Source organism: Serratia sp. YWN4 (assembly GCF_055790845.1).
In genome coordinates this window covers 3,623,118-3,680,788 of record NZ_CM147696.1, presented here as the reverse complement: position 1 = coordinate 3,680,788, position 57,671 = coordinate 3,623,118, and the positions used below count along the sequence as shown (strand labels likewise).

The 57,671-nt window shown below is 54.0% G+C and carries 53 protein-coding genes, 1 tRNA gene and 1 pseudogene (2 of these 55 cut by a window edge); 39 read left to right on the top strand and 16 right to left on the bottom strand.

Features of this window, described 5'->3' with window-relative positions; genetic code table 11:
• Window positions 1-542, top strand: partial view of an alpha-keto acid decarboxylase family protein gene (locus tag ACX9GT_RS17310; protein ID WP_473187930.1) — the end only. It extends 1,120 nt beyond the left edge of the window; 542 of the gene's 1,662 nt are visible here — the last part of the coding sequence; its start codon lies off the left edge, out of view; its stop codon occupies window positions 540-542.
• On the opposite strand, the gene ACX9GT_RS17305 is transcribed toward ACX9GT_RS17310, so the two are convergent.
• Window positions 518-1,408, bottom strand: coding sequence for a LysR family transcriptional regulator (locus ACX9GT_RS17305; protein ID WP_473187929.1), 891 nt, complete (start codon window positions 1,406-1,408; stop codon window positions 518-520). The two genes, ACX9GT_RS17310 and ACX9GT_RS17305, sit on opposite strands and share 25 nt — an antisense overlap.
• A 99-nt stretch (window positions 1,409-1,507) precedes the next feature.
• Here ACX9GT_RS17305 and ACX9GT_RS17300 point away from each other — a divergent pair, with 99 nt between their 5' ends.
• From ACX9GT_RS17300 to ACX9GT_RS17285, 4 genes are all read left to right on the top strand, one after another.
• Window positions 1,508-1,954: a multidrug/biocide efflux PACE transporter gene (locus tag ACX9GT_RS17300; protein ID WP_473187928.1), complete on the top strand. Its 447-nt coding sequence runs from the start codon at window positions 1,508-1,510 to the stop codon at window positions 1,952-1,954.
• 17 nt (window positions 1,955-1,971) lie between these two features.
• Complete coding sequence (locus ACX9GT_RS17295) at window positions 1,972-2,664, top strand: aspartate/glutamate racemase family protein (RefSeq protein ID WP_473191623.1); 693 nt, start codon at window positions 1,972-1,974, stop codon at window positions 2,662-2,664.
• 138 nt (window positions 2,665-2,802) lie between these two features.
• On the top strand, window positions 2,803-3,768 hold the full coding sequence (gene glk / locus ACX9GT_RS17290; RefSeq protein ID WP_473191622.1) for a glucokinase: 966 nt from the start codon (window positions 2,803-2,805) through the stop codon (window positions 3,766-3,768).
• A 260-nt stretch (window positions 3,769-4,028) separates the two neighbouring features.
• Window positions 4,029-4,364, top strand: a complete 336-nt coding sequence (locus ACX9GT_RS17285; RefSeq protein WP_473187927.1) for a DUF2502 domain-containing protein — start codon at window positions 4,029-4,031, stop codon at window positions 4,362-4,364.
• 53 nt (window positions 4,365-4,417) lie between these two features.
• On the opposite strand, the gene ACX9GT_RS17280 is transcribed toward ACX9GT_RS17285, so the two are convergent.
• Window positions 4,418-5,662 (bottom strand): DUF1479 domain-containing protein, encoded by a 1,245-nt coding sequence (locus ACX9GT_RS17280; RefSeq protein WP_473187926.1) that lies wholly within the window; start codon window positions 5,660-5,662, stop codon window positions 4,418-4,420.
• A gap of 167 nt (window positions 5,663-5,829) precedes the next feature.
• Here ACX9GT_RS17280 and ACX9GT_RS17275 point away from each other — a divergent pair, with 167 nt between their 5' ends.
• The 3 genes from ACX9GT_RS17275 to ACX9GT_RS17265 all read left to right on the top strand — a co-directional run bounded on the left by ACX9GT_RS17275 (window position 5,830) and on the right by ACX9GT_RS17265 (window position 8,334).
• A complete protein-coding gene (locus ACX9GT_RS17275) occupies window positions 5,830-6,372 on the top strand; it encodes a GNAT family N-acetyltransferase (RefSeq protein WP_473187925.1) in 543 nt (180 codons plus the stop codon).
• 117 nt (window positions 6,373-6,489) lie between these two features.
• Complete coding sequence (gene alaC, locus ACX9GT_RS17270) at window positions 6,490-7,707, top strand: alanine transaminase (protein WP_473187924.1); 1,218 nt, start codon at window positions 6,490-6,492, stop codon at window positions 7,705-7,707.
• A gap of 102 nt (window positions 7,708-7,809) precedes the next feature.
• The gene (locus ACX9GT_RS17265) at window positions 7,810-8,334 is read left to right on the top strand and encodes a cytochrome b (protein WP_473187923.1); all 525 of its coding nucleotides are present in this window, start codon (window positions 7,810-7,812) and stop codon (window positions 8,332-8,334) included.
• 54 nt (window positions 8,335-8,388) lie between these two features.
• On the opposite strand, the gene ACX9GT_RS17260 is transcribed toward ACX9GT_RS17265, so the two are convergent.
• Window positions 8,389-8,829 (bottom strand): type II toxin-antitoxin system HicB family antitoxin, encoded by a 441-nt coding sequence (locus ACX9GT_RS17260; protein ID WP_473187922.1) that lies wholly within the window; start codon window positions 8,827-8,829, stop codon window positions 8,389-8,391.
• Window positions 8,830-9,029: 200 nt separating this feature from the next.
• Here ACX9GT_RS17260 and ACX9GT_RS17255 point away from each other — a divergent pair, with 200 nt between their 5' ends.
• On the top strand, window positions 9,030-9,923 hold the full coding sequence (locus ACX9GT_RS17255) for a winged helix-turn-helix domain-containing protein (protein WP_473187921.1): 894 nt from the start codon (window positions 9,030-9,032) through the stop codon (window positions 9,921-9,923).
• Between the two features lie 65 nt (window positions 9,924-9,988).
• On the opposite strand, the gene ACX9GT_RS17250 is transcribed toward ACX9GT_RS17255, so the two are convergent.
• Complete coding sequence (locus ACX9GT_RS17250) at window positions 9,989-12,724, bottom strand: GH32 C-terminal domain-containing protein (RefSeq protein ID WP_473187920.1); 2,736 nt, start codon at window positions 12,722-12,724, stop codon at window positions 9,989-9,991.
• Window positions 12,725-13,346: 622 nt separating this feature from the next.
• Here ACX9GT_RS17250 and gspS point away from each other — a divergent pair.
• Complete coding sequence (gene gspS, locus ACX9GT_RS17245) at window positions 13,347-13,733, top strand: type II secretion system pilot lipoprotein GspS (RefSeq protein WP_473187919.1); 387 nt, start codon at window positions 13,347-13,349, stop codon at window positions 13,731-13,733.
• A 45-nt stretch (window positions 13,734-13,778) separates the two neighbouring features.
• On the opposite strand, the gene gspB is transcribed toward gspS, so the two are convergent.
• Complete coding sequence (gene gspB, locus ACX9GT_RS17240) at window positions 13,779-14,306, bottom strand: type II secretion system assembly factor GspB (RefSeq protein WP_473187918.1); 528 nt, start codon at window positions 14,304-14,306, stop codon at window positions 13,779-13,781.
• Window positions 14,307-14,483: 177 nt separating this feature from the next.
• A complete protein-coding gene (gene pulA, locus ACX9GT_RS17235) occupies window positions 14,484-17,870 on the bottom strand; it encodes a pullulanase-type alpha-1,6-glucosidase (RefSeq protein WP_473187917.1) in 3,387 nt (1,128 codons plus the stop codon).
• A gap of 435 nt (window positions 17,871-18,305) precedes the next feature.
• Here pulA and gspC point away from each other — a divergent pair, with 435 nt between their 5' ends.
• The 15 genes from gspC (at window position 18,306) to ACX9GT_RS17160 (ending at window position 31,912) form a co-directional block, all read left to right on the top strand.
• Window positions 18,306-19,169: a type II secretion system protein GspC gene (gene gspC, locus ACX9GT_RS17230; RefSeq protein ID WP_473187916.1), complete on the top strand. Its 864-nt coding sequence runs from the start codon at window positions 18,306-18,308 to the stop codon at window positions 19,167-19,169.
• A gap of 15 nt (window positions 19,170-19,184) precedes the next feature.
• Window positions 19,185-21,152 (top strand): type II secretion system secretin GspD, encoded by a 1,968-nt coding sequence (gspD, locus tag ACX9GT_RS17225; RefSeq protein WP_473191621.1) that lies wholly within the window; start codon window positions 19,185-19,187, stop codon window positions 21,150-21,152.
• Window positions 21,149-22,654: a type II secretion system ATPase GspE gene (gspE, locus tag ACX9GT_RS17220; protein WP_473187915.1), complete on the top strand. Its 1,506-nt coding sequence runs from the start codon at window positions 21,149-21,151 to the stop codon at window positions 22,652-22,654. The genes gspD and gspE overlap by 4 nt, the downstream gene beginning before the upstream one ends.
• Before the next feature lies 1 nt (window position 22,655).
• Complete coding sequence (gene gspF, locus ACX9GT_RS17215) at window positions 22,656-23,882, top strand: type II secretion system inner membrane protein GspF (RefSeq protein WP_473187914.1); 1,227 nt, start codon at window positions 22,656-22,658, stop codon at window positions 23,880-23,882.
• Window positions 23,883-23,912: 30 nt separating this feature from the next.
• Entirely contained in the window at window positions 23,913-24,344 is a 432-nt protein-coding gene (gspG, locus tag ACX9GT_RS17210) for a type II secretion system major pseudopilin GspG (protein ID WP_459401903.1), read from the top strand.
• Window positions 24,345-24,376: 32 nt separating this feature from the next.
• A complete protein-coding gene (gspH, locus tag ACX9GT_RS17205) occupies window positions 24,377-24,895 on the top strand; it encodes a type II secretion system minor pseudopilin GspH (protein ID WP_473191620.1) in 519 nt (172 codons plus the stop codon).
• A complete protein-coding gene (gspI, locus tag ACX9GT_RS17200) occupies window positions 24,892-25,257 on the top strand; it encodes a type II secretion system minor pseudopilin GspI (RefSeq protein WP_473187913.1) in 366 nt (121 codons plus the stop codon). Before gspH ends, gspI begins: the two co-directional genes overlap by 4 nt.
• Before the next feature lie 185 nt (window positions 25,258-25,442).
• Window positions 25,443-26,003 (top strand): type II secretion system minor pseudopilin GspJ, encoded by a 561-nt coding sequence (gene gspJ / locus ACX9GT_RS17195; protein ID WP_473187912.1) that lies wholly within the window; start codon window positions 25,443-25,445, stop codon window positions 26,001-26,003.
• The gene (gene gspK, locus ACX9GT_RS17190) at window positions 26,000-26,986 is read left to right on the top strand and encodes a type II secretion system minor pseudopilin GspK (protein ID WP_473187911.1); all 987 of its coding nucleotides are present in this window, start codon (window positions 26,000-26,002) and stop codon (window positions 26,984-26,986) included. The genes gspJ and gspK overlap by 4 nt, the downstream gene beginning before the upstream one ends.
• Window positions 26,983-28,185, top strand: a complete 1,203-nt coding sequence (gspL, locus tag ACX9GT_RS17185) for a type II secretion system protein GspL (protein WP_473187910.1) — start codon at window positions 26,983-26,985, stop codon at window positions 28,183-28,185. The genes gspK and gspL overlap by 4 nt, the downstream gene beginning before the upstream one ends.
• Complete coding sequence (gspM, locus tag ACX9GT_RS17180) at window positions 28,178-28,666, top strand: type II secretion system protein GspM (RefSeq protein WP_473187909.1); 489 nt, start codon at window positions 28,178-28,180, stop codon at window positions 28,664-28,666. Before gspL ends, gspM begins: the two co-directional genes overlap by 8 nt.
• On the top strand, window positions 28,656-29,399 hold the full coding sequence (locus ACX9GT_RS17175; RefSeq protein ID WP_473187908.1) for a type II secretion system protein N: 744 nt from the start codon (window positions 28,656-28,658) through the stop codon (window positions 29,397-29,399). The genes gspM and ACX9GT_RS17175 overlap by 11 nt, the downstream gene beginning before the upstream one ends.
• A 34-nt stretch (window positions 29,400-29,433) precedes the next feature.
• Complete coding sequence (locus tag ACX9GT_RS17170) at window positions 29,434-30,276, top strand: prepilin peptidase (protein ID WP_473187907.1); 843 nt, start codon at window positions 29,434-29,436, stop codon at window positions 30,274-30,276.
• Window positions 30,277-30,355: 79 nt separating this feature from the next.
• A complete protein-coding gene (locus ACX9GT_RS17165) occupies window positions 30,356-31,450 on the top strand; it encodes a M14 family metallopeptidase (RefSeq protein ID WP_473187906.1) in 1,095 nt (364 codons plus the stop codon).
• Window positions 31,451-31,702: 252 nt separating this feature from the next.
• The gene (locus ACX9GT_RS17160) at window positions 31,703-31,912 is read left to right on the top strand and encodes a glycogen synthesis protein (RefSeq protein ID WP_473187905.1); all 210 of its coding nucleotides are present in this window, start codon (window positions 31,703-31,705) and stop codon (window positions 31,910-31,912) included.
• A 48-nt stretch (window positions 31,913-31,960) separates the two neighbouring features.
• Here the strand turns inward: ACX9GT_RS17160 and ACX9GT_RS17155 are convergent, their stop codons facing one another.
• Window positions 31,961-33,283 carry a 6-phospho-alpha-glucosidase gene (locus ACX9GT_RS17155; protein ID WP_473187904.1) on the bottom strand — a complete coding sequence of 441 codons (1,323 nt, stop codon included), beginning with the start codon at window positions 33,281-33,283 and terminating at the stop codon, window positions 31,961-31,963.
• Window positions 33,280-34,890: an alpha-glucoside-specific PTS transporter subunit IIBC gene (locus ACX9GT_RS17150; protein WP_473187903.1), complete on the bottom strand. Its 1,611-nt coding sequence runs from the start codon at window positions 34,888-34,890 to the stop codon at window positions 33,280-33,282. Before ACX9GT_RS17150 ends, ACX9GT_RS17155 begins: the two co-directional genes overlap by 4 nt.
• Before the next feature lie 283 nt (window positions 34,891-35,173).
• Here ACX9GT_RS17150 and ACX9GT_RS17145 point away from each other — a divergent pair, with 283 nt between their 5' ends.
• The 7 genes from ACX9GT_RS17145 (at window position 35,174) to ACX9GT_RS17115 (ending at window position 44,447) form a co-directional block, all read left to right on the top strand.
• Entirely contained in the window at window positions 35,174-35,911 is a 738-nt protein-coding gene (locus ACX9GT_RS17145; RefSeq protein WP_473187902.1) for a GntR family transcriptional regulator, read from the top strand.
• Between the two features lie 152 nt (window positions 35,912-36,063).
• Entirely contained in the window at window positions 36,064-38,505 is a 2,442-nt protein-coding gene (locus ACX9GT_RS17140; protein WP_473187901.1) for a glycogen/starch/alpha-glucan phosphorylase, read from the top strand.
• 80 nt (window positions 38,506-38,585) lie between these two features.
• Entirely contained in the window at window positions 38,586-39,869 is a 1,284-nt protein-coding gene (locus tag ACX9GT_RS17135) for a PP2C family protein-serine/threonine phosphatase (RefSeq protein ID WP_473187900.1), read from the top strand.
• Between the two features lie 9 nt (window positions 39,870-39,878).
• Window positions 39,879-40,217 carry an STAS domain-containing protein gene (locus ACX9GT_RS17130; RefSeq protein ID WP_473187899.1) on the top strand — a complete coding sequence of 113 codons (339 nt, stop codon included), beginning with the start codon at window positions 39,879-39,881 and terminating at the stop codon, window positions 40,215-40,217.
• A 29-nt stretch (window positions 40,218-40,246) separates the two neighbouring features.
• Window positions 40,247-40,699: an ATP-binding protein gene (locus ACX9GT_RS17125; RefSeq protein WP_473187898.1), complete on the top strand. Its 453-nt coding sequence runs from the start codon at window positions 40,247-40,249 to the stop codon at window positions 40,697-40,699.
• A gap of 40 nt (window positions 40,700-40,739) precedes the next feature.
• The gene (locus ACX9GT_RS17120; protein ID WP_473187897.1) at window positions 40,740-42,617 is read left to right on the top strand and encodes a diguanylate cyclase domain-containing protein; all 1,878 of its coding nucleotides are present in this window, start codon (window positions 40,740-40,742) and stop codon (window positions 42,615-42,617) included.
• Between the two features lie 36 nt (window positions 42,618-42,653).
• Window positions 42,654-44,447, top strand: coding sequence for an EAL domain-containing protein (locus ACX9GT_RS17115; RefSeq protein WP_473187896.1), 1,794 nt, complete (start codon window positions 42,654-42,656; stop codon window positions 44,445-44,447).
• A 41-nt stretch (window positions 44,448-44,488) separates the two neighbouring features.
• Here the strand turns inward: ACX9GT_RS17115 and ACX9GT_RS17110 are convergent, their stop codons facing one another.
• From ACX9GT_RS17110 to ACX9GT_RS17080, 7 genes and pseudogenes are all read right to left on the bottom strand, one after another.
• Complete coding sequence (locus tag ACX9GT_RS17110) at window positions 44,489-47,173, bottom strand: hybrid sensor histidine kinase/response regulator (RefSeq protein ID WP_473187895.1); 2,685 nt, start codon at window positions 47,171-47,173, stop codon at window positions 44,489-44,491.
• Window positions 47,163-47,615 (bottom strand): Globin, encoded by a 453-nt coding sequence (locus ACX9GT_RS17105; RefSeq protein WP_473187894.1) that lies wholly within the window; start codon window positions 47,613-47,615, stop codon window positions 47,163-47,165. Before ACX9GT_RS17105 ends, ACX9GT_RS17110 begins: the two co-directional genes overlap by 11 nt.
• 342 nt (window positions 47,616-47,957) lie before the next feature.
• Window positions 47,958-49,187, bottom strand: coding sequence for an alanine racemase (alr, locus tag ACX9GT_RS17100; RefSeq protein WP_473187893.1), 1,230 nt, complete (start codon window positions 49,185-49,187; stop codon window positions 47,958-47,960).
• Window positions 49,188-49,425: 238 nt separating this feature from the next.
• Entirely contained in the window at window positions 49,426-50,031 is a 606-nt protein-coding gene (locus tag ACX9GT_RS17095; protein ID WP_473187892.1) for a class I SAM-dependent DNA methyltransferase, read from the bottom strand.
• 36 nt (window positions 50,032-50,067) lie between these two features.
• Entirely contained in the window at window positions 50,068-50,379 is a 312-nt protein-coding gene (locus ACX9GT_RS17090; protein WP_473187891.1) for a DUF2913 family protein, read from the bottom strand.
• 102 nt (window positions 50,380-50,481) lie between these two features.
• Window positions 50,482-50,676 (bottom strand): annotated as a pseudogene (tssD, locus tag ACX9GT_RS17085) (type VI secretion system tube protein TssD); the annotation flags it as partial.
• 322 nt (window positions 50,677-50,998) lie between these two features.
• Window positions 50,999-51,556, bottom strand: a complete 558-nt coding sequence (locus ACX9GT_RS17080) for a hypothetical protein (protein ID WP_473187890.1) — start codon at window positions 51,554-51,556, stop codon at window positions 50,999-51,001.
• A 130-nt stretch (window positions 51,557-51,686) separates the two neighbouring features.
• On the opposite strand from ACX9GT_RS17080, the gene ACX9GT_RS17075 reads away from it, so the two are divergent.
• Window positions 51,687-52,577, top strand: coding sequence for a LysR substrate-binding domain-containing protein (locus ACX9GT_RS17075; RefSeq protein WP_473187889.1), 891 nt, complete (start codon window positions 51,687-51,689; stop codon window positions 52,575-52,577).
• Between the two features lie 18 nt (window positions 52,578-52,595).
• On the opposite strand, the gene ACX9GT_RS17070 is transcribed toward ACX9GT_RS17075, so the two are convergent.
• Window positions 52,596-52,670, bottom strand: a tRNA-Arg gene (locus ACX9GT_RS17070).
• A gap of 416 nt (window positions 52,671-53,086) precedes the next feature.
• On the opposite strand from ACX9GT_RS17070, the gene ccmA reads away from it, so the two are divergent.
• The 6 genes from ccmA to ACX9GT_RS17040 all read left to right on the top strand — a co-directional run.
• Window positions 53,087-53,719: a cytochrome c biogenesis heme-transporting ATPase CcmA gene (gene ccmA / locus ACX9GT_RS17065; protein WP_473187888.1), complete on the top strand. Its 633-nt coding sequence runs from the start codon at window positions 53,087-53,089 to the stop codon at window positions 53,717-53,719.
• Window positions 53,719-54,378 (top strand): heme exporter protein CcmB, encoded by a 660-nt coding sequence (gene ccmB / locus ACX9GT_RS17060; RefSeq protein ID WP_473187887.1) that lies wholly within the window; start codon window positions 53,719-53,721, stop codon window positions 54,376-54,378. The genes ccmA and ccmB overlap by 1 nt, the downstream gene beginning before the upstream one ends.
• 82 nt (window positions 54,379-54,460) lie before the next feature.
• Complete coding sequence (locus tag ACX9GT_RS17055; RefSeq protein WP_473187886.1) at window positions 54,461-55,198, top strand: heme ABC transporter permease; 738 nt, start codon at window positions 54,461-54,463, stop codon at window positions 55,196-55,198.
• Complete coding sequence (ccmD, locus tag ACX9GT_RS17050) at window positions 55,195-55,443, top strand: heme exporter protein CcmD (protein WP_473187885.1); 249 nt, start codon at window positions 55,195-55,197, stop codon at window positions 55,441-55,443. Before ACX9GT_RS17055 ends, ccmD begins: the two co-directional genes overlap by 4 nt.
• The gene (ccmE, locus tag ACX9GT_RS17045; RefSeq protein WP_473187884.1) at window positions 55,440-55,934 is read left to right on the top strand and encodes a cytochrome c maturation protein CcmE; all 495 of its coding nucleotides are present in this window, start codon (window positions 55,440-55,442) and stop codon (window positions 55,932-55,934) included. The genes ccmD and ccmE overlap by 4 nt, the downstream gene beginning before the upstream one ends.
• Window positions 55,931-57,671 carry the 5' portion of a heme lyase CcmF/NrfE family subunit gene (locus ACX9GT_RS17040; RefSeq protein ID WP_473187883.1) on the top strand. The gene runs 230 nt beyond the window's last position, so the window shows 1,741 of its 1,971 coding nt (coding positions 1-1,741); it begins with the start codon at window positions 55,931-55,933; the stop codon falls past the right edge of the window. The genes ccmE and ACX9GT_RS17040 overlap by 4 nt, the downstream gene beginning before the upstream one ends.

Below are 57,671 nucleotides of genomic sequence, written 5' to 3'. Positions count from 1 at the left end.
AACCGGGGGATATCCTGATTGCCGATCAGGGAACGTCATGCTTTGGCGCAGCGTCGCTGAATCTGCCGCGCGGTTGCCGGTTTATCGTTCAATCTTTGTGGGGGTCGATCGGTTTTACGCTGCCAGCGGCGTTTGGCGTGCAAACCGCCGAGCCGGATCGTCGTGTGCTGCTGCTGATTGGTGATGGTGCGGCCCAACTGACGATTCAGGAACTGGGATCGATGCTGCGCGATGGCCAAAAGCCGGTGGTTTTTCTGCTCAATAACAATGGCTATACCGTGGAGCGAGCCATTCACGGCCCAGAACAGCGCTATAACGATATTGCCCAGTGGGACTGGACGCTGTTACCGCAGGCGCTGTCGCTGGGGCATCAGGTGAAATGCCTGCACGTGAGTGAGCCTGAGCAACTGTGCCAGGCTCTGGGTGAAGTGAATGGCAGTGAACAACTGGTGTTTATTGAAGTGATGCTGCCGAAGATGGATATTCCTGAATTGCTGGATACCATCTCCCGCGCCATTCAATCGCGCAACGCAGCGGCCTGATCGGCGGCAGTTTCCAACAGGCGATCCAACAGCCAAAACCCCGCTGGCCCCGGCGGGGTGAGTTTTGACCACACCGCATCCACCGAAATCAACTTGGGCCAGCCGCGCATTTTCAATTCCGTCAGACGTTCTTGCCCGTACTGTTTGACCAGCCAGTGCGGCAGTATCGCCCAGCCAAACCCCTGTTCCGCCATTTCCAACAGCATCAGATAGCTGGGGGCCGACCAGACCGGCCCCTGCGGTTTGGCAGCATCGCTACCGGTATAGGTATTGAGATAGAGCTGACGGCTGCTGGCCAAATGCGCCTGGGTGAGCGCCGGGATGCGTGTCAGCGGGTGTTCATGGGCAACAAACAGCCCCATTTCGGTTTGCTCCGGCAGCCTGGCGACGGCGATATCGGGTGGATAGCTCGGCTGCACCGCCAGCATGCCCAAGTGTGCGCGGCCAATCTGCAACAGATCCAGCACGTCAGCGTCTTCGGCGATCATGCATTCCAGTTCAATATCCTGATAGCGCTGCTCGAAGTGTTTCAGCAAGTTATCGTGATGATTAGGCTGATAGGTATCGGAAAAGACGATGGTCAAACGCGGTTCAACCCGATCGCCCAGCCGGATGCTCAGCGCCTCAAGGCGTTCGCTGGCGGTCAGGATCTCCTGCACGTGGCCGAGCACTTTGCGGCCCGCCGGGGTAAGCACCGGTTGACGCGCCTCGCGATTAAACAGCGTCAGCCCGAGATCCGCTTCCAGGTTAGCGATAGCGGTGCTGATGGTTGACTGGCTTTTACGCAGTTTGCGTGCGGCGGCAGAAAACGACCCCAGCGCGGCTGCTTCAACAAACGCCTGCAAGGCTTCGGGAGAATAACGCATGGTATATCTACTTTATCGATGGAATCTATTTTTAATCTACGCAAAAAAACGATGATAATCACCCGGCTTTTCCAACAATAGTCAAAAAACAGGTGATATATGCAGTTGCAAAACAAGTCGTTGGTTGAACGTTTCGTCCATGCCGTGGGGTTTGAGGCTATCGCTATCGCGATCTGCGCGCCGATCGGGGCGTGGTTACTGAACCGTTCACTGTTACAGATGGGGAGCTTGACGATCATGCTGTCAACCATCGCCATGGTGTGGAACATGGTTTATAACACGCTGTTTGATCGGCTGTGGCCGGTGAGCCGCGTGGTGCGTAACCTGAAGGTGCGTATTTTTCACGCCCTGGGTTTTGAGGGCGGGTTTATCGTGATTGGTTTGCCGCTGGTTGCTTTGGTGATGAATATGTCGCTGTCACAGGCCTTTATGCTGGAGATCGGTTTCTTCCTGTTCTTCCTGCCGTATACCCTGTGTTACAACTGGGTATACGATACCCTGCGTCAGCGTTGGTTTGAGCCGCGCTCGGTGAACGCTCGTGGATAAAGGCTAAGGAAAAAATGATGAAAGTGCTGGGCTTATTGGGCGGTATGAGCTGGGAATCCACCATACCTTATTACCGGATGATCAACGAACAGGTGAAGGCGCAACTCGGTGGCCTGCATTCAGCCAAAATTGTGCTCTATAGCGTCGATTTTCAAGAGATTGAACGTTTACAACATCAGGGCGATTGGGACGGTGCTGGTCGCCTATTGGCAGGGGCTGCTGCATCGCTGCGTGCCGCCGGAGCTGAAGCGATCGTGATTTGCACTAACACCATGCACAAGGTGGCAGATGCGGTGGAACAGGCCAGCGGTTTACCGTTGATCCACATTGCCGACGCCACGGCTTTGCAGGTGCGCCAGCAAAATATCCACCGCATTGGGCTGCTGGGCACGCGTTTTACCATGGAGCAGGATTTTTATCGTGGGCGCTTGCAGGATAAGTTCGATATTGACGTGATCACGCCAACGGCGGCCGATCGCGAGATCGTGCATCGCATCATTTATGAAGAGCTGTGCCTGGGGAAAATCTGCGATGCCTCCCGCGATGAGTATCGTCGGATTATCAGTAACCTCGAACAACAGGGCGCGCAGGGCATTATTTTTGGCTGCACTGAAATCAGCCTGTTGGTTGGTGCGCAGGATGCTGCGGTGCCGGTATTCGACACCACCGCCATCCATGCGCGCGCGGCAGCGGAATACGCGTTGGCTTAATCCTGATCCGGCGCAGGCTGAAACGATTTTTGTGATCCAGCTCGCTATTGAACAGTGGGTAACAGAATGGCGATTGTTGTTTCAGCGGCGTGATTTTACAGTGTAGCCAGTTTCTTATTATTTATTGTGGAGATAACACTGATGACCTATGCCCTTGTAGGTGACGTTGGCGGCACTAACGCGCGTTTGGCGCTATGCACGGTAGAAACGGGTGAGATCGCCCAGGCGAAAACCTATTCAGGTCTGGAGTTTGACAGCCTGGAGGCGGTGATTCGCCAATACCTGGCTGACCATAAGCTGGAGGTTCAGGATGCCAGCATCGCTATTGCCTGCCCGGTGACGGAAGACTGGGTAGCGATGACCAATCACACCTGGGCGTTTTCCATCAAAGAGATGAAGGCTAATCTGGGGTTTAATCACCTGGAAGTGATTAACGATTTTACCGCGGTATCCATGGCTATTCCGATGCTGACTGACGCCGATGTGTTGCAGTTTGGCGGTGGCAAAGCGCAAAAAGATAAACCGATTGCGGTTTACGGTGCCGGTACTGGCCTGGGCGTAGCGCATCTGGTGCACGTTAACCGCCGCTGGGTAAGCCTGCCGGGCGAAGGCGGGCACGTGGACTTTGCGCCAAACAGCGAAGAAGAGGACATCATTCTGGACGTGCTGCGCGCCGAAGTGGGGCATGTTTCCGCCGAGCGCGTGCTGTCCGGCCCTGGATTAGTGAATCTGTATCGCGCGATTGTAAAAGCGGACCACCGCTTGCCAGAAAAATTAGCACCCAAAGATATTACCGAGCGTGCGTTAGCGGATAGCTGCACCGACTGCCGCCGCGCACTTTCGCTGTTCTGCGTGATCATGGGGCGCTTTGGCGGTAATCTGGCGTTGAATCTGGGCACTTTTGGTGGGGTGTATATTGCCGGGGGCATCGTGCCGCGTTTTATGGAGTTCTTTAAAGCTTCTGGGTTCCGCGCAGCCTTTGAAGACAAAGGCCGTTTCAAAGACTACGTACAGCAAATCCCGGTGTTTATGATCACCCATGCTCAACCAGGGCTGCTGGGGGCCGGTGCCCACTTGCGCCAGACGCTGGGGATGCACCTGTAAGTTGCCCATGCACTGGTCTGCTATAAGAATTCGCGGTTTGTACTGAGATTCGTTTTTGTATGGGCTGCTGAATTGTGTTTTTAACTTATTCTCATATATCAATTAATTACGTATTTTTTTTGGATTCTTTCTAAATATGTGGAAATTGTGAAGGATGTGTCTGAGCGGTGTAATTAGGTGATTATCCTATAGAGTAACAACCGGCGCGGATCTACTGTTCTCGGTGAAAAGACCGGTTCTGCTCTCTGGGAGTGTATCAAATGAAGAAAGTACTGTTGCTGCTGGCAGCGTTATTGCCACTGTTATTACCGGCAGTAAGCCATGCCGATGTTTCCATCGGTGTGAACGTTCCCGGCCTGTCATTGCAACTCGGCGATCGTGACGATCGTGGTTATTATTGGGACGGTGGCCGCTGGCGTGAACCACGTGGGTGGCATAAACATTACCGCCCACGCGATTATTACTATGGCCCGCCGCCTCAGGTCATGTATTACGGGCCGCCGCCGCGTGAATGGCGCGATCGCCCGCGTCATTACCGTATGCCACCACCACCGCCTGGCTATTATCGCCCCGGCCCTCCTGGGCAACGTTGGTAATCTCTACGCAGGCGCTACAGTAATCACTGTGGCGCCTGCGTATACGCATGGGATTATTTAAGGCCGAGCTGCGCTTTGCCGAGCGGCGTTAACAGATCGACGGTCGCGCGGCCGGTGAAATCCACTTCAAAATCATCCGGGGCGAAGTCTGGCGGCGTTTTGCCCGACAGGAAGCTCGGTAACTGGCGTTGCAGATAGGCATCATTTTTGTCGCAACCCGGTGCGGCGGCAATGTACATCACGTTGCTGTCGAACTCGCCGTTATGCTCATTCTCTACCGCATGGATCACGTCACAGTGCCAGAATACCGTATCCCCCGGCTCCAGATCGGGAATAGGGGAAATCCCTTGCAGTAAAAGAGGATGCCATTTCTCTGAGATCGACAGCGCCCGGCCAGGAGCGGCATCGCATAAATCGTCATCAGCCACATCGTCCTGCAACGCGCGCAGCAACACATAGGCCATCGCATTGGCAATTGGCACCAGATTCAGCGTGCCAGCGTTGGTTCGCTGTGGCGTCAGCGCCGTCCACCCTTGAAAAGTGCGGAACATCGAGCAGACCGCCGGTGACGCGATCTCGCGCACTTCGGTACGGCCGTCGGCGGCAAAGGGATCATAGCGCTGCCAGTCACCGGAAAATACGTGGCGATAAACGTAGCGGAAGTTCTCATCCAGCCAGCGTTCGATGGTGCCGCTGTCCACGTGTGGCGACAGGCCCAGAGAAGAGGAGTTTGGCGGGCGGCGACGGGTGCGATCGGCGTAGGTGGCTACCCGCGTTGGGGCAAAATGCTGTTTACCGTTGCTCTCGGTTTCCCACAGGCTGTTCAGAAACACCTGTACCGCGTGCATACGTTGATCCTGCCGGGCTTCCACCTGCGGTTTAGACCAGTAAATGCCATAGATCTGCGGCTTGCTGGCGGCCAGTTTGCCGAAATAGTTATCTTCGGCGGCATTCTTCAGGCGCTCAACGAAGTTATTGCGATCAAGATAGTTACCAATCTCCTGGTTCCAGGCTTCGGCTTTACCGCGTGGGAATACGCCGCGAATGGCGCACGCGCCACGTTGTTTGATCAGCGCTTTTTGCTGTTCGCTGACGCGCTGTTGCACAATATCTTCCGCATCGACCTGCGGTACCGGATTCTGCCCCGCAGCCAGTTCTTGCCGGATGCGCTCAACCTGCTGGCGAATGTTGTCTTCCAAAGCCAGAAACACGTCACGGTAGTTCGGCAGCGCCTGGCGCAACTGTTGTTTGACGGCTTTAATGGCGGCAGGAATATCGTCGATGAGTAATGAAGCCATGGTGTTCTCCTTGTGCCACCTGGGGGCGGCGATGGATGTAGGGGACTGGGAGCGGTGTTGCTGTTCTGTTGTAATGACGTTAATGATTATCTGGATTTAATTGGGGAAAATAAAGGGGTATCTTTCACTCGTAATATCCTCTTTTTCGTTTATCGGAGAAATAGTGTATGAAATTGGAAACATCGCGCTTAATCCTGCAATCGATCACGGCGGATGACTGGCCATTGTTCCGGCGTTTGTATCAGGAACCCCAGGTGATTCGCTATATTGCCGATCCCATGACGGAAAGTGAGATCCGCGCACGTTTTGAAGCGCGTTTGCCCGCATGGGATAAACACGGTGAACGCTGGTTATGCTTGGTGATCAGGGAGAAAGTGAACGGCCAAGCGCTGGGGATCACCGGTTTTCGCCCGGAGTGGTTGCCTTTTCAGCAGGCAGAAGTGGGGTTTGGCAGCCTGCCGGAAGGGCAGGGAAAAGGGTATGGCAAAGAATCGCTGCTGGTAGTGCTGGATTTCGCCTTCAACGCCTGTGGTTTTCACAAAATGAATGCCACGGTGACCGAGGGCAATATCGCTTCGCGTCGCCTGCTGGAAAGCTGTGGTTTCAGGCTGGAAGGCACGCTGCGGGATAACTATCGTTTGGCAGGGCAGTGGTGTAATGACTGGCAACTGGGGTTGTTGGCGGCGGAATTTGCGGCACTGAATCGGTAAAAAAATTGTTATCAGGGGCTCGACAGCCCAACAAGGCTGCGTTATGTTCGATATCCGGCCACAAAGTGGCCAGCGTCGCTCGGACGGTCCGGGCGCTAACGTCTCTTCGAGGAATCTATGGCTGATAACAGTCCGCGCCGTTTTACGCGCATCGAACGTCTTCCCCCTTACGTTTTTAATATCACTTCTGAGCTGAAGATGGCTGCCCGCCGTCGCGGTGAGGATATTATCGATTTCAGCATGGGCAACCCCGATGGCCCGACGCCACCGCACATTGTGGAAAAACTCTGCGCCGTAGCGCAGCGTGAAGATACGCACGGTTACTCCACCTCGCGCGGTATTCCACGTTTGCGCCGCGCGATTGCCAACTGGTATCAGGAACGCTATCAGGTGGATATCGACCCGGAAAGCGAAGCCATTGTCACTATCGGCTCGAAAGAAGGGCTGGCGCACCTGATGCTGGCGACGCTCGATCATGGCGATACCGTGCTGGTGCCGAATCCAAGCTATCCGATTCATATTTATGGCGCGGTGATTGCCGGTGCGCAGGTGCGTTCAGTGCCGCTGGTGGATGGAAGCGATTTCTTTGGTGAACTGGAACGTGCCATCCGTGAAACCATTCCGCGGCCCAAAATGATGATCCTCGGCTTCCCGTCCAACCCCACCGCGCAGTGCGTGGAACTGGATTTCTTCGAGCGGGTGGTGGCGCTGGCAAAACAGTACGATGTTCTGGTGATCCACGATCTGGCCTATGCCGACATCGTGTATGACGGCTGGAAAGCGCCATCGATCATGCAGGTGCCAGGAGCGAAAGATATTGCGGTCGAGTTCTTTACCCTGTCGAAAAGCTACAATATGGCGGGTTGGCGCATCGGTTTTATGGTGGGTAACCCCGAACTGGTCAACGCGCTGGCTCGCATCAAAAGCTACCATGATTACGGCACCTTCACCCCGCTACAGGTGGCGGCTATCGCTGCGCTGGAAGGCGATCAGCAGTGCGTTCGTGACATTGCCGAGCAGTACCGCCAGCGCCGTAACGTGCTGGTGAAAGGGCTGCATGAAGCGGGCTGGATGGTAGAGAACCCCAAAGCATCGATGTACGTCTGGGCGAAAATCCCAGAGGCTTACGCGCATTTAGGCTCGCTGGAGTTCGCCAAGCGCCTGTTGGCTGAAGCCAAAGTGTGTGTGTCGCCAGGAGTCGGTTTTGGTGATTATGGTGATACTCATGTTCGTTTTGCGCTGATTGAGAATCAGGATCGTATTCGTCAGGCGGTGCGTGGCATCAAAGCGATGTTCCGTGCCGATGGCCTGATGGCTCCGCCGAAAGCCAAGTAATCGTTATAAACCGGGGAAATCCCCGGTTTTTGCTCTATTAAGGTTTTCCTCATCATTTCCCGACTATCTTTAGCCTGTACCATTTACCTATTGGGAGAAGTTATGGGCGCGCGCTTTGCTAAATCACAAATTATTCTGCATTGGCTGACGTTGTTGATGGTGATCCTGACTTACAGCGCCATGCTACTGAAAGATTCAGTCCCTGATGACGACATCGATCTGGTTAAAAATTTGCACTTCAATTTTGGTCTGTCGGTTTTTGTGCTGATGTTTTTCCGGCTCTGTTTGCGCCAGCGTCATGCTACGCCGCCTATCACTCCGGCGTTAGAAATATGGCAGGCATTTGGGGCGAAGGTTTTCCACTGGCTGTTGTATCTGCTGTTTTTATCCTTGCCGATCCTGGGCGTGCTGACATTGGCCTATGGTGGAAAAGAGTGGCTGCTGCTGGGCTGGCAGGTGCCGCAGTGGATCACGCCGGATCCCAGGATGCGCAGCCTGGTGAAAGATATTCACGAAACCTTGGCCAACACCGGTTATTTCATTATTGGTGCCCATTCGCTGGCGGCGCTCTATCACCATTATCTGCGTGGCGATGATACGCTGCGCCGGATGATGCCAGGCAAATAACGCTGATTGCAGAAATACTCCAGGGGCGCAGATCGCACAATCTGCGCCTCTTTTCTATGGTTTGTGGAGTTCTGCTACGGAAATGTGCACTTCATAACCCAACAGGAACAACGCCTGTTCGAGCGCTTCAACTTTCGAGGCATAGGCGATATCCAGCAACCGGTCAACCTGCGCGCCGTTAAACCCCATCTGGCGTGCCAGCATCGCTTTTGATGTACCTGCACTCAGCATCCGGTTATGCAGCTCCAGCTTCAGCTTGACCAATACCGGCAGATGAATGGCGATCTCTTCTGCCTGTAATGTAGAAGGCGGTGGCACCGGACGGCCCTCTTCCATTTCAATGGCGATCGCCGTCAGCAGGCTTTCCTGCGCCTCCAGCTCAACATCGTCACGCTTATAGCAGGCAGCCTGCTGCTGTGGGAAATCACGAAAGGTAATCTGCCAGGTATCGCTTTCGTGGTCGAAAATGGCGTGGGCGGGGTAATGGCAAGGCATCGTATTTCCTGCTGGAAAGTGAGTTGAGCGGCATTGTGACCGGTTGGCGTTAACAATGCCAGCGATCGGCGCTGGGAGCCGGTTCAGAAAACCGTTTGGTGAATTTGTTTGTCAGCCGGTATTTTTTAGTTATTCACTGATGATTTATTAGCAATTCCTGCCAGAATTGATTTATCTCCCTAAGATAAATCGGGAATAATATGAAATATAGATTTAACGATCGTGTCCTGTTTGATGCGGATGCAGGAACGCTGGGGCCCAGTGATTTATCGGATGACTCTATCCCAATATCAAACCCAACCAAACGTTTATTACTGCTGCTGATGGCTCACCATGGTGAGCCGGTCAACCGTGAAGTGATATTCAAGAAAGTGTGGGACGATTACGGCATGATCTCCAGCAACAACAACCTCAACCAGTGCGTCAGTAAATTACGCCGGGTGATCAAGGTGATGGGCGTTGATGACGAGGTGATTGCTACCGTACCTAAGCTGGGGTTTATGCTGCGCCAGGAGATCCTGATCGAATCCAATGAAGGGGACAATGAGGCTTTTACTCAAAGCTATGTGCCACCGGTGTTAGCAGAAGTTCCTTATATGGCAACGGAAAACGATCTGGATATGGATGAGGTTGTAGAGGAGAACGTTGAGGCTGACGGCGAAGCAAAGATAGAATCAACGCCCAGCGTGGCCGCACCTGCTGCCAGCAAGCGGCGTTATGGCTGGGGGGTTGTCGTTGCGCTTACCGGGTTTGTTTTTGTACTGGGGATCGGTATCACCATGTACACCACTAACTCTCTGGCCCGACAGGAAGTTTTTCTTGGTAACGCGGGCAGTTGCAAGGTGTTTTTGTCAACATCCACAACGTCGGGTGTTCCCGGCCCCAGTCTGAATAAAGATCTACTGGCCTACGTGGAACAGCGAAAGGCGCAATGCCAGGGCGATGAATACCTGCTGGTGGTACGCAGCAATCAGGTGCGTTCCTATATTTCGGGCATCCACCGCATGTTCTTCGTGCGCTGTACCACATTACGTGAGCACAGAGTCGAGTTTTGTTCAGGGATGGAAAGCGAGCACACTCCATTGCTACATTAAAATTGCTGCCTGCGGCGGCAACAGAGTCCACCTGGACATCAGGCCGTATCTACAGCCTGATGCGTTTATTTATCAGCCCAAATCGATTTTAACGGCCATATCGTCATTGAATCCACGCTGGCGGTTCCGCCTTTGCTGTACATTTCGATACCGATACTGGCAGGATCCGGGAAGATCAGATCGGTTAACACCACTTCGCCATCACCCGAGAAAACGGTAATTGATGAAGTATCGACAATAATGCGTAATTTCAGCGTGTCATCATCCGGCAACGGTAACGGAGCACGGTGTTTAGCGGCAAAATTGGCATCAAACGAACTGTCGCCAGATTTTGAACGGTCGAGATAAACTTCCCCTGCCAGTGCATCGTAACCGACGAGGGTGACCTCACCATTATTGCCCGAGCGCAGCCTGAAGCCGACTTCAGTGGCATTTTCAGGTTTTATGCGTGCCTCTATTTCATACACCTGTCCGTGAACGCCCGCGTCAGCAAGCGGCTGTTCCCCTGGGGTGAGCAGAGTTGCCTCTTTAAGCTCATACAGCGGTTTGTCGCGTAGCGCGGTCATGTTTTCAACGGGTACCTGGGTGAGCCTGACGTGGTCATCAATGGTCTGCAGTTTCAGCTCTCTGGCGAAGGTTTGGCCACCGCGCCACGGGGTGGTGGGAACGCTGCCCGCATAACTCCAGTTACTCATCCAGGCCAGCCAGTAACGTTTGCCGTCAGGCACCCCGTTCCAGGAAACAGCGGCATAAAAATCGGAACCGAAATCTGCCCAATGGGCAGTTTGTTTGGGTTGGTTAGACTGAATAATCTCATCGACCAGAATATGCCCCCAGCCGCCAGTGTTATTATCGATAACGCGGATCTGGGCCATTTCCCCCTGTAGCGAGGCAACGTTCCAACTGCGCCAGCCAAGTGCTTCTGAATCGCCACCCGTCGCGCTATAGACGATTTTATCGTTAACCACCAGATTGACCGAAGTTTCAGAGGAAATCAGTTTGGCCGCGATGTCTGACGCGATGAAGTTATCTGCCAGAATATGGCCCCAGCCGCCGCTGTTTTCATCCAGGATTGCGATTTTGGCCTGTTGCCCCTGAAATTCAGCGACATCCCAGCTAGCCCAGTTGAGGTTTTCGCTGTTATTGCCGGTGGCACTGCGTTTGACTTCGCCATTCACCAGCAACACGACGGCGGTGGCGTTTTCTTTACCGTAAGGGTTATTGCCACCCCCTACCAGGAAGTTGATGTAAGGCTTGTTAATGGTGAACACCGGGGAGGTCAGGCTGCCGACGGCCGTATCGCCATCGTCTTTATTGATCAACTTGCCAAAAAAGCTGTTGACCAGCCGTGAACCCAGGAAGCCGGAGACGGGTTGCTGATCGAGGATCGTACCGGTGGACACCGGTTGATTGATAAAGTCACCTTCAGCCGTCCACCCCAGTTCACTGTAAGTGACATTATCGGCGCCTTCAAAATCTGTGCCAGGGAACAGCAATTCGCCTGCAGGTACCTCTCTTTCCAGGGTACTGGCAGGATCGTGAGGGTGATTACCGCCACCGACCATCAGGTTGATATACTTATCGGTGATCTTGAACGGTGGGGAGGTCACCATACCCGTTGCGCCATCGCCATTGACAAAGGTATTCAGTAGCTGCGCCCCTTGGAACTGGCTCACGCCAGCCTGACCGGGGTTGTTCCCCTGTGACAGATAGGCACCCACCAGATCGCCAGTGGCTGTCCAACCTACGCTGCTGTAGTTACCCTCAAAGTTTTCAGTGGCTGTCCCTGCCGGTGGTTCGCTGCCGAACAGGCTGGTTGCATCCGCTTCAAACGTGGTGCCATTAAAATTGCCCACAAAATACTGTGAACCTGAGCCACCCACCGGCCCGCCAGGATTCAGGTTGATGATCAGCACCCATTTTTTGTTCGCGGGATTACTATCAACCGGTAATTCGAACAGATCGGGGCATTCCCACACGCCAGCATTGGCATTGGCTGGCCCGAATTCGCTCATGAATGTCCAGTCCCGCAAGTTTGGTGAGGAATACAGTACGGCCTTATGCTGGGTGGCCAGCACCGCCACCATCACCCATTTCTTTTCAGGTTCATACCAGAACACTTTCGGATCGCGGAATTCTTTGAATTGATCTTCGTAGCCCGCAGGCGGCAGAGGCAGTACCGGGTTATTGGCATATCGCGTCCAGGTCCGTCCTTTATCCAGGCTGTAAGCGATGGATTGGGCCTGTGTTCCTCCCTCAATGGCTCTGCCGTTTGCCAGCGTGATGGTGGAGGGGTAATAACTGGTAAACATGGCGACCATGGCGGGTTTGCCGGGCTCACCCAAACCGCTGGTATTATGGGTATCAACCACGGCGCTACCGGAGAAAAACATTTCAGGTATTCTACCGTCAGCATCTTCTTTCGCTTCTAACGCCACAGGCAATTCTTCCCAGTGCACCAGATCGGTACTGACGGCGTGCCCCCATGACATATATCCCCAACCGTTGCCGTTAGGGTTGTATTGATAAAAAAGATGATATTCACCATCGTAATAAACCAACCCGTTGGGATCGTTCTGCCAGTTTTTGGCCGAGGTGAACTGCAATTGAGGGCGATATTTTTCAAGGTAAGAAGACTGAACATGAGTCTCGCTTTGGGAATTACCATCGCCGCTGTTGCTGCTACCAGGGGGGGGACTGCTACTGTTGCTGGCGTTATCACAGCCACAGATAAGGGCTGTACTCACCGCAACGATTAAACCAGAGGTAAAGGTTTTTTTTAAAAAATGGCCGTGCATCATAACGCTCCTTGTAATTATCTGGACTGTTTCTTGTTTAAATAATTTTTAAGCGGTAGGCCGATGTCTTTCAGGCTGCAATGTTGTTGGTGCAAGCCTGAAGTTCATTAGTGTAACTTTTTATTTTAACTGGGTTTTTTCTCACCAGAACAAATTCCAATACTATTGCCTGTTAATTTGAATCGATTCAGCTTTTTGAGAAAAAAACATAATTCTGTATACATACCATTCAATCATTGGATAATGAAGTTGCAATAAAACACATGAACACACAAGGTAATGTTTTAGAATTGTGATGATTATCAAAATTAATTTGTGAAAATAATGTTTTTTGCTGCTTAAAAAGAGAGATTTATTAATGAATCGCGCACGCTGAGCAGGTTTTTAATGTATCGATTCAGCTTTGCGCCGGTTTTTTCCGAATGGAGTGATAAAATACATCGCGTTTGGGGAGGATCTCATCATGAATAGTGCCGTGCTGAAGCTGGTTTTCAGCTAGTTTCAGCTTAAAACACCCTGAGGATGTACCAGAGCGCAAAAGAAAACTTTTTCCCAGAGATAAGTGACAGTGAAGGGGGATTTGGTAGAATAGAACCCGGTCAATTAAAATAAGATGATTCTTATCATGCGGTTATCTCTGATTGTACGCGTTGTACCTATGCTGTTTGTTTTGGGGATGGCAGGTTGCCAGCAGCCACGCTCTGCCAGCCAGAATAAACCAGTGCCTCTCAATGACCAGGTCGAACAGCTTGCCTCGGTGGTCGCTGGCACTAAATACCTCAAATACAAATGCAACCGCAGTGATTTGCCGGAGGACGCGGTCATCGAAAAGGTGGCTAACAAGGTGGCAAAACAGCGGGGATGGAATCCGTCAGACTATGCGGCTTTGCCTCAACGTAGCGCAGCGATTTATCAGAGCCTGACCAGAGACAGTACGCCAGAGCAGACGAAATGCAGTAGCTTTAACAGCCTGTTGGCCCCTTTCACCGACCAGCTGCGCGCAGAAGGCTAACGTTAACGGCAAGCGCCGAAATGTGCTGAGCTGAGCATTGCGGTTTCATTTTTCGCTGGGGTTTGCCACGTCGACTTTGCCGCCGGGCCAATCCTCCAGCGCGTCAAGTGTGAAGACCTCACCGTTGAAATTGAAAATCGTCACATCCTGCTGAATCTGTTCAATGATCAGATTAGGGGCTGGGCTATCGCCTTCATGATAGCGTTGCCCGTTCAGCGTAATGCTGCGTTTGTCATCTTCAGAAGCGTAAACGTGCGCACTGTAATGCAGCGCGGGCAGTTCATCACTGGCCAGCACCTCGGGTGTAGGAGCCTGAACGCTGCTCTTCTTCGGCTCTGCCGTGTTTTTCTCGGCTACCGGTGCGGGATGGGTTTGCGCTACGGCCGAGGGCGCCGCCTGAGAGAGCATCGCCACGGGATGCTCCAGCGCCTGATCATTGTGCCAGCGTTCCCCGGCAAACCAGCCGAACGCGATAAACAGCAACGCATACACCGGCAGCAGATAGCGGGGAATAAACAGCCCTTTAGTGGTGCGAGCCTTGACTGGCGGTGTTAGTTCCGTTTGATTGTTCACATCCCTGAACCTTTGAGTTAATGCATTTTTTGCGACAGCTCACGGCCATGCAAATCCTCTGATAGGAAAGAAACTATCTGTCCGGCAGGTGCGGGTCAATAGCGTCTCGTGTGTATTTTGGGTGTGAGATAGGCAGAAAGGGAAGGGCCACCCTGAGGTGGCCCGAGACAGACTGTTTTACTTACTGCTGACGGGGATACCCGAGCCTTGCGCTGCTGCTTGAGGTTTCACCAACAGCGCCACGGACCACGCCGGGATAGTGATACTGCCATCGCCCGCGATATTGATGCCGGATGCCAGCGAGTTGGCCGCTAATGACTGCTGAATCGTACTCAGGCTGAGGTTTTGCCCGGCAAAATCATTGATCGTCCTGGCTTGTGGGGCGGCGTTGATTACCACCACCAAGGCGTCGGCCAGTGGATCAAGATCGCTACCCGCCTGAGCACCGTCATCAATGGTCATCACCAGCAACCCTAACTGCTGATCGGCACCGGTGTTGCGGAAATCGACACGTTTCATCACTTCACTGCCACTGCCCAGCGCGATCAGCGGGGAGGCGTGACGCAACTGCGTGAGTTCCTGATAGAACCCGGTCATTTGTGTGATTTCACTTTGGCCAGGTGTGGCTACAGCCTCTTTTACGCTGCTAATCACATCGTAATTGCTGCCGTCATCGCTGATACGCGGCATACCCACGTTGTAGTTGTTGTCCTGATAGCTGTAATCCACGCGGTTAAACCAGTCACCGGCATCGTAAGAATCGCGGGTGAAAGATTTGGAACGCAGCAGTTCGGAGCCTTGCTGATCGAAAGCCAACCCTTGGCCCAGCATTGTGGTGGCCAAAGAGACTGCCTGCATCCGCACGCGGGTGGCAAGATCGGCTTCACGTGCAGCTTTGTAGCTAATCATATCCCACAGGGTCTGGTTGTCGTGCTTGGAGACATAGTTGATGACTTCGGTCGGATCGCTGGCATAGCCACCGATGGCACCGTTGTAATCAATCTCGCTGCCTTTCTTCACGTTACCGTCTTTGTCGATCAGCAGGAAATCGGTCAGGTTACCAGCCATCCCCAAGCGGGTCAGATCGGCCAGATGGCGCACGTTATCTACCGTTTGCTCGGTCATTTCGTTGGCCAGTACACCCGCCCCGTTGCCCAGCCCTTGGTTTTGCCGCAGTGCATCACCGGAGTCAAAAGGGCCACCGCCGCGCACGGCATCACGCAGGCGATCGGAGAAGGTGCCGATCCCGCTGCCTTTCATAGTGATCTGCGAAGCGATCTCAAAGCGATCTTCCTGCCCGGAATTCCAGCCTTCGCCAAAGAAATAAACGTTAGGATTGACCGTTTTGACTTTCTCACGCGCCGCCAGGATCTGGGCTTTCGGGTGATAACCCATCAGATCGAAACGGAAAGCATCGATCTTGTAGTCCCTGCTCCAAACCACCAGAGAGTCGTCAATCAGCTTGGCGAACATGCGGTGTTCCGGTGCGGAGTCGGAGCAACAGGTTGCCGATTCCACGCTGCCGGTGGATTCGTTCAAGCGCTGATAATACCAGGGTACGATTTTATCCAGCACCGAGGTGCGATCGGTTGGGCCAGCGGCATTGGTGTGGTTATACACCACGTCCATAATGACGTTCATCCCCAGTTGCTGCTTGATGGTCTGCACCATGGTGCGGAACTCTTTGATACGCAGTGTGCCTTCCGGATTAGTGGCATAGGAGCCTTCCGGCACCGTGTAGTGGAAAGGATCGTAACCCCAGTTATAGGAGTCGGTCTGTGCCACGTAGCCGTTCAACTCCTGCACCTGCGGATTGTCCTGGCTGTCATCTTGTTTCAGTTCGTTGAGCACTTCGCCAATGGTGGAGGCACTGTTGCAGTAATCAGCAAAGCGGCTCTGCTTCACTGCGCTGTTCAGTTCGCACAGGCGGCTGAACGGCTGTGGCAGATCCGCCACTTTGTCGCTGAACTCACTGACCGTGGCCAGATCGAACACCGGCAGCAGTTCAACGTGCGTTACGCCAGACTGTGCCAGTTGCTTTAGGTGTTTCACCATATTGCTGTCGGTGGCGGTCAGCGCCAGATACTTGCCGCGCATGGCTTCGGGCACTGTCTGATCCCAGGCGGAAAGATCGCGGATATGGGATTCGTGGATCACCATCCGGGCAATATCGGCCTGAGTCGCCTGCGGATGAGGCATGGTCAGGCTGTCCCAGCCATCAGGTTTTAACGCATTGTCATTGAGATCCACCACCTGGCTGTACTCGGAGTTGGTCGAGAGGCTATGGGAGTAGGGATCGGTGACTTCATACTGTTCCACTTTGCGCGATTGCGGATGGTAGACCGTCAGGGCATAGCGATAGAAAGCCCCTTTGAGAGCGCTGCCGCCCTGATATGACCAGGCACCGGAGTCGGTATCCCGCATCATCGGCTGGCTGCCAATCACTTTTTTATCTGCGCTGTAGAGCACCAGTTCAACCTGCTGGGCCGTTGGTGCCCATAGGCGGAAAGTCACACCCGAGCCGCTCACCAGAGCGCCATACTCCAGTTTTTCGGCAGCGGCAGAGAAACGATCGTCCAGCACGCCAGCCGTTTGCACCTGGGTGGCCGAACTGAGGATCCCATCTTGATCGGTGGCAATGACTATCGTTTCATCAGTCAGCAGTTCATCTACGTTGGCATTATCGGGCAGTTTAAATGCCGCATAGCCAGCAAGGTGCGGGAAACGCGCGCTGGTTTCCTGGCTGATGCTGGTAGGCGTCAGCGAGAAATAGCGATCGGTAAATTGCCCTTCGCTGTTGGCCGCGACCTTGCTGCTGTGGTTGTAGTAAAGGCGTACGATCGGCTTATCTTTTCCGGCAGGCCAGAGGATGGTCTGTTTATCTACCCAATGCGCTTCTGCCAGTGCGACCCCGAAAGCGCCACGGAAAGCGTCGGCGCGGGTATCGTACACAGCGCTGCTGCCCGCAAGGACCGACACGGTGCGATCGGGAAAGTCGCTGAATGTCACACGCATATCGGCGTCAATCAGCTTATTGGTGCCATCGCGCAGAATAAAGTTGATACAGCCGGTGGTTTTGTTGAGCGGTAACACCCAGTAAGGGCCGTAGGCATCGCTGCCCGTTGGGGTGATACTGGTGTCATCCCAGCCACTGGACGGTTTTTCCAGCGAGTTACAGGTATCGTTATTCCACAGGAACAGGTTCTTGGTAGCGTAATTAGCGGCGGCTCTGCTGGTGACACCGGCAATATCCACCAGATGGATCACCGCTTGGTTGTCGCTGGCTGTAACGGCTTCATCGGGTATGGCGACATCGGGTAAACGAGCGACAGGTTCCTGATTCTCTGGTATTTCAGGCTCAGGCGTTTCAGGATCAGGTGTACTCGGCGTTTCCGGTACTTCAGGGGTTTCTGGTACTTCAGGTACTTCAGGGGTTTCTGGTGTGCTTGGTGTACTCGGTGTTTCAGGTGTGTTGGGGCTAACATTAGAAGAATTATTGTTATCACAGCCACTCAGCAAGATGAGCGAACCGAAGAGTAGGGCATTACAGGTATGTTTAAGCATTCTAAATTCCCTATCAGACTCACGTAATAGAAAGTAAAAAATGGTATTAATGTGTAAAGCCAAGGCATTAGATATGGTGGACAAGGGCGGAGCATCATCCCGCTAAAGGAGGGGGTGGGGCGTAGGGAGCAGGAGGAAGCCTTACTGAGAGGGGATGACGAACAGTAAAAGGGCGACTAATATGATGCGGGCTAGAAAAGAAAGAAATTACTAGCAAAACAGAAAGATGAATAATCCACTTGGTAAAAATAATTATTTTTTTCGTCATGTGAGTATGTATAAAGTAGTCGGTGCTGAGAGGCTCCACTGATTTCGAAAGCGACGCGGCTACACAAGGTTCTGGTCATAAATAGACATATCCTTGATAGACCGCGTCAATCATAATGATGTGCCACGGGGTTGAGGTTCGTTACTCAGGTAACAGCAAAGGAAAGCATGATTCAATTTTCTGGGATGGTTTTGTCAATCAAAGAGGCAACCTTCAGGTTGCTCACGCCGCGCTGGGTACTGTGCGGCGTTATCCTATTGATTTGCAATCAGCTGGCGATGCTGACCTGGCGTATTGTGTTGCCGTCTGAGCTACCGGCAATCCGTTTAGCCAAGGCCGCTTTGCCGCAAACCCCCTCTGCGGAGAGTGGTAAGGCACCAGCCTATCGATTCAACCTGTTCGGCACCGCAGCACCCTCGTCTTCGGCCGTAGCCACGGCTGCATCGGATTCTTCTCTGCGCAATGCACCGCCGTCGTCGCTCAAAATCAATCTGACCGGTATTGTTGCCAGCCCCACGCCAGCCCGTTCCATCGCCATTATCGCTAAAGACGGCAAGCAATTCAGCCTCGGCGTTGGGGATAACACCCCCGGATACGACGCCAAGATTGCGGCTATTTTTGCCGATCGGGTGGTGATTAGCTATCAGGGGCGCCATGAGTCGTTGCTGATGTTCGGCGAGGCGCCAGCGGCGGCGAAGGCTCAGGGCGAGAAACCTCAGTCAACGTCGCAGCTCAAGGCGCAGTTACAGAAGCAGCCGCAAAACATTCTCAACTACCTGAATATTTCGCCCGTGATGGTGGATAACAAACTGACCGGGTATCGCCTGAACCCTGGCGCGCAGGGGGAGTTGTTCCAACAGGTTGGGCTGCGGGAAAACGATCTGGCCGTGGCGCTCAACGGTATGGATCTGCGTGATCCCCAACAGGCCCAGCAGGCGCTGAATCAGTTGGCAGAACTCAGTGAACTGAATCTTACCGTTGAACGTGACGGTCAATTGCAGGAAATCTATGTTGCTCTTGGAGATAATTAATTGTTTAACAAAGGGATGATCGGGAGCTTACGCATTTTGGTGCTGGCCGCCGCGCTGCTCGGTACAACGTTGGGGTGGAGCGCCGAGTTTTCTGCCAGTTTCAAAGGCACGGATATTCAGGAATTCATTAATACCGTCAGCAAGAACCTGAATAAAACGGTGATTATTGACCCTGCGGTGCGCGGCACTATCACCGTGCGCAGTTACGATATGCTGAACGAAGAACAGTATTACCAGTTCTTCCTCAGCGTGTTGGACGTTTACGGTTTTGCCGTGGTGGATATGCAGAACGGCGTGCTGAAAGTGGTGCGTTCGAAGGATGCCAAAACCGCGGCGGTGCCGGTGGCCAGCGATGCCGAACCGGGGCAGGGTGATGAAGTGGTGACCCGCGTGGTGCCGGTCAATAACGTGGCTGCCAGGGATCTGGCACCGCTGTTGCGCCAGCTTAACGACAATGCCGGGGCGGGCAGCGTGGTGCACTATGAGCCTTCCAACGTGCTGCTGATGACCGGGCGGGCGGCGGTGATCAATCGCCTGATGACGATTGTCGAACGGGTGGACAAAGTGGGGGATCGCAGCGTGGTCACGATGCCGCTCGCCTATGCCTCGGCTGCCGAAGTGGTCAAACTGGTGACCGAACTGACCAAGGATGCCAGCAAGTCGGCAATGCCTAGCCTGATGACCGCCAGCCTAGTGGCCGATGAGCGCACCAACTCGGTGCTGGTCAGCGGTGAACCCAATTCCCGCCAGCGGATTATCGCCATGATTAAACAGCTGGATCGCGAGCAGGCGGTTCAGGGCAATACCAAAGTGATCTACCTGAAATACGCGAAAGCGACCGATCTGGTAGAAGTGCTGACCGGCGTCAGCAGCAGTATTCAGAACGAACAGCAGAATGCCAAACCGGCCGTGGCGCTGCGCAAAGACATCACCATCAAGGCCCACGAACAGACCAATGCCCTGATCCTGACGGGCGCACCGGATGTGATCCGCGATCTGGAAAAGGTGATTGCGCAGTTGGATATCCGCCGTGCGCAGGTGCTGGTAGAAGCGATTATTGCCGAGGTTCAGGACGCCGACGGCCTGAATCTGGGGATCCAGTGGGCCAACAAACACGCCGGGGTGACGCAGTTTACCAACACCGGTCTGCCGATCACCACGGCGATCGCCGGAGTCAATCAATATAACCAGGATGGCACCATCAACAACACCTTGGCCGGTGCGTTGAGCAGCTTCAACGGCATTGCCGCAGGGTTTTATCAGGGCAACTGGGCGATGTTGCTGACCGCGCTCTCCAGCAGCAGCAAGAACGATATTCTGGCGACGCCAAGCATTGTCACGCTGGACAACATGGAAGCCACCTTCAACGTCGGCCAGGAAGTGCCGGTGCTGTCGGGTTCACGCACCACCTCCGGTGATAACATTTTCAACACCGTGGAACGTAAAACCGTCGGTATTAAGCTGAAGGTCAAACCGCAGATTAACGAAGGGGATTCGGTGCTGCTGGAGATCGAACAAGAAGTTTCCAGCGTGGCGGATGCCGCTTCCAGCAGCAGTGCCAACCTGGGGGCCACCTTCAACACCCGCACGGTCAATAACGCCGTGCTGGTGGGCAGTGGGGAAACCGTGGTAGTAGGCGGTTTACTGGATAAAACCGTGCGCGACAGCACCGATAAAGTGCCGCTGCTGGGCGACATTCCGGTATTGGGCTACCTGTTCCGCTCCAACAGCCAGCAGGTTTCCAAACGCAACCTGATGCTGTTTATCCGCCCGTCGATCATCCGCGATCGCGACGAGTACCGCCGTGCGTCATCAGAAAAATACGCGTCGTTTAACAAAGAGCAGGAACAGTTGCGCGGCAAAGAAACCCGCAGCCTGACGTTGAATAACGACGTGCTGAAACTGCCTGCGGATCAAAACGGCACTGCTTTCCGCCAGGTCAATGCGGCGATCAGCGCGTTCTATCAGCGAGGGGCGCAATGATCAATGCCCCGGCGGACGTGGCCGACTTACGCCCTCAGTTGCCTTTTGCCTATGCGCGCGCGCAGCGCATTCTGCTGTTGCGCGATCGGGCTGGCTGTCAGGTGCTCTGCGTGGCGGATACGCCAGCCACCGCGTTGCTGGAGGCGCGCCGGGTGGCGGGGGGCAGCCTGACCGTTAACACCCTGTCGGCAGAAGAGTTTGAGAAACAGCTGGTGATCAGCTATCAGCGCGACTCGGAAGAGGCGCGGCGGATGATGGCTGATATCGGCAATGAAATGGATTTTTATACCCTCGCCGAAGAACTGCCGGACAGCGACGACCTGCTGGATGCAGACGACGACGCGCCGATTATCCGCCTGATCAACGCCATGCTGACCGAGGCGATCAAGGATAAAGCGTCGGATATCCATATCGAAACCTATGAGCGCCATTTGCAGATCCGCTTCCGGGTGGATGGGGTGCTGCGTGAAATTCTGCGCCCGCAGCGGCGCCTGGCGTCGTTGCTGATCTCGCGCATCAAGGTGATGGCAAAGCTGGATATTGCAGAGAAACGTGTTCCGCAAGATGGGCGCATGGCGCTGCGCATCGGCGGCAGAGCTATTGATGTGCGTGTCTCCACGCTGCCTTCTAACTATGGCGAGCGGATCGTGCTGCGCTTGCTGGATAAAAACAGCGTCAGCCTGGATCTGGCTACGCTCGGCATGTCGGCGCACAACCAGCGGCAGATCGATGAACTGATCCAACGCCCGCACGGCATTATTCTGGTCACCGGCCCGACCGGTTCAGGTAAAAGTACCACGCTGTATGCGGCGTTGAGCCGCTTGAACGCCAGCGAACGTAACATCATGACGGTCGAAGATCCGATCGAATATGAACTGGACGGCATCGGCCAGACGCAAGTTAACCCCAAAGTGGATATGACCTTTGCCCGTGGTTTGCGCGCCATCCTGCGTCAAGACCCCGATGTGGTGCTGGTGGGGGAGATCCGCGATGGTGAAACCGCCCAAATCGCGGTGCAGGCATCGTTGACCGGCCACCTGGTGCTCTCCACCCTGCATACCAACAGCGCGCTGGGGGCGCTGTCACGCCTGCAAGATATGGGGATCGAACCCTTCCTGCTGTCGACTTCACTGCTGGCGGTGCTGGCGCAGCGGCTGGTGCGCACGTTATGCCCTGACTGCCGTCAACCCTATGAGGCCGATCTGGAACTGGCCCGGCAGATGGAGATCCCGCCGGGAACCGCCCTGTGGCAAGCGAAAGGGTGTCAGAAATGCGGTTTTACCGGTTATCGCGGGCGCACGGGCATTCATGAACTGCTGTTGATTGACGATCGGGTGCGAACGGCAATTCATCAGGGGGAAAGTGAACTGAGCATTGCCCGTCAGTTGCGTAATGAATATGTGACGTTGCGCGGCGACGGGCGTGAAAAAGTGCTGGCGGGCGAGACCAGTTGGGAAGAGGTGGTTCGCGTCACCGAAAGCCGGGTTCAGGAAGAGGAGTGATATGGCACTGTTCCATTACCAGGCATTAGACGCTGGCGGCAAAAAGCGCCGTGGAGTCCAAGAGGCCGATTCTGCCCGCCACGCGCGCCAACTGTTGCGTGAGCAAGGGTTGGTGCCCGTCAGCCTGGAGGAAGGGCAGGATGAACGCCAGCGGGCGCGCAGCGGCAAGAAGCGTGCGTTGTGGCAGCGTGGCATCAGCAGTGCTGATTTAGCATTGATCACGCGGCAACTGGCAACGCTGGTGGCCGCCTCGCTGCCGCTGGAAGAAGCGCTGGATGCGGTGGCGAAACAGAGCGAAAAGCCGCGCCAGCGCGCCTTGATGGCGGCGGTGCGCACCAAAGTGCTGGAAGGGCATTCGCTGGCAGAAGCGATGGGGGGATATCCTGCCAGTTTTGAGCGCCTGTATTGTGCCATGGTGGCGGCGGGCGAAGCCTCTGGCCACCTGGATCTGGTGCTGAACCGGCTGGCGGATTACACCGAGCAGCGCCAGCAGATGCGCGCCCGTATCCTGCAAGCGATGATTTACCCTTGCGTACTGACGGTGGTCGCCATCAGCGTGATCGCCATCCTGCTTTCCGCCGTGGTGCCGAAGGTGGTAGAGCAGTTTGTGCATATGAAACAGGCGCTGCCGCTGTCTACCCGCGTGTTGATGGGGTTGAGCGACGGCGTGCGCGCCTTTGGCCCCTGGCTGCTGCTGCTGATATTGCTGGGCGTGCTGCTGATGCGTTTGCTGCTGCGCCAGGAGTCACGGCGCGCGGCCTTTCATCGCCAATTACTGCGCCTGCCGGTGATTGGCCGCATTGCCCGCGGCCTGAATACCGCGCGCTATGCCCGCACGCTGAGCATCCTTAATGCCAGTGCGGTGCCGCTGTTGCAGGCGATGCGTATCAGCGGTGAAGTGTTGAGTAATGATTATGCGCGTCGTCAACTGGCCATCGCCACCGAATCGGTGCGTGAAGGGGTGAGCCTGCATCGGGCGCTGGAGCAGACGGCGCTGTTTCCGCCGATGATGCGCCACATGATCGCCAGCGGCGAACGCAGCGGTGAACTGGACAGCATGCTGGAGCGGGCGGCGGACAATCAGGATCGGGAGTTTTCCGCCCAGATGCAGCTGGCCCTGGGGCTGTTTGAGCCTTTGCTGGTGGTGAGCATGGCGGGCGTGGTGCTGTTTATTGTGTTGGCGATCCTGCAACCGATCCTGCAACTGAATAACATGATGAGTATGTAAATGATTAATCTGCAATCAACGGAGAGAAACATGCGGCAACAGCGTCAGCGCGGCTTTACCCTGCTGGAAATTATGGTGGTGATTGTGATCCTGGGCATTCTGGCCAGCCTGGTGGTGCCTAACCTGATGGGGAACAAGGATAAAGCGGATCACCAGAAAGTGGTCAGCGATCTGGTGGCGCTTGAGAGCGCGTTGGACATGTACAAGCTGGATAACAGCCGCTACCCGACCACCGAGCAAGGGTTGCAGGCGCTGGTCAGCAAACCCTCTGCCCAGCCGGAGCCGCGTAACTATCCGAAGGATGGCTATATCCGCCGCCTGCCGCAGGATCCGTGGGGGGCTGATTACCAATTACTGAGCCCTGGGCAGCATGGCCAGCTCGATATTTTCTCTTACGGGCCGGATGGCATGCCGGACACCGAAGATGATATCGGCAACTGGACTATCGGTAACAAGAAGTAGTGCGTCAGCGCGGCTTCACGCTGCTGGAGATGATGTTGGTGGTGCTGCTGATTGGCAGTGCCGCCAGCCTGGTGGTGATGTCATTTCCTGCCGTACAGCAAAATACCCCGAAAGAACAGCTGGCACGTTTTCAGGCCCAGCTGGATTTTGCCTTGGACGACAGCCAGCAAAACGGCCGGTTGCTGGGGATTCAGGTGCGGCCAGACGGCTGGGAGTTCAAGCTGTTGCAGCGGCAACTGCCAGAAAGTAGCGCCTCGGCACCGGGCTCTGATGTCTGGCAGGGGTATTTCTGGCAAACCTGGCAGCCGCGCCGTTCAGCCTTAGGCAGTGAACTGCCGGATGATCTGCGGCTTGAGTTGCAGTTCCCCGGTTTACAGGAGTGGCCGCCTGCAAACGCCGAGGCGGCAGAACCGGATATTTTACTGTTACCGGGTGGTGAAGTGACGCCATTTACTCTGGTGTTCAGGCGTGCGGATAGCGATCTGGAGGCGTGGTTGCGGGTGGACGATGCCGGAGTGATCAGCACCTCAGAACATGAGGCCGCACCGTGAAAGCGCAGCGCGGGATGACTTTGCTGGAAGTGCTGGTGGCGCTGGTGGTGTTTGCTCTGGCGGGTTTGGCGCTGTTGCAAACCACGGCACAGCAGGCGAGCGGCATTGGCCGGATGGAAGAGAAAGTATTAGCGAGTTGGCTGGCGGATAATCAGCAGGTGCAATTGCGCCTGGATAAAGTCTGGCCCGAGAAAAGCTGGAGCGGCAAGACCATCGCCTTTGCCGGTGAGGAGTGGTATCTGCGCTGGCGAGGGGTTGATACCGAAATCAGTCAACTGCGCGCGCTGGATGTTGAAGTTCGGCGCAAAAAAGAAGAGGCGTCGGCCGTGGTTTCCCTGCGCAGCTACGTGGTGCGTGAATGACCCGCCGCGATGCGCAGGGTTTTACCCTGCTGAGGTTGATGACAAAGTCGCCTTCTAGCCCGAGATACCCGGGTCTAGCGCACCGAGGGGCACTCCGACGGCTTACGCCGTTACGACCCCTTCGGCACGCTTCCCCTAATAACCGGCTTTGTCAGCAGTCTGCACAGGGTTTTACCCTGCTGGAAATGTTGCTGGCGTTGGCTATTTTTGCCGCACTGAGCATCAGCGCATTTCAGGTGTTGCAAGGGGTGGTGCGCAATGACGAAATCTCTTTGCACAAGGTCCAGCGCCTGGCAGAACTGCAACGGGCATTTGTGCAGATGGACGGGGATTTCGGCCAGATCGTTCCACGCCACAGCCGGGGGAGTGACAGCCTGCTGTCTGCCGCGCGCTACCAGTTGCAGAGTGACGATTGGGCCGTGTCTTTCATGCGCAATAGCTGGCAGAACCCGTTGGGGATGCTGCCACGATCCGAATTACAGAACGTGGGCTACCGCCTGCGTAATCAACAGTTAGAACGGCTGAGCTATACCCATGCGGATCCGCAGGTGGGAGAAATGCCGGTGGTTAAGGTGTTGCTCAGCGGCGTCAGCGCTTTCCGTCTGCGGTTTTTTGCCAACGGGGCTTGGCAGGATAGCTGGGAGAATACGGCAACGTTACCGCAAGGGATTGAAGTGACGCTGACGGTGACCGGCGTGGGTGAACTGACCCGGCTGTTTTTGATCACCGAAGGGGTCATAGAATGAGGGCGCGGCAGCAAGGCGTTGCGCTACTGGTGGTGTTGCTGATCCTGGCACTGATGGTGACGATCGCCGCCACGATTGCCGAGCGCAACGGGCGGACTTATCTGCGCACCGCGGCGCAGTTGGATCACCAGCAGGCGAAATGGTATGGCCGTGCGGCAGAAGCGCTGGCCAGTAAAATTTTGCAGATGGATACGCTGGATTCGCCAGAGAAAACCCATCTGGCGCAAAACTGGGCGCAAGACGAGCGCCGGTTCCCGGTTGAAGGGGGCCAGTTGCAGGGGCAGATCGTGGATGCGCAGGCCTGCTTTAATCTTAACGCCATTAATCAGGGGGCGTCGGGGCAAGGTGAGCAGCAAGTCACGCCCTATCCCGCCAAGGTTTTCCTCCAGTTGCTGAAAAATCTGGAGGTGGAGCCGCTGCAAGCCGCACAGGTGACCGCCGCTTTACGCGACTGGATCGACAGTGACAGCGAACCGGGCATCGGTGGCGCAGAAGATGAGGTGTATATGGCATTGGCTGTGCCCTACCTGCCCGCCAATCAGCCGATGCAGGACGTCAGCGAATTGCGCACCGTTTCAGGTGTTGATACCGATCTTTATCGACGGCTGCTGCCTTATGTCTGTGCGCTGCCAAAGCAGACGCTGCTGGTGAATATCAATACCCTGCGTGAATCCCAGGCAGCTTTATTGGCGGCATTGTTTCTGACGGAGCTTGATCCGGTTGAGGCAGCGCAATTGCTGCAACAGCGCCCGCGTGAAGGCTGGGGCAGCGTGACGGCATTTTTGGCCCTGCCGCGGTTACAGGATAGCGATACGGCAGCGGTTAAACCGATGTTGACGGTGAAAAGTGATTTTTTTCTGGCCAATTTCAGCGTGCTGATGGGGAATAGCCATTTCAGCCAGCACAGTTTATTGCAGAGAACCGGCAATAATTTTCAGGTGGTACAGCGGAAATACGGATTAAGCATGATGGTGACGCCTTGATAGAGAACATAAAGCGCAGCGGCGAGGCGCGGTTAATCCTGCGTTTGCCCAGTGACGACACGCAACCGGTGCTGTGGCGATTGGCTTCACCGGGCAGCAACCGGCACGGCAGCCTGGCAGCGGGGGCAAGTGATCCTGAACTGGAGCGCTTGCTGGCCACTTATCCGGCCTGGGTGCTGGTGCCAGCGAGCGAATTTGCTTTCCATCAGGTGACGCTGCCGCGCCGTGCCCGGCGCCAGAGTTTGCAAGTGTTGCCGTTTATGCTGGAAGAACAGTTGGCAACCGAGGTTGAGCGCCTGCATTTCGCCATCTTGCAGCAAAGTGGCGATGTTTGTGACGTGGCGGTGGTGGAAAAAAGCGCCATGCGGCAGTGGCTTGCCCGCTGCGAGCAACTGGGTGTTCGCGTACAGGCACTGTTGCCCGACGTGCTGATGTTGCCGTTGGTTGAAGAGGGGTGGAGTGCGGTCTGCCTGAACGATCAATGGTTGTTCCGCCGGGAAGCGCATGCCGGGATGATTGTGGAGTCATCCTGGTTACCTGAATTGCTGGCGGTCTCGGCTCCGTTGGTGATTGAGAGTTACTCAGTTCCACCTGCGCAGACTGCGGGGGTAGCGGAATGGCGGGTGTGGCCAGAACGCGATTTGCTGCAACTGGCGGCAGAAGGCGAGCCGTATCGCGGTGCCGATCTGCGTCAGGGCGAGTTTACCCGCTCCAGCCCCTGGCGTGCCGGATTACGCCCTTGGCGGCCGGTAATGCTGGCGCTGGCAGGTTATCTGCTGTTGCTGGCTGTGGAGGCCGGATGGTCGCATTACCGTCTTTGGCAGCAGGCCGATCATTGGCGGCAGGAAAGCGTGCGGCTCTATCAGCAACTGTTTCCCGCAGAGAAAAACGTGATTAATCCGCGCGTGCAGATGCAGCAACATTTGCAGCAGTTGCAACCCACCGAACAGGCCGGATTAAACGAGCAGATGCGCCAATTGCAGCAACTGCTGACGGAAACTTCAGCGATCCGCCTACAGGCGTTGGCCTATGACGCCAGCCGCAAAGAGCTGAAGGTCGATCTGCATGCGGCTTCTTTCCAGGCGTTGGAGCAGTTCCAGCAGCGCGCCGGGCAGCGCTATCAGGTGCAGCCTGGCGAGGTCAAGCAAAACCCAAATGGCGTAGAGAGCCGCTTGATTCTGGGGATACAGCATGAATGAACTTAAGCGCCGCTGGCAGCAGGTCAGCCCACGGGAGCGCCGGTTGGTAGTAGGCTGTGGCGTATTGATTCTCCTGAGCCTGTGCTACTACGCGTTATGGCTGCCTTGGCAACAACAGGCCGAGCAGTGGCAGCGTACTATCGCCCGCGAAAAAAGTACGGTGGAATGGATGCAGCAGCAGGCACCGCGCCTGCGTGAGCAGGGGGCTCGTCCGGTGCAGGGGGAACCTCTCAGCCTGTCAGCCACGGTAACACGCAGTGCCGCCGCGCAGGGCATGAACATTACCCGCCTACAGCCGCAGGGCGAACGGCTGGCGGTCACGTTGGAACCGAGCGATTTTAACCCGTTGATGCAGTGGCTCACGCAGTTGGAGCAGCAATATCATGTGCGCATCGTGGCGCTTGAGGTAACGGCGCAGGCCAATAAACCGGGGTGGGTGACGATCAACAAACTGACGTTGGAACGCAGCGATGGGCGCTAAAGCGAAAAAAGCCGCGCTGTTGCTGGTGTGCTACCTGCTGTTGTTAGGATGGTATGCACCAGCACAGTTGCTGCGGGCTGTTCTGCCCGCAGATATGCGCGTCGGCAGCTTTTCTGGCTCCTTATGGCAGGGCAGCCTGCACCAGCTCAACTGGCGTAATTTTATGTTGCCAGAGGTGAAGTGGCAATTTACCTGGTCCTCATGGCGGCCAGCACTGCGGCTTGAGCTGCGGGATCCGCAAGGTATTCAAGGCTCGGGCATTTTACGCGGTTGGCTGAGCCTGCAACTGCATGAGTGGCAGCTTTCTGCTCCGGCGGATTTTGTCCAGCAACAGTTGCCACTGTCTTTACCCATCGCCGCACAGGGCAAACTGCAACTGCGCTTGCAGCAGGGGGAGTTCAACCCGCGTGGCTGTACGAGCCTCAACGGCGGCAGCGTTAACTGGCAGAATGCGCAACTGGCATCTCCGCTGGGGGAATTGCTGCTGGCCAACGTGCAGGGCCAATTAAGCTGCGATGGCAAAGGGGCGCTGGCGCTGGTGCTGAAACAGGACTCTTCTCAACTGAGCCTGACGGGGCGCGGCACCCTTGGGTTCGATGGGCGCTACCAGTTCAGCGGCCAACTGCGCAGCGGGCCGGAGTTACCCACGGTGATGAAATCAATGATGGGCCAGCTAGGCAAAGCCGATGCTCAGGGGCAGATCCCCTGGCAGGTTGAGGGCAGGTTGCTTTGACCGGCAAGGATATGGCTGACAACAGGGAGATTCTGTGAATTTGTTATTGGATTTTACCGCTGCTTTCCCCCTTCTTTGGTTGTGCTCTGTGGGGCTGCTGGGGGCGATCGTTGGCAGCTTTCTCAATGTGGTGATTTACCGCCTGCCTGTGATGCTGGAAATACGCTGGCAACGTGAATCTCTGCTGCAACTGGCACAGTCGTTACCTGAATCTGCGCCGCGCTTTAACCTGCTGTTGCCGCGCTCCTGCTGCCCGCATTGTCAGCACCCGGTGGCGGCCAGGGACAATATTCCGCTGCTGAGTTTCCTATGGCTAAGGGGCAAGGCTCGCTGCTGCGGTGAACCTATCTCCTGGCGCTATCCGCTGGTGGAAGTAGCAGCGGCTGGGTTATTTGTGCTGGCTGCGCTGCTCTGGCCGCTGGGCATACCACTGCTGGGGGTTTGGATATTTTTGTCAGTTTTACTGACGTTGGCGGTGATCGATCATCACACGCAACTGCTGCCGGATGTGCTGACGCTGCCGCTGTTGTGGATCGGGCTGTTATTCAATCTGCAAGGGCACTTTGTAGCGCTGGAACAGGCGACGATCGGCGCAATGGCGGGATATCTCTGTTTATGGAGCCTGTTCTGGCTGTTCAAACTGGCTACCGGCAAAGATGCGCTCGGCTACGGTGATTTCAAATTGCTGGCCGCGCTAGGGGCTTGGCTAGGCTGGCAGGCGCTGCCGCAGGTGATTTTAGTGGCTGCGGGGTGCGGGCTGCTGTTTACGCTGGTGCAGCGCATGCTGGCGCGACAGGATCTTAATCAACCGTTAGCCTTCGGCCCTTGGCTCGCTTTGGCGGGTGCCACCAATATGTTGATACCTTTGACTTTTTAAACGATGGGAAGTACCTCTTGTCTGCCGCCTACCTGTGATTCAGGGAAGCGGTTTTTTAATGATACCTATGGGGATGTGTATGTATAAAGTGACGATGTTGGCAGCGTTGTTGATGGGGGCGCTCAGTGCTCAGGCGGCGACGGTGTATACCGGAGACAAGATTGATGGCAACCCGGTGATCAGCAAGCTGGACGTTGAGGATCTGGAAGCAGGCAAGGTTTACCGCTTTATGTTCCAGGGGGCCAGCAACGGCATCAGCCAGCATTGGTATGTGCCGATCATGGTTGCTAAAGGCGCACAGCCTGGCCCTAAGCTGGGTCTGCAAGCGGCGATCCACGGTGATGAACTGAACGGGGTTCGGGTTATCCAGCAGGTGTTCGAAAAACTGAATCCTGCCGAGTTGAAAGGCAGCGTGGTAGGGGCGATCGGCGCCAACCCTTCCGGCATGTTGGCCAATAACCGTAACTGGCAGTTGGTGAATGACGGTGGTGATATGGTCGATTTCAACCGTATCTGGCCGGGCAAAGAGAAAGGCAATACCGCAGAACAACACGCCTGGCTGCTGTGGAACAATCTGTGGGCGGGCAATGCGGGCATGTTTGTTGATATGCATACGCAAAGCCGTGGCACTGAATATCCGCTGTTTATCTATGCGGATTACCGCAATCCACAGGTGAAGAAAATGGCTGAACTGTTCCCGGCAGACCAGATTAAGGCCGATCCGGGCGAAAAAGGCTCTGTGGAAACCACTTTTGTTGAAAACAAGATCCCGGCGATTACGCTCGAAGTGGGCAAACCGAAGCTGTATCAGCCCGAACTTATCGCACGTAGCGTAACGGGCGTGCATAACCTGATGATCCAGCAAGGGATGATCGCCGGGCAGTTAGGGGCAACGGCACAACAGCAAAAGACCTACGTTGGCAACGAAATGAGTTCGATTCGTGCTGAAGTGGGCGGCTTTGCCGAGATTATGGTCAAGGTGGGCGACATGGTGACCAAAGGGCAGAAAGTGGCGGTGCAGCGTAATGCCTTTGGTGACGTGATCCGTGAATATACCGCTACGCACGATGGCAAGGTGTTGGCGATTGGCGATGATCCACTGCGTGAAGCGCGTGGTTTGCTGGTACGTATCCTGTTTACCAACCCGGATCCGCAGTGTGCTGATGGCTGTTAATCCCGTTTAGGTAGGCTGGCCCCAAATAAACGGTGGTTTAAATGATCTTGATCTAATTTTGCAGATTTTTATGCCGGATCGCACAACGGGAGTACATTTTCTGACCGTAGGGTGTATCTTCAATAGTGCAGCTCATTTGACGAGCGCGTTGGTATCTTGATTTTAGCACGTCACTTTTATACCCGAGAGATTTGCGATGTTGCTGGTCGCTACGTACCTGGAGGGTATAGCGTGAAAGATTCAGGAGGTCAGATGGAAACCTTAGAAAGATGCTATCTGTATGCGAAGAATACGAGCAACATGGATTTTCTCGCGTCTACAGTGGCATTCTTGGAGTTCCAGGGACGGCAAATCAATGCCCAGGATGTGGCTGGTAATATGTCTCGTGAGGAAAGTGACAGCTTTTTTGCACGGTTGAATCACTATCGTGCGATTTACAAAAAGCAGACACAGCTGTCGTAAAATATTAAAAGCCCCGATCATTCGGGGCTTTTTTCATCGATTTTAAGCCTATTGCAGCTGCGGCCAGTACGCTTTATTGGCGGCGATCAGGTCGTCGAGAATGGCCTTGGCAACCGAGGCGCTTGGCACCGTTTTGGACAGCGTAATTGCCTGCCAGAGCTTCTGATACGAACGCTGTTCCCAGGCATCGACTACCAGTTTCTCAACCGCCACCTGCTGGCTCATCAGCCCTTTCTGGAATTGTGGGATATTCCCCACCACCAGCGGTTCCGGCCCGTTTTTGCCCACCAGGCAAGGGATCTCCACCATCGCTTCCGGGTCGAAATTATTGATGGCACCATTATTTTGCACAATCAACAACATGCGCTCCTGAGTGTTAAAGGCGATCGCTGCCGCCAGATCGACAATATAAGAAGCATGTTCATCAATCTCCAGTTCACCGGCCGAGGATTTGCCCGCCTGAATGATGGCGTTGCAGGAGCCAAACACCTGTTTTTCGCGGTGCTCCATCACCTCGTTGGCACGGGTATGCTGCGGATTAGCGTGCTGAACCACGTAATCCGGGAACAGGTAATACTTCAGATAGGTATTTGGGAAAGTATCAGGGTCGAGCGCCCAGACATCTTTCGCCTTGGCAAAGGTGTCGTTCCAACTGGCTTCGGTCGTATGCTCATCACTTGGCGGTACATAGCCAAATTTCGCCACATGCTCGCGGATTTTGGGCATTAAATCGTTACCCGCCAGATCTTCAACCGCTGTCCACCAGCCAAAATGGTTCAGGCCGTAATAGCGGGTGCGCATCTCTTTGCGATCTTTCAGCCCGGCAATTTTCGCCATGCGCCCTTCGATGCCAATTGGCATATCGCAGATGTTAAGGATTTTGGCCTGTGGCCGCAGGCGGCGGGTGGCCTCGGCGACAATGGCTGCCGGATTGGAGTAATTGAGCATCCACGCGTTAGGCGAGTATTTCGTCATATAATCGACGATCTCCAGCACGCCGCCGATCGAACGCATCCCGTAAGCGATTCCACCCGGGCCGCAGGTTTCCTGGCCCACCACGCCGTGGCGCAGCGGGATTTTTTCGTCTTGTTCACGCATCGGGTATTTGCCCACCCGGATATGTGCCATCACAAAATCAACGTCGCTGAACGCGGTTTGCGGCTGCGTGGTGTAGCTGAACTCAATCTCCGGTGCCTGCTCTTGCAGCAGGATCTTGCAGGCTTCGGCGATGGTTTCCTGGCGTGCGCCGTCGTTGTCGTAAAATTTAATAGCGCGCAGCGGCAAGCGGTGCTGGTTGGCCAGCAGCATTAAGACGATGCCTGGGGTAAAGGTGCTACCACCACCGGCTACAACGATTGAGAATTTTTTCATGATACAGCCTCCGTCATGGGTGTTTTTTCAATGGATGAGAGATCTTTCATCAGGCTTTCGAGCTGATCCCTGACCTGGGGAACGTGCAGGCCGACAATCACCTGAATGCCATTACCGCGTCGCACAACGCCATGAGCGCCTAGCGCTTTGAAAGCGCTGTCGCTTTGCGTGAGTGCCATATCGGCCAGCGTAATCCGCAGGCGCGTGGCGCAGTTATTGATGCTGAGAATGTTGCTGCTGCCCCCCAGAGCCTGGAGGAAACCGGCAGCCTGACTGGTTTTGGCTGCGGCAGTGGTTTGCGCACGAGCCGCCTGGTAATCCGCCTTGCTGTAGAGTTTGATCTCACTCTCTTCGCGGCCAGGGGTTTTCAGGTTGAAGCGTAAAATCAGCGTATGGAAGATGACAAAATAGAGCGCGGTGAAGGCGACGCCGATGCCAATCTGGGTGGCAATCATCCCGGCATGGTTATGGAACATCGGGATCCAGTTTTGCGGCAGAAACTGATCGAGCAGGCCGCCCCCCATGTTGCCGACCACGCCGCAGAGGTACATCACCGTGGCCATGGTGGCGGCAAGCACGGCGTGTACCGCAAATAGCAGCGGCGAAATAAACAGGAAGGTGAATTCCAGCGGTTCGGTGATGCCCACCAGCATTGCCGTCAGGGTGGCGGGGATCAGTAAACCGGCCACTTTGAGGCGATTTTCCGGGGCAGCGGTAAAGTAGAGCGCCAACGCGATCCCCACCGAACCGAAGATTTTCGAATTACCATGCAGCGCAAATCCGCCTTCTGGGAACAGGGCTTTCAGCGGTTCGGTGCTTTGGCTGAACTCCTGTAAATGCTGTGCCCAGTAAACCTGGATGCCACCTTCTACGGCGGCGGGGCCATAGATAAAGGGGCCGTAAACGAAGTGGTGCAGCCCGGTTGGGATCAGGATCCGTTCGAGGAAGGTATACACCCAGACGCCAATCGCCCCCGCACCACGCAGGAACCCTTGCAGTGACTCAATGCCCAACTGCACTTTTGGCCAGCCTAGCAGGGTCAGCCAGGCGCAGGGGATCATCACCAGAAAAGCGACGATCACCACGAAAGAACTGCCCTGAAAAATCCCCAGAAAGACCGGTAACGGTTTGTCGAAATAGCGGTTATGAATGGCGGTGACCAGCCCGGAAATCACGATGGCACCAATAATGCTGGTATCGAGGGTTTTGATACCGGCGATCAGGGTTAAACCGCTGCCTGCGCTGGGATCGGCGCTGAAATCCACGCCAAAGAAATCGCCCCAGGTCATGCCCATGGCATTAATAAAATAGTTCCAGGTTAAAAAGCTGACTAAAACCGCCAGACAGGCACGTCCTTGCGCCTGTTTCGCCAGGCCAATAGGCAAGCCGACGGCAAACACCAGCGGCATATTACGGAAAACCGTCCAGCCACCTTCTTCAATAATATGAACAATCTGAGCAAATAAATGATCTGGCGCGGCTAAGGCTTCACCCACAAACATCGGGTTGCGCAGCATGATAGCAATACCGACCACAATACCGGCAAACGGAAACAGCAATACCGGGGTGAACATGGCTCCACCGAAGCGTTGTATTTGACTGAGCATTTTTAAATCCTCACATAACAACTTGAAGGGTTTTTTTATATTGGTCTGGGTGGAGAGTAAGAATCTGCCGTTGGCTTAGCTTGATCGGGTATACCGATTCGTGATCGCTTTCATGGTTTTTATTTGGGCTAAGTGGTCTATTTTTAATGACATTGATAGACACGATAATTTTGTTGTTCGCCAATCACATTTCCATCGTTTAATTATTTTTTAAGAATCATGTTATTAATGGCGTAATGGGTAATTAATTAAAGAAAGCGCAGGGCGCTAAAGAGGTCTACAGGTGATCTACAAATCTATTGCTGACCAGCTACGCATTCGGCTGAATTCTGCCGACTACAACATTGGTAGCCCGTTACCCAGTGAAAAAAGATTGGCGGAGGAGTTTAGCGTCTCGCGCATGACCCTGCGTAAAGCGGTGGATCTGTTGATTGAATGGGGGTTGGTTGTCCGCCGTCATGGCAGCGGAACTTATGTGGCGAATAAGGATGTTCATCACGAAACCACTCATTTGACCGGTTTTATTGAGGTGATGAAAAACCAGGGCAAGCAGGTGGTGAGTGAAGTGCTGGAGTTTGTGGTGATGCCCGCCCCACCGGCGATCGCCAGCCAGTTACGGATAAAAATCGATGAGCGGATCTATTACTCACGCCGGGTGCGTTCGGTGGACGGCAAGCCATTGATGGTGGAAGACAGCTATATGCCGGTGAAGCTATACCGCAATTTATCGGTGGCGCATCTGGAGGGATCAAAGTTTACCTACATTGAAGATGAGTGCCATATCACCATCTGCGGTAACTATGAAAGCCTGACGCCGATATTGGCCGATAAAAGAATGGCGACATTATTGAATATTGAACAGCAAACGCCAATTTTGCGAATCACATCATTGTCTTACAGCGATGACGGTCAGTTTCTGAACTATTCGGTGATGTTCCGCAATGCCAGTGAATATCAGGTCGATTATCATTTAAGGCGGGATTCCACCCATCGGCATAGTGAAGCGGCACGCAACCTGTAACGTTAATGACGTTAACGCTACGCACTGAAAATTTTGTTATTCAGCTCCCGATGGCAAAAATCAGTCTACACTTGGCAGAGACCTTTGCTCGCTATTTATCTTCTGATATTAATCAGAAAAAAATCAGATGCAGGAACGCATTAGGAGCTGAAATGAATACAGAATTAGCCAACGTCAAGATGCCCAGTGTTGAAGAGATAAAGAACAGCGTCATCAGTAAGCTGAGGTACAGTTTGTGTTTGGAGCTGGAAAGTGCAACCAATGTCGACATTTTCAATGCGCTGGCATTAACTTTGCGGGATTACCAGCTTGATGGTTTCTTCAACACGCGGAAATTACAGAAAAAAGCCAAATCCAAGCGTCTCTATTATCTCTCTATGGAATTCCTGATTGGCCAGTCTCTGCGTAATAACCTGATGAACGTCGGGTTACTGCAACAGGCCAAACAGGCGGTCAGTGAGCTGGGATTTGATTTTGAGCATATTACGGCAGAAGAGCCGGATGCCGCGTTAGGTAATGGTGGCTTGGGCCGCTTGGCGGCGTGTTTTATTGATTCGATGGCCACGCTGGATATTGCGGCTTCGGGGCACGGGATCAAATATGAATATGGTCTGTTTAAACAGGCGATACAGAATAATAAGCAGGTCGAACAGCCAGATGATTGGCACTCGACGCACTCTCCCTGGTTAATTGAACACCACTCGCAGTTGATGTTAATTCCCGTCGGTGGCCGCATTGAAGAAAGTGAGGATACTGAAGGGAATTACAATCCGATGTGGATGGATTGGAAAGTGATTGTCGGTATCCCACACGATTATCTGGTGACCGGCTACGGCGGGAAAACGGTAAATACCCTGCGGTTATACAGCGCGGGTGCCTCCGATTCATTTGATGTGCATATCTTTAATGGCGGTGATTATCTGCGTGCTGTCAGCCAGAAGATCGCTTCGGAAAATATCTCAAAAATACTTTACCCGGCAGATGAGATCCATTCAGGTAAAGAACTGCGGCTGACGCAAGAGTATTTTCTGGTGGCTTGTACATTGCGTGATATTTTCCACGATTATGCCCAGCTTTCCTCCGATATTACGGCGTTGCCTGATTTTGTTGCCATCCAGCTCAACGATACCCATCCGGCGTTGGCGGTTGTCGAACTGATGCGCATCCTGGTGGACGAACATCGCCTGGATTGGGACACTGCCTGGGCGATTACGCAAAAAACCTGCTCTTTCACCAATCATACTTTAATGCCAGAAGCGCTGGAAACCTGGTCAGTCGCGTTATTCGAGAAACTGCTGCCGCGCCATCTGCAAATTATTTGTGAGATCAACCACCGATTCCTGGCGGAGGTGGCAGAGAAATGGCCCGATAAGCCGCATCTGTTGGCTTCATTATCGCTGTTTGAAGAAGGGGGAGAGAAAAAAATCCGCATGGCGCATCTGGCCATCGTGGGCAGCCATAAGGTCAACGGGGTGGCCAAGCTGCACTCTGAGCTGATCACGCAAACGCTGGTGCCCGATTTCTATTTCATTACGCCTGAAAAATTCACCAACCAAACCAATGGGGTCACGCCTCGGCGCTGGATCCAGCAGGCCAACCCTAGCCTGGCGGCGTTTCTAACCCGCCAGTTGGGGGATGGCTGGGTCACCGATCTCGATAAGTTGCAGAAGCTGAAAAAGTTGGCCAAAGACAGCGGCGCAGTGGAAGAAATCCAGGCGATCAAGCTCAAGAACAAACAGGCGCTTTGCCGCCAGATTGCCTTCCAGCAGGGGATTCAGCTTGATCCATCGGCCATGTTTGACTGCCAGGTGAAACGCATTCACGAGTACAAACGGCAATTGCTGAATATTTTGCACGTCATCCATTTGTATTTGGAGATCACCGAGTCTGGTCGTATTCAAACGCCTAAAGTGCATCTGTTCTCTGGCAAGGCGGCACCGGGATATGCGATGGCAAAATTGATCATTCAACTGATTAATGAAGTGGCGAAGACGGTCAATAGCGATCCGCGCACCAAGGGCCAGCTTAGCGTGCTGTTCTTGGAGGATTATAAAGTCTCACTGGCGGAACACATTATTCCCGCCACCGATCTTTCTGAGCAGATTTCCACGGCGGGTACCGAGGCTTCCGGCACCAGTAACATGAAGTTTGCCATGAACGGAGCTTTGACCATCGGCACGCTGGACGGTGCTAATATTGAGATCCGTGATGCCGTTGGCGCAGAGAACTTTTATCTGTTTGGTGCCAATGCGGATGAGATCAATAGGCATCGGCAGGCCGGTTCGCATAACCGGATTTATCAACATAATGATCCCGCCATTCATGCGGCGGTCGAGGCGCTGATCTCTGGCCGCTTTAATGCGGATACCTCGGTTTTCCGGCCGATTTACCAGATGCTGACCGAATATGACCACTATTGTCATCTGCTGGACTTTGACAGTTACCGCATTGCGCAGAATCAGGCGCAGGCTGACTTTGCACAACAGTTGCAATGGCACCAGCGGGCACTGCTGAACATTGCCAACATGGGCAGTTTCTCCAGCGATCGCACCATCAAAGGCTATGCTACGGAAATCTGGGGGATAGGTTCTTGAAGGCAGCGGGGATTGTCGACAGAACATCGATGGCATGGAACGTAAACCGTTACCATGCCTTCTGAGGCAAAGGATTTCTTATGGAACAGCTTACTCATGGTGATCCCTCCGAAACGATGGAGGTAACCGTACTGATTGTCGATGATTCAAAAAGTTATCGTCATCTGATGGCGACAATGTTGGCTAAATGGGGATTTCGCGTCTTTGAAGCGGAAGATGGTGAGTGTGCATTGCGCCTGTTGGAACAGCAGCCGGTGCATATCGTCATCAGCGACTGGGAAATGCCGGTGATGGACGGTGTCGAACTGTGTCAGGCAATCCGCAGAAACGATTTTGGCCATTACATCTACGTCATTCTGGTGACTGCTCGGCAGTCGCTTGACGATCTGCTGACAGGCATGGAGGCCGGGGCCGACGATTTTCTGTCTAAACCGGTCAACCAGAGCCAACTTCGTGCCCGGCTGCACGCGGCTGAGCGTGTTCTGTTGCTCGAGAACACCCTGGCTGCACGTAACGAAAAAATCTCCTCGGCTTATCGGCAAATTGAATCTGACCTGCAAGCCGCCGCGAAGATCCAACACAGCGTTTTGCCCGCGCATAATCTGTCGCTGGCCGGGTTCGAGGCGGATTGGATGTTTCTGCCCTCGGCGTATGTTTCCGGCGATCTGCTGAATTACTTCTCGCTGGATGAACGGCATATCGCGTTTTTCAGTGTGGATGTTGCTGGCCATGGCGTCAGCGCGGCCATGCTCTCTTTGGCTGTCTCACGAGAATTTATGACCGGCCGCATCAGCAGCCAACTGCTGATCAGCCAAAATGCCGCAGGGGAAAGCTCCCCGGTTGCGCCGCATCAGGTGGTGGCGGAACTGAACCAGCGTTTCTGCCTGGATAATGACGAGGTCTTCAGTTATTACACGCTGATTTATGGCGTGATAGATAGCACCAGTGGGCAGGGTACGCTGTGCCAGGCCGGGCATCCGACGCCTTTCATTATTCGCACCGGCGGGGAGTTGCTGACCGTGGGCCAGGGGGGAATGCCGGTTGGGCTGTTTCCTGGTGCCGAGTATCAGGACAGCGACTTCACTCTCGACGTTGGCGATCGCCTGTATCTGTATAGCGACGGGATTACCGAGTGTGAAAGCGACCAGCAGGAACTCTATGGCGAGGAACGTTTGCAGCAGCTGCTGTGCGAATACCGGGCGTTAGCCAAAAGCCAGGTGTTTGAACGGGTGGAGAACGCGTTGCGGACCTGGCACAGCGGTGAACCAGAAAACCGGCAGCAACAGGATAAAAAACAGTCTCGGCCTTTTGCCGACGATATTTCGCTGATGGCCATTGAACGTATGGGTATATCAAACACTTAAGGAGTCATTATGAATTTTGATATTCAGTCTGAGGATGGGATCGAAATTATAGTTCCGCTGGTACGTCGTCTGGATGCCTCGGTGGCAGCGGTGTTCAAGCAGGAATTACAGTCTTTCATTCAGCAGGATAAGCACTACATCCTGCTGGATTTTAGCCATATCGACTTTATTGACAGTAGCTGTCTCGGTGCTCTGGTGTCGATACTCAAGACGCTCAATGGCCGTGGCGAACTGGCACTTTGCTCATTGAACAATAATATCCAGCACATGTTCAAACTGACGCGCATGGACAGGATTTTCACCATTGGTGACGATCGGGCAGCGACGCTGAAAGCAATGATCCGCTAAAACAGGACATGATCCGTTAGAGAGGCCGTATGGCAAGTGTTAGCACCACACTATGTTTACCGGCATCGCTGGGCAGCCTGGCTGAGCTGAGCAATGCGTTGTATGACTTCGTTGCGCCTTTTGCGCTTGATTCGGCAGTGGTTTATCAGGTTGACCTGGCTTCCTGTGAAGCATTTACCAATATCGTCAAACACGCAGTGAACTATGATGATAGTCAGGAGGTGATCATTACTCTGAGCAATGATGATCACCATCTGACGTTAACGCTGTCTGATACAGGTATGGCGATGCCAGATGAGATCCGGCGTGAACTGGGGCATGCACCGAGCCTCTCTCCGGATCCCCTCGTTCACTCCAGTTGGCCAGAAGGCGGTATGGGGCTGCTATTGATTCAGTCCATGATGGATAGTGTCAGTTATGAAACGGAAAATGGGCGTAATATTCTGACATTAACCAAACGGTTATCCAGCGAGCATTCATGAGTGTTTCACGCTGTTTACGGTGGAATGGCCCGGAGTTTGTATGATTGAGCCTTGCAGTCATGTCAATGAATCGTTGCGCCAACTGGCACTGGATACGCTCCACGTGCTCGACAGCAATGCAGTGGAAAAACTGGACAGGATCACGCGGCTGGCGGCCAGCTACTTTAATGTCCCCATTGCGCTGGTTTCGCTGGTCGATCGCGAACGCCAGTGGTTCTTATCGCGTTTTGGTCTGGAGGCCAGAGAAACGCCCAGGAAGATCTCGTTCTGTGCGCATGCCATCTTGCAGAAGGACACCTTTATTGTGCGCAACACGGCCACCGATGAGCGTTTTTTTGATAACCCATTGGTCACCGGCGAGCCGAGGATTGGCTTTTACGCCGGGCGGCCGCTGTTGTCGCTCAACGGCCTGCCGTTGGGCACCTTGTGCCTCATCGATCGACAGCCGCGTAGCTTTTCACCGCAACAGGTGGACGAACTGCATGACTTTGCGGCGATCGTTGAGGAATACCTGCACGGTATTGAGCGTAATATCTACACCGAAAGCCTTAAATCCAACCTGGAACGCACCGAAGCACTGTTTGAGCAGACCTTTTCTCAGGCTGCCGTCGGCATGGCGTTGGTATCACTCGAAGGTTACTGGCTACGGGTTAATCCGCGTATTTGTGAAATATTAGGCTATAGCGAGCGGGAACTGCTGGCGCGCACTTTTCAGGATATTACGCATCCTGAGGATCTGGGCAATGACCTGGAATCGTTGCGGCAGTTATTGGCGGATGAAATAACCACGTACTCCATGGAGAAACGTTATTTCCGTTCCGATGGCGCAATAGTGTGGGTGCAATTAACCGTCTCGTTAAACCGCTTGCCCGATGGTTCGCCACACCATTTTATTTCCGCCATTGTGGATATTACCGAACGCAAAGTGGCGGAAAACAATCTGCGTACGTTGCAGCATGAACTGGAAGATCGGGTCATCCAGCGGACAACCGAGTTGAATGTTGTGGTAAGCAAGCTGAATCTGGAGATTGAGGGCCGGGTGCATACCCAGCACCAGCTCAATGCAGAAAAAGAACGCCTGCGTGCCATTACCGACAATATGCCCGCCCTGATCAGCCAGGTTGGCCCAGATGAGGTGTACCAGTTTGCCAACAGTGCCTATATGCGCTGGTTTGGCCTTGATGAAGCCTCGCTGAAGCGCATGAGCATACGGCAGTTGATAGGTGAAAGCGCTTATCTCAAAGCCAAACCGATGATCGAAAAGGCATTACAGGGGCAAACGGTCAGCTTTGAGAATGAATTGCAGGCACGGACTGGCGAACGGATTGTACACACTACGCTGGTGCCTTGCGAAACTCAGGGCTTCTATATTCTGTCGATGGATATCAGCGAGCTTAAAAGCCTACAGCGGCGGCTGGAATATGATGTGACGCACGACATGCTGACAGGTTTGCCTAACCGGCGAGCATTCCTCAATCAACTGGCGCAGAGCATGACGGAATCCGTTGCCAATTCGCAGCCTATGGCGGTGCTGTTTATCGATCTGGATGGTTTCAAACAGATCAACGATACCTTTGGGCATGATTTCGGTGATGCCGTGTTAAAAACCTTCGCCAAATTGCTCAACGGTTGTCTCCACCGCGTGGGCTTTGTCGCCAGACTGGCCGGGGATGAGTTTACCGCCGTGCTTTGGCACTTATCGGACCCTCGCGCAGCCGTGGAGCAGGCTTGTGAAGAGATACTGGCACAACTGGCGAAGTTGAACAGCATTGGCGATCGGCCAGTCACTTTATCTGCCAGCATTGGCGCAGCTATTTACTCAGGTGATAACACAACGGCCAAAACCTTATTGGGGCAGGCGGATACCGCGATGTACCGTGCAAAATTGGCGGGCAAGGGTAAATATTCTATCTATTAAGCAAAGGATTGCTGTGTGTATAAAGGAGCAGGAGGTATGTTGAAAAACCTTGGCAAAGATGAAGAGGCTAGGCTGGCATCTCTGGACGCGCTTGAGGCTTTGGGCGGTCTGAATGATGATGCTTTTTACAATATTCTGGATATTACCTGCATGCTTCTCAACCTGCCGGGATGCTTTATTTATCTTTATGGCCCGAAAAGAATATGGATAAAGGCCAAGAAGAATATTGAGCTTGGAGAGATAAGCTACGACAGCCCGTTGTTCAATTTTGTGCGTTACAGCGGTAATACCCTGATTTGCGAAGATACGCATAAAGACGAGCGTTTTGTGGGCGATCCTATGGTCACCGGAATAGCAGCCATTCGTCAGTTTATTGCTACCCCGTTGCGCACCCGTGAAGGCCATATTATTGGCGCTGTCTGTGCCACTAACCGAAAACCAGGGGGCTTTTCCAATATCGAAACGGAGCTGTTGAGCAATATGGCAACCATTGCCATTGAACTGCTGGAAGCACAGAGTGAAATTGGCTTGGTTGATGCGGTGACGCGTTTCCCCAATCGACAACGTTTGATGGGGGATATCAAACAGCTTTCATCAGAGCATGGCGAGTTTGTCCTGATCCTGGTTGATACCCTGGATATTAAATATGTCTACGAAATGGCCCGTTCATTTGGCATGGCAGAAGTAGAAAGTGTTTTGCATGACATTGGCCACTTTCTAAAAACTACCTTTATGAATGAACAGATGATCTACGCTATTTCTCTGGGGCGGTTTGCTATTATTCTGCACGCGGAAAAGTTAAACCGTTACATGGGGCATATGGAGAATTTTGCGGGCAGAATGCAACGTGAAGTCCGTAGCATTGTGCCATTGAAACTGGATTTTTATGCAGGCTACGTCTGGTTTGCCCCCCCTTGCACCAACCCGCCGGAGCTATTACGTATGGCCACCAGTGCGTTGCATGATGCAATTGACGGGCGGGTCACGATTTCCGCCTACAGTGAAGCTAAAGACGCCACGCGTAAATTTAATCTTAATATACTTAACGATCTGGCTGAAAGCCTGAACCAGCAGCGTGGGCTGTATCTGGTATTTCAGCCAAAGGTTATTTTGGCCACGCGAAAAATTATTGGTGCAGAAGCCTTACTCCGTTGGCAGCATCCGACCTTGGGCGAGATCCAGCCGGATGCTTTTATCCCCATGGCGGAAAGTACGTCGCTGATTAAACTGTTGACTGAATTTGTTATTGCCCGCTCGGTTATCGAAGCCAAGCGATTACGTGAGGTGGGGATCCACATTCCGATTTCGATTAATATCAGCGCCAACAATTTTGCCGAGCAGGGGTTTGCGGAAAAGTTAGATCATCTGGTTCGCGGCGGCGGTTTACTGCCACAAGATATTGAAATTGAATGTTTGGAAACGCAGCGAATTCTGGAAAGCAGTGAAGCCTTGTCCTGCGTGAGGGCGTTGCGCCAGAAAGGATATGCCATTGCGCTGGATGATTTTGGCACCGGCTACAGTAATCTTAATTATTTACGTAATATCCCCGCCGATCTGATTAAAATAGATCGTTCATTGATCGAAAATCTCAAGTCGGATAATGACAGCCGTATCATTGTCGAAAGCCTCATTGAAATGCTGCATAAGCTGAATTATGTCGTTCTGGCGGAAGGGGTTGAAGATCGTGAAACACTTAACTACCTGGAGCAATACCAGTGCGATGTTATTCAGGGGTATTTCTATTCTCCACCGATGGTGCTCGAGAAGCTGATTGCTCTGATGGATGCGGAACAGGATGGCATGTTGGCATCATGCCCTGATGTGGATTGATCCTGGGTTCAATCCACATCAGGAGCAGAATCTTAGAGTGCCTATCTGGCTGCGGCAAGCGCGGTTTGTAACTGTTTGCACAGTGGCTCCAGGCCATCGTTTTGCGCCATAATGCCGGGCAGATTGCCTGCCATGGCGGCCTGTTCTATCTGGATGAGTCTGTTTTCCAGCGGGGCGCAAGCAAAGTGCAGGCATTCGCCTTTTAGCTGATGGGCGCTGCGCCGGATCGCATCAAAATCCCGTTTCTCCAGAGCGGCATGGAGTGAAGCCAACAACGCAGGCAACTCTTCGATAAATATCGTCACCAACTCGTTAAATAGCGTCTTATCGTCGCTCAACTGCGCCAAGGCTTGTGAGTAATCAAAGAGGGGCGCTTCTGGCTCGGCTTGCTGGAGGTTGTAGACGCGCTGAATTTCTGCTCCCAGGCTTTCCAGCAAAATGGGTTTACTGATGTAACCGTCGAATCCGTGGGTTAAACACATTTCCCGATCGCCTTTCATGGCGTGCGCGGTCATGGCGATGATCGGCTGATGTTTGCCCGGCTGCTGTTTTTCCTGAGCACGAATATGCTGCACGGCCTCAATCCCGTCCATTTCCGGCATTTGCAGATCCATCAGAACCACATCGTATTGATCCTGTTCTAACTTTTGCAGCGCCAGTTTACCGTTACCCACCACCTCAGAGGTATGGCCCAGTTTACGGATGAAATTGATCGCCAACTGCTGATTGATCAGATTATCTTCGGCCACCAAGATGCGATAGCCGTTATTTACCTGCGGCACCGACTCGCTGATAACGGGCAGAATTGTGTTGGCATCTTCGGGGATCAGCGTGCGTATGATGGTTTCTTGCAACTCAGCGGTATCGATGGGTTTGGTCAGAAAGCCTGATACACCGACTTTTTTCAGTACGGCGGTGTCTATCCGGTTACCCATGGAACTGAGCATGATCAATTTGCACTGGCGCAGGCTGGGCGTAGACATAATCTCCAGCGACAGCGCCATTCCATCCATCTCTGGCATTTGTGAATCCAGCAGAATCAACGGAAAACGCTGGCCGCTGTTCAACACCTCTAACGCCGCCTTGCCCGAATTCACGGTGTGCGGCTTGAACCCCATGTTGCGCAGCATATCGAACAGCAACCGCAGGTTGGTTTCATTATCATCCACCACCAAAACCGGCATACCGACCAGCGCCTTGGGTAATGGGATGACTATGCGTGCCGGGCTGGCGTCAGCATTGGCCTTGGCGGGCAGGGAAAAATAGAAACAGCTGCCATGCCCTGGCTGGCTGGAAACCTGCAATTTGCCCCCCATCATCGCCACCAGGCGGGCAGAAATGGTCAGCCCCAGCCCGGTTCCGCCGTATTTACGCGTCGTCGAACTGTCTGCCTGGCTGAAAGATTCGAAAATAATCGCCTGTTTGTCTTCGGCAATCCCAATGCCGGTATCGGTAATACTGAATGTCAGCATGCCCGGTGGCGACAGGGAAGGGGTGATACGCAGCACCACTTCGCCGTCTTGGGTGAATTTAAGCGCATTGCCAATCAGGTTGGTCAGGATCTGCCGCAGGCGCAGCGCATCGCTGTAGAGCGTGGTCGGGACATCGGGGTGGATATCGACGATCAGCTCAGGGCCCTTTTCGGCGAACTTGGACATCAGCGGCCGGGTGATCTCATGGATCAAGCTGCGCAGCGTGAAGTTCTCCGGCTCCAGAACGATTTTCCCCGCCTCGATTTTTGAAAAATCCAAGATGTCATCGATGATCTTCAGCAAAGCGCGGGCGGACGAGTACACCATGTTGATGTAGTCCCGCTGCTCTTTGTTGAGGTTAGTCTCCAGGCACAGCTGAGTCATCCCCAGGATCCCGTTCATCGGCGTGCGGATCTCATGGCTCATATTGGCAAGGAACTCACTCTTGGCCTGATTGGCCGCACGGGCAAGCTCAACGGATTGGCGTGACGAAAACTCGGCCTCTTTGCGCTCCGTGACATCCTGCAATGTGCCGATGGCCCGCTGCACTTCACCTTGTATACTCAGGCTGATGATTTGCCCCTGAATCAATACCCAGCGGTAGTCGCCACCCCGATGTTTAATGCGAACCTCACAGTCAAACACCGGCAAAACCGCGTTATTGGCCTGATGCAGACTGTCGAGCAACAGCGGTAAATCTTCGGGATGCAGTGCCTGTTGCCACAACGCAGAGGTAAATTGATTATTTTCACGGCCAACCCCGAGCAGCAATAACAGCGCATCGTTAACCTGCAACCGATCCTGGGTGCATTCCCAATCCCAAATCCCAATATGGGAGGTTTCTGCCGCCAGAATGAAGTTATTGTGCAGTATCTGCCCGGAATGGGTGATTTCGGCATAATGGGTGATGTCGGTGTGCAGGCTGACAATGCCGCCACCCGGTATCCGGTGATGTTGCACATACAGCGTGCGTTCCAGCAGGTTACGGATTTCGTAATGGCCATCCTGCCGGTAGTTATTGAGCACTGCTTCAATCAGTTGGGGATTTTGCAGCAGGAGCGAAGAGGCATTGCTGGTATTGAGAACGCTTTCGATCACTTCTTGCAGTGAAATGCCTAGCTGAAGTTGCCCCTCTAATCCAGGGTAATACTCCGTCACTTTGCTATTCCAGTAGCACAGACGCTCTTCTTCGTCATAAATCAGCAGCGCAGCCTGAGTGGTATCCAAGGCAGGGAATAAAAGGTTATTTTCCATCGTGCGCCTCTTTGCTGACGTCATGATGCAACTCTGCCTGGCGGCGCATGAACTCTAGCCCTGGGGCCATAAAAATCGCCCAGGCGGTGAGCACCTCTTCATCACACTGTGGATCCAGATCGCGTACGGTCTGCAATACCGCACGGCGCCAGTAGGCAAACACCGAGGCGGGCAGGTTGAGGCCATGCTCGTTTTGCTCACGGGTCACGTGTTCCAGGTAGTCGGAGACAATGTAGCTGGTGGCAACGGACAGCATATAGAAGAATGATTTGTAGATTATTTTCTGCTGTTCCTGATGAGCTTGCGGGCTCGGCAGAACATTAAGTGCCTGGGTGCTTTCAATAAACAGCGCATAGAAATGGGAGAAAAAGGCATCTCCTTGATCCGCCGAGGTAATTCGGTCATAGCTGTCATTGAACAACACTTCATAATTTGTGCTCATATCATTTTCCTTGAACCTCGGGGAGGCGTGCTCTTTCCTGCGGCAGGTCATGATTTGGCCAATTAAGGCTATCCTTCACCTGCGTGGAGCTTTGACTCAGGCGATCGACATACGGATCATCATAGGGATGAATAATAAAAATGCACCAGACACTCCTTTACGGGCAAGAGGTAATGTTGTTTTTCTTAAAAGAGTCTAGCTGACAGCAAGGGATGCGCAAGGCGGCGAGAGGAATGAAAACCACATATTATTCATTGTATTAATAAGAGCTATCCGCATGCTAATGCATTGAGTAGGGGGATTTTTCTGGCAACGGCTAACGCCGCTGCCAGATTGCTCAGGTTAATCCACCAAAACACGTTTATTGGTTGCTCCCCAGAGGATCGACATTTCTGTAAACAGCGCGCCGCTGATCTCTTCGACTTCTTCGGCGGTCACTTCCGCTTTGCCCTGTTTGCCAAAGAACACCACTTCATCACCAGGGCTGATATTTTTCAGATCGGTGACATCGACCATCACGGTATTCATTGAGGTTTTACCCACAATCGGCACCCGTTGCCCCTGAATCAGCACATGACCTGCGTTGCTGAATACCCGGCGATAGCCATCGGCATAACCTATCGGGATATTCGCCAGCACCGAGTCACGTTTTAATGTGTAAGTGCGATCGTAACCCACGGTATTGCCTTGCGGATAATGATTCAGCGCGGCAATGGAAGACTTGAAGGTCATTACGCGCCGGTATTCCGTACTGGCGATGGTGTCGCCATAAAATACCCCGCCGACGCGCACCATATCGAGCCAGGATTCTGGCACGGTCAGCGTGGCGAAAGTGTTGGCGACGTGTAGCGTGACCTCATTACGCTTGAGCCCGGTAATATCCAGCACCTGTTGTGATTGCACTTTGAAACGGGCGAGGTCTTTCCTGACCGCATTCGCATCTTCTTCTGGATAATGCGACATGATGCCAACAATTTTCAGATGGCTTAATTCAGAGATCGCCTTGGCCTCTTGCAGACCGGCCGCATTGCCGACCTCTAACCCGTTGCGGGACATGCCGCCGGAGTTGAGTGCCAAATGGATGCGCAGCGTTTTCCCCTGCTGGGTGGCAATGGCATCCAAGCGTTTGGCCATCTCCAGATTACCGATCAGCTCTTCAGCATCGTAATCCGTTGCCTGGCGCATCTCCTGCTCGGTGGCATTGCGCACGCGCATTAAGCGCCCGGTAAAACCGAGTTCGCGAACGGTTTTTAACTCCTGATTGCTGGCTACGCCGATGCACTGAACGTTGTTTTTCAGCATCACCGGGGTTACCAGCGAGAGATCGTGTCCGTAGGCATCCCCTTTCAGAATGGCGCAGAGGGTGGATTTATTCCCCAGCAGTTGCTGAATTTTTTGCGTGTTGTATTCCAGCGCGCTGCGCGAAATCTCAATCCTGGCGTTATCCACCACCGCCGGTTGGCTTTTGGCCGTAACGGATAATGGACTGGTAGCAGTGACGCTGGCAGGTTGATGGCAGGCGGTGATAACCAGCAGAGGTATTAACGCTAAATGACGTAAATGCAGTGACATGCTAACTCCTTAGCAAAATAAAACGTAAATCCCTGGGACTGAATCAGTTTTTTAGACTTCACTGATGGTTGTTGTTATGCCGACGGGGTTGTGGTGAGGTGTCGGCTTGGTGCAATAAACGCTAGAAGGCTGGTGTTGTCAATGGGTTCTTTGCGGGCAAGAAGGGGAGGTAGTATTTTGATTGTAAAGAGTTTTTTATCAATGCAATTCTCTCAGTTGGTGGAGCGTAGACTCCGCCTTATCTTCTTTTCGCCAACCAAACCGTATGCCCTGAACATTGGGGATCTTCCATCACCATGCCGATAACCTCAAAGCCACTCGCATTCAGCAGTGTGCGGTACTCCTCCGGTGCAAGGCTTGCATGGAACAGCGGTTCACCTTCAAATTGCCCGATGGCGACGCTATTACTGGGGCCGCTGGTAAAGATCAGCGCGCTGCCCGGATGGCTGTGCTGTGCAAATATTGGGAACATCTTCTGTTGGCCCTGCTGGGTTAAATGGAAAAAACTGTCCCACGCAATCAGGCCATCAAAGGTTTCGCCAAGCGTTAATTCGCGCATATCCTGCTCTAGCCAACGCTGCTCGGGAAAATGCTCGCGAGCACGTTCCAGCATCGCGGTTGCGCCATCGATGCCGGTGAGATGAAAACCCTGCTGAATGAAATACCCGGCAATCGGCCGACCATTACCACAACCGATATCAAGAATGTGCCCTTTCTTGCCGATCGCGGTAATGAACTTATCCAGCCAGCTTTTTTCAAACAGTGTGCGTGAGCGCTGGCAGGCAAAAGCATCAGCATGGCGTTGGTAGATGGAAAGAATGTTTTTTGCCGCAGAATTGTTCACAATTTACTCGCCATTTATCCGGGTATTATTGAGGAATTAATAGGTTAAGTTAAAAATCATACACGTGGGCTTCAGTATCCATTCTTTTTGCGATACCAGCTCGTTATTCCAGCCCATGGTCTTCAGGGTTGTAAGGAAATAGGTCAGTCTGAATAAATCGCTTTGCTGTGCCAGCACGCCGCTGGTGGCACGATACAAGTAATCCCGCTTGTGGCCTAGTTTGGCGGCAAAACCGTGCTTTTTGCCCTGCAACAATAGCCAGGCGATGTCTGAGGCCATGCACTTGGGGAAACGTTTCTGCTTTTGGGCGGTGGCACTCAGAAACAGGTGCTGTTGCAGTTCAGACAACGCTCAGCCTTTCTGCTGGGCCAGACGTAGCGCAACCAGACCACACCAAGCAGAGCGCCGAGCGAGATAAGCAGGAGATATTTAATGTACAGAGAGACAATAAATAGTAGCCAACTGAGTAAACTCAGCTTTGGTCGGATCCTGACAATGCGGCATCTTGCAATCAACATCAATAATGGTGGCATCTTCCAGTTTGGTGGTGAAGAAGTGCTCCTGTTTACCTTCAATCGAAGTGCGATACCATTTCAACTCAACCGTTGGCAGCATTTCCCCAGACGCTAATGCGTTATAACGTAGGGATTTCCAACAGGTGATGTTGAGGGGGTTGGACGACCTAGTGGGATGGAGCCGATGGTAACACAGCCGTCGGAATAATCAGGTGACAAAACTTACCCGGCAGAGGGTTGAGTTTCCACCACTAGGTTGATCGAGGCTCAATCGGCGGAAATCACGTAAAGTGAGGTTACTAGACAGTTGACTGCTTAGTGGTAGGACGCTGAAACATATACAAACTAATCTGCCTTTTTAGTCGTAGAAATGCTCAATAAAATACTGGCAAAAAGAGAAAAACCTATCCTGAATCGCTGTTTGCAACAGCCCCCCTCAACAGGTTTTTTGCTCATGCAACATCACACTCCGCGATTCGCGCAGCCAACGCGCCCAATAAAACCAGGTCGATCAACAGTGCGATAGCGAAGTCTGGCGATGCATGAGATTGGATCAGCAATATCCCCGCCAAAGTCGTGGCTATGCTCGCCAACAAGGCAGCACCGGTGCCGATACTGATGTTGGCCAGCGGCTGCAACAATGCTGTCGTTGTCTGGTTAGCACTGCCCAACCCAATGCCACCAATGACGATTCCCGGCAGCATAACAAGCCAATCATTGCGACCGACCAGTATCAACAGCAGCAATCCCACAGCAGAAAGCACCAGACTCTGCCATAACGCGGCTAGGGTTCTTTGTTTCTCCTCCGCCAACGTACGCATCAACGCTACTCCGCTGGCAAAGGCTAACAACAATGCCAGCAACAGCGTGATGATGGCCTCCGGCCTTCCCCACCAAACTTTAAACAGCACAACACCTACCGATATCAACACGCTAAACACGATGCTCCGAGCGATCGCCCCCGGTTGCCTAACCGCGCATGCGGTGCTCCTTTCTTCTGGTGATCTCATAACGACTCCTGGCACTGAAGCAGATTGATGAAAAAATCTCACCCCTATTAATCGAATACGATCACACTATCCTAGGTGTATACTCATGAAAAACTCATAGTTTTCACCTTTAGATGAGAATAACTCAGCCATGAAAAAAGCACATCTACCACCGTTAGGCACTTTGCGCGCCTTTCATGCTGTTGCCAGCTGTAGCAGTTTTAAAAGGGCCAGCGAGGAACTCAGCGTCAGTGCAACGGCGATTAGCCATCAGATAAAATTGCTGGAGTCGATACTGGAATGTCAGGTCTGCGAACGCAGTGCACGAGGGGTTAGCCTGACCGAGGCTGGCGAGATTTTATATACTGGCACGCAGCGCGCCTTTGCGGCTCTGGAGCAAGCCGCCGAGAGAATTAAGCACTCCCGCCAGCCCCCGGCTCTGACGGTCACCACCACCTCCAATTTTCTTACTAATTGGCTGGTGCCGCGCTTGGCCGATTTCAAGGCAGCATTTCCGGCCATTGAGCTGCGTTTGCATACCAGCGTAGAGAGAGTTGATTTAACGCAGCACAGCGTAGATGCTGGCATTCGCTATCGGGAAATGCCGGAGCAAACATTACACTCGACCTTATTGTACGAGGATCGTTTTATCGTGGTAGCCAGCCCGGCGTTGATGCTGACGAAAATCGACGATTTGCGTGCGCTCACGTTGTTTCATGTTGAAAACCGGCTCGTACCTGCGAATACCCCGAGCTGGAAAAACTGGCAACGGAGCTATGGGCCACAGGATCTGAATATTGCTTCAGGGCTGACTTTCAGCGATGAAATGCATGCACTGCAAGCGGCGATTGCGGGACAAGGTGTGGTCATCGCCAGCCAGTTGCTGGTACGAGACTTGCTACAACGCGGCGTGCTACGTGCACCGTTCGAGATGTCATTGCCCGGTGCCAACTATTACCTGGTCACTACGCAGGAAACTGCACAGCGCCCCGATATCATCGCGTTGCGCGATTGGCTGTTAAGGAAAATAACGCCAAGCTAATGAACATAGATAATAAGGTGGTGCCCCCGACTGGAATCGAACCAGTAACTAGCCCTTAGGAGGGGCTTGTTATATCCGTTTAACTACGGGGACGTTGCGGCAAGGGCTTCTGCCTTAACTCCGGGCATTATACCTTTTTTTACTCGCAGAATAAGCGCTTAGCGGTGCGTTTGCTTATTCCCTCACCAATATGCGGTGAATTTCATCTGATGCGCGGTTTTACCTCACATTTTTTGCCGTTTACCCGCCTTTTTCTGCGTATCTAGCGGCCGGTTTTGTCTCGGTTGCCCATATCAGTAAGGATCTGCTTGGCTTAACCGCCCTCTGCACCGCCCATTTTCCCTGTTTAAAAAATAGTGAAATCTTCACGCGGCCAACTTTTCCTACGCAATCTTGATCTGGTGCGCAATATTACCCCTAATGGAGTAGATTCGTGGCCGGGTGCGGGCTACGAGCCCCTTAGCGCTTATGTTATGATTTGGCATCCCAAGGAAAAATACGAGTTCCCCATGCTGGAAGCCAAAGACCTGAGTTGTCTCCGCGACGAACGCACTCTGTTTAGCGGGTTAAGCTTTTCGGTGAATCCGGGCGATATCATTCAGGTTGAAGGGGCGAATGGCGCGGGTAAAACCAGCTTGCTGCGCATTCTGGCAGGTTTGGCGCAACCGGATGCTGGCGAAGTGCTGTGGCATGGCAAAAATACGTTACGCCATCGCGAGCAATATCATCAGGACTTGCTGTTTCTCGGCCATCAGCCGGGGATTAAATCGATGCTGACCCCGTTTGAAAATCTGCAATTTTATCAGGCAGTGCGGCAGGTAGCCGATCGCCAGGCGATTTGGCAGGCATTGGAGCAGGTTGGGTTAGTGGGCTATGAAGATTTGCCGGTAGCGCAACTTTCTGCTGGCCAACAGCGGCGCGTGGCGCTGGCGCGGTTATGGCTCAGCAGTAGCCCGTTGTGGATCCTCGACGAGCCGCTGACGGCGATAGATAAACAGGGCGTGGTTGAGCTGACGGCGCTGTTTGAACAGCATGCGCACAGCGGTGGTTTGGTGTTGCTAACCACGCATCAGGATTTAACGGGTACCCAACGGGCGGTAGGGAAGATTCGCCTGGTAGCTAACAGCACGGAGGTTGCCTGATGTTTTTCACCATTCTGCGCCGGGAACTGAAGATCGCCTTTCGTAAAGGCTCTGAGATCGTTAACCCGCTGTGGTTCTTCCTGATCGTCATCACGCTATTCCCGTTGGGCATTGGCCCAGAGCCGCAATTGCTGGCGCGCATTGCGCCGGGGATTATCTGGGTTGCGGCGCTGCTGGCCTCGCTGCTGGCGCTGGAGCGTCTGTTCCGTGACGATTTCCTTGATGGTTCGCTGGAGCAGCTATTGCTGTTGCCAACGCCGCTGCCGATGACGGTGCTAGGTAAAGTTTGTGCGCACTGGATCGTCACCGGGCTGCCGCTGTTGATCCTGTCGCCGCTGGCGGCATTGCTTCTGTCGCTGGATGTTCCGACCTGGATCGCGATGGCGCTCACTCTGCTGCTGGGAACGCCGACGCTGAGCCTGATCGGTGCGATCGGTGTGGCGCTGACCGTCGGGCTGCGCAAAGGTGGCGTATTGCTGAGTTTGCTGGTGCTGCCGCTGTATATCCCGGTGTTGATCTTCGCTACGGCGGCCATCGATGCGGCATCGATGGGTATGCCGATCGACGGTTATCTGGCGATCTTGGGGGCGATGCTGGCAGGCAGCGTGACGCTGGCACCGTTCGCTACTGCGGCAGCGTTGCGGGTGAGCGTGCATTAGCGCGCTATCCGCACAAAAAATTTGCGTCATTCCTCTAGAGAGTGGCCTTCGAATGAACCTTTGACCTTGAGCGATAACGACAATGTGGAAATGGTTACATCAATTTGCCCGGCCCGAACGGTTGTACCATGTCTGTGGCCGCTGGGCTCCCTGGCTGGGGATCGCCGGGGCTGTCTGCCTGCTGGTGGGTTGGATCTGGGGCTTTGGCTTTGCGCCGAAAGATTATCAACAGGGTGACAGCTTCCGCATCATGTATATCCATGTGCCAGCGGCGATATGGTCGATGGGGATCTACGCCTCGATGGCCATCGCCGCCTTTATCGGCCTGGTCTGGCAGATGAAAATGTCAGATACCGTAGTGGCTGCTATGGCACCGGTTGGGGCGGTATTCACCTTTATTGCGCTGGCTACCGGTTCCGCCTGGGGTAAACCCATGTGGGGCACCTGGTGGGTGTGGGATGCGCGCTTAACCTCAGAACTGGTGCTGTTATTCCTCTATATGGGCATTATTGCGCTGTATAACGCTTTTGACGATCGCCGCCTGGCTGGGCGAGCGGCCGGGATCCTGGTGTTGGTGGGCGTCGTCAACATTCCGATCATCCATTTTTCTGTTGAATGGTGGAATACCCTGCATCAGGGCTCGACCAATATGCAGCAGAGCATCGCGCCCAGCATGCGCACGCCGCTGCGTTGGGCGATCCTCGGTTATCTGCTGTTCTTTATCACGCTGACGTTAATGCGCTTGCGCAACCTGATCCTGAATCAGGAAAGTCAGCGCCCGTGGGTGGCCGAACTGGTCAATAAGGAGCGCCAATCATGAATGCTGCATTCGATTCCTGGCAGGCATTCTTTGCCATGGGGGGATACGCTTTTTACGTCTGGCTGGCGGTGGCTGCCACGTTGCTTTCGCTGCTGGGGCTGCTGGTGCATACCCTCTGGCAGCGTAAACAGTTGCTGAATGAGGTCGGCCGTCGTCAGGCACGCGAACGGCGTATTCGCCAGTCACAGCAGTCAAAACAACCAACAGCCGTGCAGTCTGCGGATCAACGGGGGAAATCACTGTGAATCCACGTCGTAAGAGCCGCCTTTATCTGGCCATTGTGGTGTTGATTGGCGTGGTGCTGACTTCCACGCTGGTGCTGTATGCGCTGCGTTCCAATATCGATCTGTTTTATACCCCAGGCGAAATTCTGCAAGGCAAAGGTGAGAAGCATGAAAAGCCTGAGATCGGGCAACGTTTGCGTATTGGCGGCATGGTGATGCCGGGCTCGGTGAAGCGCGATCAGCAAAGCTTGCAGGTGAGCTTTAAAGTGTACGACGCCCGTGGGGCGATCGACGTCACCTATGACGGCATTCTGCCGGATCTGTTCCGTGAGGGGCAGGGCGTGGTGGCGCAGGGCGTGCTGGGTGAAGGGAACGTGGTTAACGCCCGCGAAGTGCTGGCCAAGCACGATGAGAAATACACGCCGCCGGAAGTGGCGGAGGCGATGAAAGACAATCACCAACGCCCGGCAGAGGCCTATGTCACTCCGCAGGCTGGGAGCAGCAAGTCATGATGCCTGAAGTCGGGAGTTTTCTGCTGTGTCTGGCGCTGGCGATTTCGCTGTTGCTGAGCATTTATCCGCAATGGGGCGCGGCGCGCCTGGATCAACGCCTGATGGCGGCCGCCCGTCCGCTGACCTATGGCATGTTTGCTGCCATTACGCTGGCATTTTTCTGCCTGGTGCATGCGTTTGTCACCAATGATTTTACCGTGGCCTACGTGGCCGCCAACTCCAATACGCAACTGCCGGTGTATTACCGTATCGCCGCCACCTGGGGCGCCCATGAAGGGTCGTTACTGCTGTGGGTACTGTTGCTGAGCTGTTGGTCGCTGGCGGTAGCCCTGTTTAGCCGCGCGATGCCGCAAGATGCGGTGGCGCGGGTGCTGTCGGTGATGGGGATGATTACCGCCGGTTTTCTGCTGTTTATCATCATGACTTCCAACCCGTTTACCCGCACTTTGCCGAGCTTCCCGATTGACGGCAGCGATCTCAACCCGCTGTTGCAGGATATCGGGCTGATCTTCCACCCGCCGCTGCTGTATATGGGCTACGTTGGTTTCTCGGTGGCTTTTGCCTTTGCCATTGCTTCGCTGATGGCCGGGCGGCTCGATACCGCCTGGGCGCGCTGGTCCCGTCCGTGGACCATGGCGGCCTGGGTGTTTCTGACCATGGGCATCGTGTTGGGTTCAGCCTGGGCTTACTATGAGCTGGGCTGGGGCGGCTGGTGGTTCTGGGATCCGGTGGAAAATGCGTCCTTTATGCCGTGGCTGGCGGGAACCGCGCTGATCCACTCGTTGGCGGTGACCGAGAAACGCGGCACCTTCAAAGCCTGGACGGTATTGCTGGCGATTACGGCTTTCTCGCTGTGCCTGCTAGGCACCTTCCTGGTGCGTTCCGGCGTGCTGGTTTCCGTCCATTCGTTTGCCTCCGATCCGGCTCGCGGCATGTTTATTCTCGCCTATCTGGTGTTGGTGATCGGTGGTTCGCTGCTGCTGTATGCGGTGAAGGGCGGGCAGGTGCGCAGCCGGGTGCAGCACGAAACCTTCTCGCGAGAAACCTTCCTGCTGGGCAATAACCTGCTGCTGATCGCCGCTATGCTGGTGGTGTTGCTGGGTACGCTGTTGCCGCTGGTGCATAAGCAACTGGGGCTGGGCAGTATTTCCATCGGCGAGCCGTTCTTCAATACCATGTTCACCTGGCTGATGGCCCCGCTGGCGCTGCTGTTGGGGATTGGGCCGCTGGTACGCTGGCGTCGTGACGAACCCAGCAAACTCTGGCGTCGCCTGAGTGTCGCGTTGGTGGTGACCTTGCTGCTGTCGATGCTGTTGCCTTGGCTGCTGCAAGATAGCATTGCTGGCATGACGGTAGTCGGGCTGATGATGGCGGTATGGGTGATCGTGCTGACGTTGATGGAGCTGCATGAGCGCGCCACTCATCGCCATGGTTTCTGGCAGGGCTTGACACAGCTTTCCCGCAGCCATTGGGGCATGGTGTTAGGCCACTTGGGCGTGGCGGTAACGGTCATTGGCATCGCTTTCAGCCAGAATTACAGCGTGGAGCGCGATGTGCGCATGAAGGCCGGTGATAGTGTGGAAATTCATGATTATCGCTTCACCTTCCGCGACGTTCACGACATTCGTGGTTCGAACTATACCGGCGGCGTCGGGATTATTGACGTGACGCGCAACGGCAAGCCAGAGGCCACATTGCATGCCGAAAAACGCTACTACAACATAGCGCGCAGCATGA

Excerpts from the sequence above, each read along its gene's own strand:
- ACX9GT_RS17305 (WP_473187929.1), bottom strand. The coding sequence starts at position 1,408 with ATGCGTTATTCTCCCGAAGCCTTGCAGGCGTTTGTTGAAGCAGCCGCG.
- ACX9GT_RS17300 (WP_473187928.1), top strand. The coding sequence starts at position 1,508 with ATGCAGTTGCAAAACAAGTCGTTGGTTGAACGTTTCGTCCATGCCGTG.
- ACX9GT_RS17295 (WP_473191623.1), top strand. The coding sequence starts at position 1,972 with ATGAAAGTGCTGGGCTTATTGGGCGGTATGAGCTGGGAATCCACCATA.
- ACX9GT_RS17285 (WP_473187927.1), top strand. The coding sequence starts at position 4,029 with ATGAAGAAAGTACTGTTGCTGCTGGCAGCGTTATTGCCACTGTTATTA.
- ACX9GT_RS17280 (WP_473187926.1), bottom strand. The coding sequence starts at position 5,662 with ATGGCTTCATTACTCATCGACGATATTCCTGCCGCCATTAAAGCCGTC.
- ACX9GT_RS17275 (WP_473187925.1), top strand. The coding sequence starts at position 5,830 with ATGAAATTGGAAACATCGCGCTTAATCCTGCAATCGATCACGGCGGAT.
- alaC (WP_473187924.1), top strand. The coding sequence starts at position 6,490 with ATGGCTGATAACAGTCCGCGCCGTTTTACGCGCATCGAACGTCTTCCC.
- ACX9GT_RS17265 (WP_473187923.1), top strand. The coding sequence starts at position 7,810 with ATGGGCGCGCGCTTTGCTAAATCACAAATTATTCTGCATTGGCTGACG.
- ACX9GT_RS17260 (WP_473187922.1), bottom strand. The coding sequence starts at position 8,829 with ATGCCTTGCCATTACCCCGCCCACGCCATTTTCGACCACGAAAGCGAT.
- ACX9GT_RS17255 (WP_473187921.1), top strand. The coding sequence starts at position 9,030 with ATGAAATATAGATTTAACGATCGTGTCCTGTTTGATGCGGATGCAGGA.
- ACX9GT_RS17250 (WP_473187920.1), bottom strand. The coding sequence starts at position 12,724 with ATGATGCACGGCCATTTTTTAAAAAAAACCTTTACCTCTGGTTTAATC.
- gspS (WP_473187919.1), top strand. The coding sequence starts at position 13,347 with ATGCGGTTATCTCTGATTGTACGCGTTGTACCTATGCTGTTTGTTTTG.
- pulA (WP_473187917.1), bottom strand. The coding sequence starts at position 17,870 with ATGCTTAAACATACCTGTAATGCCCTACTCTTCGGTTCGCTCATCTTG.
- gspC (WP_473187916.1), top strand. The coding sequence starts at position 18,306 with ATGATTCAATTTTCTGGGATGGTTTTGTCAATCAAAGAGGCAACCTTC.
- gspD (WP_473191621.1), top strand. The coding sequence starts at position 19,185 with ATGATCGGGAGCTTACGCATTTTGGTGCTGGCCGCCGCGCTGCTCGGT.
- gspE (WP_473187915.1), top strand. The coding sequence starts at position 21,149 with ATGATCAATGCCCCGGCGGACGTGGCCGACTTACGCCCTCAGTTGCCT.
- gspF (WP_473187914.1), top strand. The coding sequence starts at position 22,656 with ATGGCACTGTTCCATTACCAGGCATTAGACGCTGGCGGCAAAAAGCGC.
- gspG (WP_459401903.1), top strand. The coding sequence starts at position 23,913 with ATGCGGCAACAGCGTCAGCGCGGCTTTACCCTGCTGGAAATTATGGTG.
- gspH (WP_473191620.1), top strand. The coding sequence starts at position 24,377 with ATGTTGGTGGTGCTGCTGATTGGCAGTGCCGCCAGCCTGGTGGTGATG.
- gspJ (WP_473187912.1), top strand. The coding sequence starts at position 25,443 with ATGTTGCTGGCGTTGGCTATTTTTGCCGCACTGAGCATCAGCGCATTT.
- gspK (WP_473187911.1), top strand. The coding sequence starts at position 26,000 with ATGAGGGCGCGGCAGCAAGGCGTTGCGCTACTGGTGGTGTTGCTGATC.
- gspM (WP_473187909.1), top strand. The coding sequence starts at position 28,178 with ATGAATGAACTTAAGCGCCGCTGGCAGCAGGTCAGCCCACGGGAGCGC.
- ACX9GT_RS17175 (WP_473187908.1), top strand. The coding sequence starts at position 28,656 with ATGGGCGCTAAAGCGAAAAAAGCCGCGCTGTTGCTGGTGTGCTACCTG.
- ACX9GT_RS17165 (WP_473187906.1), top strand. The coding sequence starts at position 30,356 with ATGTATAAAGTGACGATGTTGGCAGCGTTGTTGATGGGGGCGCTCAGT.
- ACX9GT_RS17160 (WP_473187905.1), top strand. The coding sequence starts at position 31,703 with ATGGAAACCTTAGAAAGATGCTATCTGTATGCGAAGAATACGAGCAAC.
- ACX9GT_RS17155 (WP_473187904.1), bottom strand. The coding sequence starts at position 33,283 with ATGAAAAAATTCTCAATCGTTGTAGCCGGTGGTGGTAGCACCTTTACC.
- ACX9GT_RS17150 (WP_473187903.1), bottom strand. The coding sequence starts at position 34,890 with ATGCTCAGTCAAATACAACGCTTCGGTGGAGCCATGTTCACCCCGGTA.
- ACX9GT_RS17140 (WP_473187901.1), top strand. The coding sequence starts at position 36,064 with ATGAATACAGAATTAGCCAACGTCAAGATGCCCAGTGTTGAAGAGATA.
- ACX9GT_RS17135 (WP_473187900.1), top strand. The coding sequence starts at position 38,586 with ATGGAACAGCTTACTCATGGTGATCCCTCCGAAACGATGGAGGTAACC.
- ACX9GT_RS17130 (WP_473187899.1), top strand. The coding sequence starts at position 39,879 with ATGAATTTTGATATTCAGTCTGAGGATGGGATCGAAATTATAGTTCCG.
- ACX9GT_RS17125 (WP_473187898.1), top strand. The coding sequence starts at position 40,247 with ATGGCAAGTGTTAGCACCACACTATGTTTACCGGCATCGCTGGGCAGC.
- ACX9GT_RS17120 (WP_473187897.1), top strand. The coding sequence starts at position 40,740 with ATGATTGAGCCTTGCAGTCATGTCAATGAATCGTTGCGCCAACTGGCA.
- ACX9GT_RS17115 (WP_473187896.1), top strand. The coding sequence starts at position 42,654 with ATGTTGAAAAACCTTGGCAAAGATGAAGAGGCTAGGCTGGCATCTCTG.
- ACX9GT_RS17110 (WP_473187895.1), bottom strand. The coding sequence starts at position 47,173 with ATGGAAAATAACCTTTTATTCCCTGCCTTGGATACCACTCAGGCTGCG.
- ACX9GT_RS17105 (WP_473187894.1), bottom strand. The coding sequence starts at position 47,615 with ATGAGCACAAATTATGAAGTGTTGTTCAATGACAGCTATGACCGAATT.
- alr (WP_473187893.1), bottom strand. The coding sequence starts at position 49,187 with ATGTCACTGCATTTACGTCATTTAGCGTTAATACCTCTGCTGGTTATC.
- ACX9GT_RS17080 (WP_473187890.1), bottom strand. The coding sequence starts at position 51,556 with ATGAGATCACCAGAAGAAAGGAGCACCGCATGCGCGGTTAGGCAACCG.
- ACX9GT_RS17075 (WP_473187889.1), top strand. The coding sequence starts at position 51,687 with ATGAAAAAAGCACATCTACCACCGTTAGGCACTTTGCGCGCCTTTCAT.
- ccmA (WP_473187888.1), top strand. The coding sequence starts at position 53,087 with ATGCTGGAAGCCAAAGACCTGAGTTGTCTCCGCGACGAACGCACTCTG.
- ccmB (WP_473187887.1), top strand. The coding sequence starts at position 53,719 with ATGTTTTTCACCATTCTGCGCCGGGAACTGAAGATCGCCTTTCGTAAA.
- ACX9GT_RS17055 (WP_473187886.1), top strand. The coding sequence starts at position 54,461 with ATGTGGAAATGGTTACATCAATTTGCCCGGCCCGAACGGTTGTACCAT.
- ccmD (WP_473187885.1), top strand. The coding sequence starts at position 55,195 with ATGAATGCTGCATTCGATTCCTGGCAGGCATTCTTTGCCATGGGGGGA.